The 55779-nt window shown below is 71.5% G+C and carries 55 protein-coding genes and 2 tRNA genes (2 of these 57 only partly in view); 27 read left to right on the forward strand and 30 right to left on the reverse strand.

Annotated features, from left to right (window positions below):
• Nucleotides 1-43, reverse strand: the 5' portion of a protein-coding gene (locus tag ABT299_RS03780) for a VOC family protein (protein WP_190857702.1). It extends 308 nt beyond the left edge of the window; 43 of the gene's 351 nt are visible here — the first part of the coding sequence; its start codon is at nt 41-43; the stop codon falls past the left edge of the window.
• A gap of 235 nt (nt 44-278) precedes the next feature.
• Here ABT299_RS03780 and ABT299_RS03785 point away from each other — a divergent pair, with 235 nt between their 5' ends.
• The 3 genes from ABT299_RS03785 to ABT299_RS03795 are packed head-to-tail and all read left to right on the forward strand — an operon-like array spanning nt 279 to nt 2474.
• A complete protein-coding gene (locus ABT299_RS03785) occupies nt 279-512 on the forward strand; it encodes a hypothetical protein (protein ID WP_500249662.1) in 234 nt (77 codons plus the stop codon).
• Entirely contained in the window at nt 469-1470 is a 1002-nt protein-coding gene (locus ABT299_RS03790) for a helix-turn-helix domain-containing protein (protein ID WP_500249663.1), read from the forward strand. The genes ABT299_RS03785 and ABT299_RS03790 overlap by 44 nt, the downstream gene beginning before the upstream one ends.
• Nucleotides 1471-1520: 50 nt before the next feature.
• On the forward strand, nt 1521-2474 hold the full coding sequence (locus tag ABT299_RS03795) for a DMT family transporter (protein ID WP_500249664.1): 954 nt from the start codon (nt 1521-1523) through the stop codon (nt 2472-2474).
• Here the strand turns inward: ABT299_RS03795 and ABT299_RS03800 are convergent.
• From ABT299_RS03800 to ABT299_RS03810, 3 genes are all read right to left on the reverse strand, one after another.
• A complete protein-coding gene (locus tag ABT299_RS03800) occupies nt 2455-4245 on the reverse strand; it encodes a M64 family metallopeptidase (RefSeq protein ID WP_500249665.1) in 1791 nt (596 codons plus the stop codon). The two genes, ABT299_RS03795 and ABT299_RS03800, sit on opposite strands and share 20 nt — an antisense overlap.
• Nucleotides 4246-4380: 135 nt before the next feature.
• Nucleotides 4381-5172 (reverse strand): SDR family NAD(P)-dependent oxidoreductase, encoded by a 792-nt coding sequence (locus tag ABT299_RS03805; RefSeq protein WP_190857710.1) that lies wholly within the window; start codon nt 5170-5172, stop codon nt 4381-4383.
• 18 nt (nt 5173-5190) lie between these two features.
• A complete protein-coding gene (locus ABT299_RS03810) occupies nt 5191-5400 on the reverse strand; it encodes a hypothetical protein (RefSeq protein ID WP_190857712.1) in 210 nt (69 codons plus the stop codon).
• Nucleotides 5401-5631: 231 nt separating this feature from the next.
• Between ABT299_RS03810 and ABT299_RS03815 the strand changes: the two genes are divergently transcribed.
• The 4 genes from ABT299_RS03815 to ABT299_RS03830 all read left to right on the forward strand — a co-directional run bounded on the left by ABT299_RS03815 (nt 5632) and on the right by ABT299_RS03830 (nt 7684).
• Complete coding sequence (locus tag ABT299_RS03815) at nt 5632-5751, forward strand: DLW-39 family protein (protein WP_211238580.1); 120 nt, start codon at nt 5632-5634, stop codon at nt 5749-5751.
• A 25-nt stretch (nt 5752-5776) separates the two neighbouring features.
• On the forward strand, nt 5777-6481 hold the full coding sequence (locus ABT299_RS03820; RefSeq protein WP_347256746.1) for an HAD-IA family hydrolase: 705 nt from the start codon (nt 5777-5779) through the stop codon (nt 6479-6481).
• 25 nt (nt 6482-6506) lie between these two features.
• Nucleotides 6507-6579: transfer RNA gene (locus tag ABT299_RS03825), tRNA-Ala, on the forward strand.
• A gap of 472 nt (nt 6580-7051) precedes the next feature.
• Nucleotides 7052-7684 carry a 2'-5' RNA ligase family protein gene (locus ABT299_RS03830; protein ID WP_500249666.1) on the forward strand — a complete coding sequence of 211 codons (633 nt, stop codon included), beginning with the start codon at nt 7052-7054 and terminating at the stop codon, nt 7682-7684.
• A gap of 207 nt (nt 7685-7891) precedes the next feature.
• Here the strand turns inward: ABT299_RS03830 and ABT299_RS03835 are convergent, their stop codons facing one another.
• The 3 genes from ABT299_RS03835 to ABT299_RS03845 form a co-directional block, all read right to left on the reverse strand.
• A complete protein-coding gene (locus ABT299_RS03835; protein WP_387025802.1) occupies nt 7892-8329 on the reverse strand; it encodes a hypothetical protein in 438 nt (145 codons plus the stop codon).
• A 1212-nt stretch (nt 8330-9541) separates the two neighbouring features.
• Nucleotides 9542-11887: an ABC transporter permease gene (locus tag ABT299_RS03840; protein ID WP_500249667.1), complete on the reverse strand. Its 2346-nt coding sequence runs from the start codon at nt 11885-11887 to the stop codon at nt 9542-9544.
• Between the two features lie 145 nt (nt 11888-12032).
• Entirely contained in the window at nt 12033-12779 is a 747-nt protein-coding gene (locus ABT299_RS03845; protein ID WP_500249668.1) for an ABC transporter ATP-binding protein, read from the reverse strand.
• Between the two features lie 141 nt (nt 12780-12920).
• Between ABT299_RS03845 and ABT299_RS03850 the strand changes: the two genes are divergently transcribed.
• A complete protein-coding gene (locus ABT299_RS03850; RefSeq protein WP_500249669.1) occupies nt 12921-14075 on the forward strand; it encodes a sensor histidine kinase in 1155 nt (384 codons plus the stop codon).
• On the forward strand, nt 14072-14764 hold the full coding sequence (locus tag ABT299_RS03855; RefSeq protein ID WP_387025810.1) for a response regulator: 693 nt from the start codon (nt 14072-14074) through the stop codon (nt 14762-14764). The genes ABT299_RS03850 and ABT299_RS03855 overlap by 4 nt, the downstream gene beginning before the upstream one ends.
• 302 nt (nt 14765-15066) lie before the next feature.
• Here ABT299_RS03855 and ABT299_RS03860 read toward each other — a convergent pair whose 3' ends face one another.
• A complete protein-coding gene (locus ABT299_RS03860) occupies nt 15067-15582 on the reverse strand; it encodes a hypothetical protein (protein WP_500249670.1) in 516 nt (171 codons plus the stop codon).
• Nucleotides 15583-15843: 261 nt separating this feature from the next.
• On the opposite strand from ABT299_RS03860, the gene ABT299_RS03865 reads away from it, so the two are divergent.
• Nucleotides 15844-16200 (forward strand): nuclear transport factor 2 family protein, encoded by a 357-nt coding sequence (locus ABT299_RS03865; protein ID WP_500249671.1) that lies wholly within the window; start codon nt 15844-15846, stop codon nt 16198-16200.
• A 525-nt stretch (nt 16201-16725) separates the two neighbouring features.
• Here the strand turns inward: ABT299_RS03865 and ABT299_RS03870 are convergent.
• Complete coding sequence (locus ABT299_RS03870; protein ID WP_190857722.1) at nt 16726-17226, reverse strand: anthrone oxygenase family protein; 501 nt, start codon at nt 17224-17226, stop codon at nt 16726-16728.
• A 149-nt stretch (nt 17227-17375) separates the two neighbouring features.
• On the reverse strand, nt 17376-17621 hold the full coding sequence (locus tag ABT299_RS03875; protein ID WP_241755702.1) for a cell division protein SepF: 246 nt from the start codon (nt 17619-17621) through the stop codon (nt 17376-17378).
• 130 nt (nt 17622-17751) lie between these two features.
• Here ABT299_RS03875 and ABT299_RS03880 point away from each other — a divergent pair, with 130 nt between their 5' ends.
• A complete protein-coding gene (locus ABT299_RS03880) occupies nt 17752-18996 on the forward strand; it encodes an MFS transporter (protein ID WP_500249672.1) in 1245 nt (414 codons plus the stop codon).
• Here ABT299_RS03880 and cydC read toward each other — a convergent pair.
• The 4 genes from cydC to ABT299_RS03900 are packed head-to-tail and all read right to left on the reverse strand — an operon-like array spanning nt 18950 to nt 24846.
• Nucleotides 18950-20719 carry a thiol reductant ABC exporter subunit CydC gene (cydC, locus tag ABT299_RS03885; protein ID WP_500249673.1) on the reverse strand — a complete coding sequence of 590 codons (1770 nt, stop codon included), beginning with the start codon at nt 20717-20719 and terminating at the stop codon, nt 18950-18952. The genes ABT299_RS03880 and cydC overlap by 47 nt on opposite strands.
• The gene (gene cydD, locus ABT299_RS03890) at nt 20716-22371 is read right to left on the reverse strand and encodes a thiol reductant ABC exporter subunit CydD (protein WP_500249674.1); all 1656 of its coding nucleotides are present in this window, start codon (nt 22369-22371) and stop codon (nt 20716-20718) included. Before cydD ends, cydC begins: the two co-directional genes overlap by 4 nt.
• Complete coding sequence (cydB, locus tag ABT299_RS03895) at nt 22368-23390, reverse strand: cytochrome d ubiquinol oxidase subunit II (protein WP_500249675.1); 1023 nt, start codon at nt 23388-23390, stop codon at nt 22368-22370. Before cydB ends, cydD begins: the two co-directional genes overlap by 4 nt.
• Nucleotides 23391-23427: 37 nt before the next feature.
• The gene (locus tag ABT299_RS03900; protein ID WP_190857731.1) at nt 23428-24846 is read right to left on the reverse strand and encodes a cytochrome ubiquinol oxidase subunit I; all 1419 of its coding nucleotides are present in this window, start codon (nt 24844-24846) and stop codon (nt 23428-23430) included.
• A 138-nt stretch (nt 24847-24984) separates the two neighbouring features.
• Here ABT299_RS03900 and ABT299_RS03905 point away from each other — a divergent pair, with 138 nt between their 5' ends.
• Complete coding sequence (locus ABT299_RS03905) at nt 24985-25248, forward strand: hypothetical protein (RefSeq protein WP_500249676.1); 264 nt, start codon at nt 24985-24987, stop codon at nt 25246-25248.
• Here ABT299_RS03905 and ABT299_RS03910 read toward each other — a convergent pair.
• Both ABT299_RS03910 and ABT299_RS03915 read right to left on the reverse strand, forming a co-directional pair.
• Nucleotides 25245-26186, reverse strand: a complete 942-nt coding sequence (locus ABT299_RS03910) for a PrsW family intramembrane metalloprotease (protein ID WP_387025828.1) — start codon at nt 26184-26186, stop codon at nt 25245-25247. The two genes, ABT299_RS03905 and ABT299_RS03910, sit on opposite strands and share 4 nt — an antisense overlap.
• 106 nt (nt 26187-26292) lie before the next feature.
• On the reverse strand, nt 26293-27276 hold the full coding sequence (locus ABT299_RS03915; protein WP_500249722.1) for a helix-turn-helix domain-containing protein: 984 nt from the start codon (nt 27274-27276) through the stop codon (nt 26293-26295).
• Nucleotides 27277-27459: 183 nt separating this feature from the next.
• Between ABT299_RS03915 and ABT299_RS03920 the strand changes: the two genes are divergently transcribed.
• Together ABT299_RS03920 and ABT299_RS03925 are read left to right on the forward strand one after the other, a co-directional pair.
• Entirely contained in the window at nt 27460-27921 is a 462-nt protein-coding gene (locus tag ABT299_RS03920; protein WP_500249677.1) for a rhodanese-like domain-containing protein, read from the forward strand.
• 245 nt (nt 27922-28166) lie between these two features.
• On the forward strand, nt 28167-29699 hold the full coding sequence (locus ABT299_RS03925; RefSeq protein WP_500249723.1) for a DEAD/DEAH box helicase: 1533 nt from the start codon (nt 28167-28169) through the stop codon (nt 29697-29699).
• Between the two features lie 60 nt (nt 29700-29759).
• Here ABT299_RS03925 and ABT299_RS03930 read toward each other — a convergent pair whose 3' ends face one another.
• The 3 genes from ABT299_RS03930 to ABT299_RS03940 all read right to left on the reverse strand — a co-directional run bounded on the left by ABT299_RS03930 (nt 29760) and on the right by ABT299_RS03940 (nt 31844).
• Nucleotides 29760-30359: a DUF3558 domain-containing protein gene (locus ABT299_RS03930; RefSeq protein WP_190857740.1), complete on the reverse strand. Its 600-nt coding sequence runs from the start codon at nt 30357-30359 to the stop codon at nt 29760-29762.
• A 117-nt stretch (nt 30360-30476) separates the two neighbouring features.
• A complete protein-coding gene (locus ABT299_RS03935; RefSeq protein ID WP_190857742.1) occupies nt 30477-31253 on the reverse strand; it encodes an acyltransferase in 777 nt (258 codons plus the stop codon).
• A 126-nt stretch (nt 31254-31379) separates the two neighbouring features.
• On the reverse strand, nt 31380-31844 hold the full coding sequence (locus ABT299_RS03940; RefSeq protein ID WP_190857745.1) for a hypothetical protein: 465 nt from the start codon (nt 31842-31844) through the stop codon (nt 31380-31382).
• 169 nt (nt 31845-32013) lie between these two features.
• Between ABT299_RS03940 and ABT299_RS03945 the strand changes: the two genes are divergently transcribed.
• Together ABT299_RS03945 and ABT299_RS03950 are read left to right on the forward strand one after the other, a co-directional pair.
• Nucleotides 32014-32541 (forward strand): peptidylprolyl isomerase, encoded by a 528-nt coding sequence (locus ABT299_RS03945; protein WP_190857747.1) that lies wholly within the window; start codon nt 32014-32016, stop codon nt 32539-32541.
• Nucleotides 32542-32602: 61 nt separating this feature from the next.
• Nucleotides 32603-33487, forward strand: coding sequence for a rhomboid family intramembrane serine protease (locus tag ABT299_RS03950; protein WP_190857749.1), 885 nt, complete (start codon nt 32603-32605; stop codon nt 33485-33487).
• A gap of 205 nt (nt 33488-33692) precedes the next feature.
• On the opposite strand, the gene ABT299_RS03955 is transcribed toward ABT299_RS03950, so the two are convergent.
• Complete coding sequence (locus ABT299_RS03955) at nt 33693-33950, reverse strand: cell division protein CrgA (RefSeq protein ID WP_151541695.1); 258 nt, start codon at nt 33948-33950, stop codon at nt 33693-33695.
• 109 nt (nt 33951-34059) lie between these two features.
• Here ABT299_RS03955 and ABT299_RS03960 point away from each other — a divergent pair, with 109 nt between their 5' ends.
• The 3 genes from ABT299_RS03960 to ABT299_RS03970 are packed head-to-tail and all read left to right on the forward strand — an operon-like array spanning nt 34060 to nt 35693.
• Nucleotides 34060-34815 carry a DUF881 domain-containing protein gene (locus ABT299_RS03960; RefSeq protein WP_433144535.1) on the forward strand — a complete coding sequence of 252 codons (756 nt, stop codon included), beginning with the start codon at nt 34060-34062 and terminating at the stop codon, nt 34813-34815.
• 21 nt (nt 34816-34836) lie between these two features.
• Nucleotides 34837-35487 carry a class E sortase gene (locus tag ABT299_RS03965; RefSeq protein ID WP_387025841.1) on the forward strand — a complete coding sequence of 217 codons (651 nt, stop codon included), beginning with the start codon at nt 34837-34839 and terminating at the stop codon, nt 35485-35487.
• 8 nt (nt 35488-35495) lie between these two features.
• Nucleotides 35496-35693, forward strand: coding sequence for a hypothetical protein (locus ABT299_RS03970; RefSeq protein ID WP_190857752.1), 198 nt, complete (start codon nt 35496-35498; stop codon nt 35691-35693).
• A gap of 463 nt (nt 35694-36156) precedes the next feature.
• Here the strand turns inward: ABT299_RS03970 and pknB are convergent, their stop codons facing one another.
• Genes pknB through ABT299_RS04005 form a run of 7 tightly spaced genes read right to left on the reverse strand, consistent with a single transcriptional unit; the run spans nt 36157 to nt 45358 of the window.
• The gene (pknB, locus tag ABT299_RS03975) at nt 36157-37968 is read right to left on the reverse strand and encodes a Stk1 family PASTA domain-containing Ser/Thr kinase (protein WP_190857754.1); all 1812 of its coding nucleotides are present in this window, start codon (nt 37966-37968) and stop codon (nt 36157-36159) included.
• Between the two features lie 22 nt (nt 37969-37990).
• Nucleotides 37991-39430 carry a serine/threonine-protein kinase gene (locus ABT299_RS03980; RefSeq protein WP_387025844.1) on the reverse strand — a complete coding sequence of 480 codons (1440 nt, stop codon included), beginning with the start codon at nt 39428-39430 and terminating at the stop codon, nt 37991-37993.
• The gene (locus ABT299_RS03985) at nt 39427-40908 is read right to left on the reverse strand and encodes a peptidoglycan D,D-transpeptidase FtsI family protein (RefSeq protein WP_500249678.1); all 1482 of its coding nucleotides are present in this window, start codon (nt 40906-40908) and stop codon (nt 39427-39429) included. The genes ABT299_RS03980 and ABT299_RS03985 overlap by 4 nt, the downstream gene beginning before the upstream one ends.
• 10 nt (nt 40909-40918) lie before the next feature.
• Complete coding sequence (locus ABT299_RS03990; RefSeq protein WP_500249679.1) at nt 40919-42505, reverse strand: FtsW/RodA/SpoVE family cell cycle protein; 1587 nt, start codon at nt 42503-42505, stop codon at nt 40919-40921.
• A complete protein-coding gene (locus ABT299_RS03995; RefSeq protein WP_500249680.1) occupies nt 42502-44088 on the reverse strand; it encodes a Stp1/IreP family PP2C-type Ser/Thr phosphatase in 1587 nt (528 codons plus the stop codon). Before ABT299_RS03995 ends, ABT299_RS03990 begins: the two co-directional genes overlap by 4 nt.
• On the reverse strand, nt 44085-44591 hold the full coding sequence (locus tag ABT299_RS04000) for an FHA domain-containing protein FhaB/FipA (RefSeq protein WP_190857761.1): 507 nt from the start codon (nt 44589-44591) through the stop codon (nt 44085-44087). Before ABT299_RS04000 ends, ABT299_RS03995 begins: the two co-directional genes overlap by 4 nt.
• Nucleotides 44592-44602: 11 nt before the next feature.
• Nucleotides 44603-45358, reverse strand: coding sequence for an FhaA domain-containing protein (locus ABT299_RS04005; protein ID WP_190857763.1), 756 nt, complete (start codon nt 45356-45358; stop codon nt 44603-44605).
• A gap of 127 nt (nt 45359-45485) precedes the next feature.
• Here ABT299_RS04005 and ABT299_RS04010 point away from each other — a divergent pair.
• A tRNA-Leu gene (locus tag ABT299_RS04010) sits at nt 45486-45568 on the forward strand.
• Nucleotides 45569-45774: 206 nt separating this feature from the next.
• Here ABT299_RS04010 and ABT299_RS04015 read toward each other — a convergent pair.
• The gene (locus ABT299_RS04015) at nt 45775-46161 is read right to left on the reverse strand and encodes a helix-turn-helix transcriptional regulator (protein ID WP_190857898.1); all 387 of its coding nucleotides are present in this window, start codon (nt 46159-46161) and stop codon (nt 45775-45777) included.
• A 342-nt stretch (nt 46162-46503) separates the two neighbouring features.
• Here ABT299_RS04015 and ABT299_RS04020 point away from each other — a divergent pair, with 342 nt between their 5' ends.
• Nucleotides 46504-47691: a hypothetical protein gene (locus tag ABT299_RS04020; RefSeq protein ID WP_500249681.1), complete on the forward strand. Its 1188-nt coding sequence runs from the start codon at nt 46504-46506 to the stop codon at nt 47689-47691.
• Between the two features lie 206 nt (nt 47692-47897).
• On the opposite strand, the gene ABT299_RS04025 is transcribed toward ABT299_RS04020, so the two are convergent.
• On the reverse strand, nt 47898-48875 hold the full coding sequence (locus ABT299_RS04025) for a hypothetical protein (protein ID WP_500249682.1): 978 nt from the start codon (nt 48873-48875) through the stop codon (nt 47898-47900).
• Between the two features lie 337 nt (nt 48876-49212).
• Here ABT299_RS04025 and ABT299_RS04030 point away from each other — a divergent pair, with 337 nt between their 5' ends.
• From ABT299_RS04030 to ABT299_RS04055, 6 genes are all read left to right on the forward strand, one after another.
• Nucleotides 49213-49770: a M15 family metallopeptidase gene (locus tag ABT299_RS04030; protein ID WP_500249683.1), complete on the forward strand. Its 558-nt coding sequence runs from the start codon at nt 49213-49215 to the stop codon at nt 49768-49770.
• Nucleotides 49767-50855 carry an alanine racemase gene (alr, locus tag ABT299_RS04035; protein WP_500249684.1) on the forward strand — a complete coding sequence of 363 codons (1089 nt, stop codon included), beginning with the start codon at nt 49767-49769 and terminating at the stop codon, nt 50853-50855. The genes ABT299_RS04030 and alr overlap by 4 nt, the downstream gene beginning before the upstream one ends.
• Nucleotides 50852-51835, forward strand: coding sequence for a D-alanine--D-alanine ligase family protein (locus ABT299_RS04040; protein ID WP_500249685.1), 984 nt, complete (start codon nt 50852-50854; stop codon nt 51833-51835). The genes alr and ABT299_RS04040 overlap by 4 nt, the downstream gene beginning before the upstream one ends.
• Before the next feature lie 99 nt (nt 51836-51934).
• Entirely contained in the window at nt 51935-52618 is a 684-nt protein-coding gene (locus tag ABT299_RS04045; RefSeq protein WP_190857769.1) for a response regulator, read from the forward strand.
• Nucleotides 52619-52667: 49 nt separating this feature from the next.
• A complete protein-coding gene (locus ABT299_RS04050; protein ID WP_500249686.1) occupies nt 52668-53780 on the forward strand; it encodes a sensor histidine kinase in 1113 nt (370 codons plus the stop codon).
• A 57-nt stretch (nt 53781-53837) separates the two neighbouring features.
• Complete coding sequence (locus ABT299_RS04055) at nt 53838-55010, forward strand: HEAT repeat domain-containing protein (protein WP_500249687.1); 1173 nt, start codon at nt 53838-53840, stop codon at nt 55008-55010.
• Between the two features lie 37 nt (nt 55011-55047).
• On the opposite strand, the gene ABT299_RS04060 is transcribed toward ABT299_RS04055, so the two are convergent.
• Nucleotides 55048-55779 carry the 3' end of an amidohydrolase gene (locus ABT299_RS04060; RefSeq protein WP_500249688.1) on the reverse strand. Its footprint extends 885 nt past the window's final position, so only the last 732 of its 1617 coding nucleotides appear in the window; its start codon lies beyond the right edge, outside the window; the stop codon is at nt 55048-55050.

A 55779-nucleotide genomic window follows, 5' to 3' on the forward strand; every position in this document is an offset into this window, starting at 1 on the left:
CGGCGTCGCGGCTGTAGATGATGACGTGCGCACCGTTGATCATGGCTCCCCCTCCAGGAGCGTCCTACCCGCGCGGGTCGCGGTCATTTCGGATGCTCTGGACATGCTCGGCGGGCTGCGCCTTAATGGCGGGATGGAGCGGGGACCGGTCGCCGCGACGCCGCGCGGGCGTCCGCCGCGGCCTGCCCGACGGCGCCCCGGACGGCGCCGAGGGCGGCGCCGCGAAGGGGCCACGACCTGCGAACATTTGTTCGAGCGCGTGCTAGGCTCCCGGACTCATGGGGCACCTTCTGAACGAGCCGGTCCGCGCCGAGCACGACCCCGCGGGACGACTCACCGCGTACGAGTGGCGGGGGTCGCGCTACGCCGTCGAGAAGGTCCTGAAGACCTACGGAACGCCCCAGGACGGCCGCGTCTACCGGGTCCGCGTGGTCGGCGCGGAGGGCGTGGCCGTCGCGGAGCTCGGCCGTGACCAGGACCGCTGGCGGCTCCGGCACGTCTTCTCCGCCTGACGTCCCCGGCGGCGCGGGCACGGGCGGTTCGAGCCGCGCGGCCGGCTCCGGCGGCGCGGGAGACCCCGGCGGCGCGGGCAGGGGCGGTTCGAGCGGCGCGGCCGGCTCGGCGCGGCGTCCCGACCGGGCGGTGTGGACGCGCGTGGACGGCATCCAAGGCGCGTCGCTCGACCTCCTCAACGCGCGCATAGGCCGCCGCCACTACGCGCCGCACGCCCACGATGAGTACGCGATCGGCGTGTGCGTCGACGGCCTGGAGACCATGCGGTACCGCGGCGAGCGGCTGTACTCCGCCGCCGGCAGCCTCGTGGTGATCGAGCCGGGCGAGGCGCACACGGGCGGCCCCGCCGACCAGGACGGCTTCGCCTACCTGTGCCTTTACCCGACCGCCGAGCTGGTGGGGGCGGCGTCGGGCTGGGACGGCGGGCTCCCGCACTTCCGCGAGCCGATCGTCGACGATCCCGGGCTGGCCGGCCGGCTGCGGCTCGCGCACCGGTCGCTGCGGCTGGGCGACGACCCGCTGGAGGGCGAGAGCCGGCTGCTCGAGGTGCTCGGCGCGATCGTCCGGCGGCATGCCGTGCGGGTCCCGCCGGGCGGCGGCGGCCCGCGCGGCGCGTCCGGGATCGCCCGTGCCGTCGCGGCACGCCTGTCGGACGAACTGGTGGGGCCGCCCACCCTCGCGGAGGTGGCGGCCGACCTCGGCCTGTCCCGGTACCAGTTGCTGCGCGCCTTCCGCGACTCGATGGGGATGCCGCCGTACGCATGGCTCGCCCAGCATCGGGTGGCGCGCGCGCGGACGCTGCTCGACGCGGGACATAGGCCGGCCGAGGCGGCGTCGCTCGTCGGGTTCGCCGACCAGGCGCACCTCACCCGCTGGTTCCGCCGCGTCCTCGGCGTGACGCCCGGCGCGTACCGCAACAGCGTTCAAGACCGCGCCCGCCGCCGCCCCGCATCCTGAACCGGTGCCCGGCGGTGGTGGCCGGGCGCCGATCCGGAACGGAGGACGTGGTGAGTCGCCGCGGCTGGTTGCTGTTCGCGCTGATGAGCGTGCTGTGGGGGATCCCCTACCTGATGATCAAGGTGGCGGTCGGGGGCGTGTCGGTGCCCGTGCTGGTGTTCGCGCGGACCGCCCTCGGCGCGCTCGTGCTGGTGCCCCTCGCCGCCCGGTCCGGCGGGCTGGCGCCCGTCCGCCGGCACTGGCGGCCGCTGCTGGCGTTCACCGCCATGGAGATCCTCGGCCCGTGGGCGCTGCTGTCGGACGCCGAGCACCGGCTGACCAGCTCGATGACCGGACTGCTGATCGCCGCGGTGCCGATCATCGGGGTGGTGCTGGCGCGGCTGGCCGGCGACGCGGAGCGGCTGGGGCCGGTCCGGTGGGCGGGGCTGCTGGTCGGCCTCGCGGGCGTCGGCGTGCTGGCCGGGCCGCATCTCGGTGGCGGCAGCGCGTGGGCGATCGGCGAGGTCATGCTGGTCGCGGTCGGGTACTCGGTCGCGCCGATGATCGCGACGCGCCGGCTGCAGGACCTGCCGAGCCTGCACATGGCCGCGGGGTCGCTGACGATCGCCGCCGTCGTGTACGCGATCCCGGCGGCGCTGACCTGGCCGGACGCGGTGCCGCGCGGCCGCGTGCTGGCCGCGCTCGGCGGCCTCGGCCTGGTCTGCACCGCGCTGGCGTTCATGGTGTTCTTCGAGCTCATCCGGGAGGCGGGCACGTCGCGGGCGATGGTGTTCACCTACGTGAACCCGGCGGTGGCGGTCGTCGCGGGCGTGCTGCTGCTCGGCGAGCCGCTCACCGGGACGATCATCGCCTCGTTCGCGCTGATCCTCGGCGGCTCGGTGCTCGCGACCGTCCGCCGCGAACCGTCCACCGGGGAACCGTCCGCCGCGGAGCCGTCCGCCGCGGGGGTGCCCGCCGCGGACGCGGGTGTCGCGGACGTGCCGGTCAGCGAAGAGTCACGATGAACTTCCCTGGCCGGGCGACGTTGCCCGCCGCGTCGATCGCCCGGTACTCGACCGTGTGCCGGCCCTGGGGGAGCCTGCCGTAGGCCAGCGAGTCGATCACGGTGCCGTTCTCGGAGAACCGCCACGGCGCGGACGAGTCGGTCGGCCAGCCGAAGTAGTTGAACCAGCCGTCGCCGTCCACGCGGAACTCGGAGACGACCACGCCCGCCCGGTCGTCCGCGCCGGTCAGCTTCATGGTGAACGGACCGTCGAAGACGTACTCGGGCGTACGACCGGGCAGGGGACGCGCCTGCGCGGCCTCCGACAGCTGGAACTTCACCGTCGGACGCTGCGCGTCGACCGTCCACGTCAGAGACTTGGAGCCGACCTTGGCGACGAGCGTGTGCGTGCCACTGCGAAGGTGCAAGCTCCCTAGCGCGATGTCGCGTTCGCTACCGGGTACGCGCCGTCCGTCGAGTTCCCAGCGGACGACAGGGGCGCTCCTAGCGGGGTGGGTCGTTTCCGCGTACACGACCGATGCGGCACCCACGGCCTTATCGGTGGGTGTGGACGAGGTGAAGTCGACGGGCACGTTATCGGGAGGCGTCGTCAGCGCCGTGTCGACGGTCCAGGTGCGGACCTGAGTGAGCGCCGAGGACGCTCGTACGGCCGGGTCCCGCACGAAGTCGGTCGGATCGGTGACCGTCGCTGTGACGGTGTGCGTGCCCTTCTTCAGGTGAAGGCGCTTGAGGTCGAGGTTCGGCGACTTCCCTACGGCCTTGCCATCGGCCGTCCACGTCACCGACAGCCTGTGCCCTGTCGGATGCATGGTCTCCACCCACAGGACGCGGTCCGCGCCCACAGGAGCGTCCGTGGGGGTCTGCGCCTGGACGATGTCGACCTTGCCGGAGACGCGCTGCGTCATCCGTTCCCGCGCCACCTGGTCGTAGTAGTAGCCGAGCGTCTTCATCATGGAGTGCTGGCTCGGCCTCCACACGCCCTTGCTGAAGTAGAGGCCGCCCTCATAGCGGCCTATGACGCCCCCCGCTTCGCTACGCTCGCCCAGCCACCGCCACCACTTCTGCTTCTCCGCCTTCATCTGGTCGACGGTGAGCAGCGTGTGATGGATGGACGAGGGCTCGGGACCGGCGTACGTACCGCCCGGCACGCCGCGCTGGTAGTAGTCGTACTCGTCGTCCAGTCCGCCTAGCGAATGCCCGAGTTCGTGCGGCGCGATGAGGGCCGACATGGCGTTCCCGCCAGAGGACGTGGCGTACGTACCACCCGCGCCCCCGTAGGTGTCGCTGTTGGCCATGGCGAGGATCTGCCGGTTGTTGGCGTTGGTCCCGGGCACCATGTCCGCGTACTTCTTCGCGGCGGCGGAGTCCATGACGAGCAGGCGCTGCAGACCGTCCTGCCTGCAGCCGCTCCAGAACGCCATGCTGAGCGGCGTCGTACGGCGCGGTGAGGACAGATCCGGGTCGCAGCTCACCCCAGACTCCGCCGACGGGATCTCGACCGCGTACACGTTGATGTAGCTGCGGTACGACTTGAACGGCTCGATCGTCCACAGGTCGTTGAGGTGCTTGTCGAGGTCGGCACGGAACTTCGCCATGTCCGCCGTCGTATAGCCGTCGCCCATCACGACGAGGTTGAAGCGCTTGGCCGGGTCACCGGTCACCTGGACCGGTACTACCGTCGCGTCCGCCGCGTCCGCGCGCGCGGGGACCGTCGTCAGGGCCGTCACAGTGAGCGCCGCCGCGCCGATGATGGTCGTCCTACCCGTCCACATGCATGGACCTCCTCGCGTGGGCGCGCGCGGGCCACAACGGCCCGGGGAGCGGCGCGCCGGCCCCGCCGATCAAGCGGCACTGCCCGGATTATCACTCCAAGATCCGCGTTTGTCGCCCATGCGCGTCCGGCGCCGTCAGCGTTTGCCGCGCTGCCCCTCCGCCAGGCCCTCCGAGATCCGCCGGCCGCCCGCGCGCCGCTGCACCGCCGCCGACAGCACCGGCGCGGCGCCGCCCAGCAGGGCGCCGAGACGCAGCGCGAGCGGCGCCACGTCCACCTCGGCGGTGTTCCGCTCGACCGCCCGCACCGTCGCCCTCGCGACGTCCTGCGGCGTCCGCGTGCCGACGCCCCGCGGCAGCGTGACGCCCGCGTCCGCGAACATCCCGGCATCCCGGATGAACCCCGGGAAGACGGTCGACACGCCGACGCCGTGGGGACGCATGTCCTCCCGCAACGCCAGGGCGAATCCCCGCATACCGAACTTCGTCGCGTTGTAGAGCGACGCGTGGCCGGACGCCGTCTTCCCGGACAGCGACGCGATGAACACCAGGTGCCCGCGGCCACGATCGGCCATCCGCTCGCCCGCGAGCTTCGCCATCACGATCGGCGCGCGCAGGTTCACGTCCAAGACCCGGTCGACCTGCTCCACCGTGTAGTCCGCCAGCAGCCCCGACGCGGGCAGCGCCGCGTTCGCGACCAGCACGTCCACCGGGCCCGCCTCGTCCAGCAACCGCTCCACGCCGGCGCGGTCGGCGAGGTCGGCGACCACCGCCCGGCCGCCGAGCCGCTCGGCCAGCGGCTCCAGCACGTCGCCCCGCCGCCCGCTCAGCACCACCGTCGCGCCGCGCCCGGCGAAGCCCTCCGCCAGCGCCCGTCCGATCCCGCCCGTCGCCCCGGTCACCAGGACGTTCGCTCCGCGCAGCTCCATGGCCGCGATGATGGCCGATCAGAACCCGATTCGCCAGAGCAGCAGGATGATCGACGACAGCGCCAGCCCCACCGCGCCGAGCCGCACGTCGCCCACCACGATCAGCAGGGCGCACCCCACGGCCGTCACCGCCGCCGCCAGCACCAGCCCCCGGCCCCCCGACGCCTCCTTCTCCGGCGGGCCGGGGTCGAGCTCGCGTTCCCAGCGCCGGAAGTCGTCCTCAGCCATCGGCACTCCCGAGGGTCGTCCCCCGGATTATGCGGCCGTCCGCCCGGTTCGGCGAGAGGCGGCGGACGGAAAAGCGGCGGCACCCGGGATTGGACGATCGGTCCGATACCGGCGAGTGGGTGCGGACCGCCCGGGATCGGTTGCTAGGCTGCGGAGAGCCTGGGGGAGCAGACACTGATCCGTATCTTTCCCCGGGTTCGGACTCATAGTCGAGGTGAAGGGGTCCCCACCGTGAAGAAGCTGCTGATTCTCGCCGTCGTCGCCCTCGGTGGCTTCGCTGTCTGGCGCCGCCTCCAGCAGGACCGCGCCGAGCTGGACCTGTGGACCGAGGCCACGTCGTCCGACAGCTGAGACGCCGGCGACACAGGGCCCCGGCGTGAGCGGCGCAGAGCCGATCTCCATCGCCTGCATCGATCTCGCCGGGACCACCGTCGCGGACGGCGGCACCGTCGAGACCGCCTTCGCCGAGGCGATCGCCGCCCTGGGGATCGTCTCCGGCACGGCGGCCCACGACCGCGCCATGGCGCGCGTCCGCGAGTCACGCGGCGGCTCGAAGATCGAGATCTTCCGCTCGCTGTTCGACGAGCCCCGCGCCCAGGCCGCGCACCTGGCCTTCGAGCGGTCCTATGACCAGCTCGTCGACCGGCACGGCCTGCGACCCGTGCCCGGCGCCGAACGCGCTCTCGAGCGCATCCGCGGCGCCGGGGTACGCGTATGCCTGCTCACCGGGTTCGGCCGCCGCACCCAGGCCCGCGTCCTCGACGCGCTCGGCTGGTGGGACCGCGTCGACCTCACCCTGTGCCCCGAGGACGCCGGCCGCGGCCGCCCGTGGCCCGACCTCGTCCTCACCGCCGCCCTCCGGCTCGGCGCCGACGACGTCCGGCACATCGCCGTCTGCGGCGACACCGCGAACGACATGCTGACCGGCCGCCGCTCCGGCGCGTCCATCGTCGCGGGCGTCCTCACCGGCGCCCACGACCGCGACCGCCTCCTCGCCGCCGGCGCCACCCACGTCCTGCCCAGCGTCGCCGCCCTCCCCGCCCTCGTCCTCGATGACGCGGCGGTAGCCGACCACCGGTAAGCTTGACGCGCCCACAGGGCAACGAGGGGCCTTAGCTCAGTTGGTAGAGCACCGGCTTTGCAAGCCGGGTGTCAGGGGTTCGAATCCCCTAGGCTCCACCCACCAAGAAGCCCAGGTCAGAACCGGCCTCGATGAGGACACAGGCTGCGTGGTACGAAGCGAACGCAGCCGCCCTTCTCGGAGACAAAGCGAGGGCGCCTGAGGCAGTGGCGCGCGCCGAGCAATTCGCCGAGACCACCCGCGACAGTGCCTCAGATCTCTCCGTGTGGTCCCTTCCGACCGAGCGTCGAGCCCTGTTCGCTCTGTCGGTAGCGACGCGGACCGGTGACCCCGACAGCGCCTTACGCGCAGCCGAGGTGGCCGACAGCGCTTGGGCTGCAGGAGCACCGGTCGCCCCGGCGATCTGGGCTCAGATCCGGGTCGGCACCGGCATCGCCCACCTACAGAAGGGCGATCTCGAGGGCACGGCCGAGCAAGTGGCCGAGATGCTGGCCTCGATCCGGGAACGCGGCTCTACGACCGTCACGCGAACGCCACCGCCCTGGCCGACGACGCCGACATGGAGAGTTCATGAGTCCTCTGCCCACGCAGATGGTCAACCGGTGGCAGAACCGCCAAGAACCAGGACCAGGGCAGGGAACCGTCTACTGGCACATGCTGGTGGGCGACCAACCTGGAGCGCGGGACATCGCGGACGCGGCACAAGAGCGGCTCGCCGACACCACCGGTCTGCACATGACTCCCGCCAAATGGCTGCACATCACCACTCTCGTGGTCGGCTCGACCGACGAGATCACTGACGACCAGCAACAGGACATGCTCAGGACGGCGTCAACCCTTCTCGCTGAGACTCCTCCCGTTACCGTGACGCTCGGCCGCATCCTCTACCACCCCGAGGCCATCATCCTGGCCATTCGTCCCACCGAGGCCCTTGAACGGGTACGGGCCGCCATCCAGTCGGCCACGTTGAAGGTGACCGGACGCGAAGGCCATACCGAAGGCCCCGCCCAGTGGCTGCCGCACATGACGATCGCCTACAGCGAGACGAAACAGCCGGCCCAGCCGATCATCAACGCACTCGGCCGAGAGCTTCCCAACCGCGAGATCACGGTCAACGCCGTCAGCCTGGTCGTCCAACGAGGACCGGAACGGCTCTGGGATTGGCATCCGGTAGGGCGCGCGCCCCTGCGCGGTCGTGGCTAGATCCCCGCCGAATTCCGCCGTTTGAGATCAAGGGGCGGCAGCGCTCGCGCCGTTGGCGCCGCCCGCGCGCCCGCAGCGTGCGGCGTGGGCGCCGGGACGTTGCAAGTTGGGCCGGGGGAGGAAGGTGGGGAAGAAAAGCGGCTACGCCGTACGCCCAGGCCATCACGGGACCCCACACCACGCGGGTGCGGCACAGAGCCGCGCGCTCTACACGGTCGCTAGAAGATGCCGACTCGGCTCATAGTCGATCTTCCAGTCGGCACAGCACCCCAGCACCCCGTCAGCAACGCACCGGACCCCAACGCTGACCCAGCGAACCGAATCATCAGGTCGCAGGGAGAAGCCCACCGCCACATCGAACACGTCTGCGCCACAGGAACAGACGACCGCCTCAGGGGCGACGTCCGACCAATGCTCTTCGCTGTCGAGCATCAGCACGCCCTGGCCGCAGCCGATGCAACTGCGCTCCACGGCTCCCTCCTCGCAGTCAGCACGGAGCCGGAATGTCTGGCCGCCGCAGCCAGCACACGCCGCTTCGACAACCCGTCCCACCTGATATCCGCCCGCACCGAGCTCTTCCAGATACTCGGCGAGATCAGCGGCGGACTCTCCTTGCCACCACTCCCCGCTCGCGTCTATGGCCATCGCAACAAGTTATCCAGGCCGCCCCCGGAGCCGAGCGGGCTGACAGCAATGACAGCAGCCGTGGCAGCAACACCGGCAGACGGCGCCGCACGTGATAGCCGTCGGCGCGAGGGCAGCATGTGGGAGCACGCCAGAGACCTTGAGCATGATCGAACTGATAAGTATGAGGTCGGCGGGTCATGCGGAGCGCCGAACACGAAACGGGCGGCCGCGTTCGTGCGCGGTGAGGCCGTCTGTTCGCTGGTCAGGTAGGGGTTACTGCTCGTCTTGGTCACGCCGCCCCGCGGATTCGCTCAGGGTAAGTGCGAACGCTGGGCCTGGCTGTTTGGGCTTCCAACCCGTCACCAGCGCCGAGCGGACAGCCTTCGACACGGTACGGGGAAGAACCACGCCGGAAGGCAGGCCTAGCCAGTTGCTTGGATGCGCACAGGGCAGCGAGACGACGAGCAGTGCGCCAGGTGACTCGGTGGCTTCCACAGCAAAGCTCAGTGGGGACCATCCCAGTGCCTGGTCGTAGGTAGGGCGGCCGCGTACCTTCCAGCGAAACTCGGCGCCGTCGATGACGATGCGCCGGGATCCCTTCCTTGCAAGCGTCACAGGACCTCCGTCACTCCGCCGCAGCAGTCTACGCACGTCAAGGGCGCCAGCATGTGCCTTGGATGCCGGGCCATTAGCGGGCCATTAGGGAGAGTGATCAAGGGCCAAGAGCGGTCACTTGGGGATCACGGTTCGCCGAGGTGGGAGGCCCGGCGGGGCGTGGTCTCGCAGATCTGCAAGCCGGGTGTCAGGGGTTCGAATCCCCTAGGCTCCACCACCCAAAAGCCCAGGTCAGAACCGGAATTCCGACCTGGGCTCTCGTCTCTCACGATCGCTTCTTTCGCTTCCGTGCCCCTTGCGTGCCCGATCGCTTCTTGCCCTTGAGTTCGGCCTTGGCCAAGGCGCTCAAGGGGCGGCGGCGCTCGCGCCGTCAGCGCGGCCCGCCGCCCGCGCGGCCGGGTCGTGCGGCGTGGGCGCCGGTCCCCGGCCGCGCGCGCCCGGCCGCGCATCGCGTGGCCTCGCTTGCGGGTCGCCGGCCCGGCCCGCTCGGGGTCGCGCCGCCGTCCTGGACGAGCCGACGCCGCCGCGCCGAAGCCGTTCGGCATTGGCGTTCTTGTCGCGCTGTGCAGTGCCCGGCACCGCTTTTGCTGCGGCGATCGGCGGCTCTGCTCGGTCCTACTCGGTCCGCAGCGCGGTGGCGGTGCGGGTTCGTGCCGCCCAGCCGGCCGGCGGCAGTGCCCCGAGCAGGGCGATCACGATCCCGCCGGCCAGCAGGGGGACGAGCAGCCCGGCGGTGTAGGTGTGGGACACGCTCGGCGGCAGGTGCCGGCCGATCGCGTTGCCCATCGGGGTCAGCATCGCCTTCTCCACCGCGACCCCGATCGGGACCCCGATCAGCCCGGCGATCAGGCCGGTGAGTGACACCGAGGTCAGCACCATCGCCATGGTCTGCCTGGGCGTCATCCCGAGGGCCTTGAAGATCCCCAGATCATGAACCCGGTCCCGGGTGTCCTGCACGACCATGCTCAGCACCCCGAGCGCGGCGACCGCGATCAGCATCAGCGTGAGCGTGGCCACCAGGGCGCCCATGGTGATCACAATGATGTTCTTGCCCCCGTCCGAGTTCGGCTGGACCGAGGCGTTCAGCGGGGTCAGCGCGGCGGTGGCCGAGGTGGACCAGTCCGATCCGTTGACGTTCGAGGCCAGCTCGACGTTGAACTGGTCGATGTGCGGGGCCAGTCCGGCGGCGGTGAAGGTGGCCGCATCCGTCATGACCGTGTAGTCGCCCGCGTTGGTGTTGAAGTTGATGCCGACGACCTTCAGCGACAGTCGCTTGTTCTGCTGCACCACGGTGACGTCGTCACCGACGTGGATCCCCACCGCCGTGGCCAGCTTGTCGCCGACCACGGCCTCGCCGGGCGCCGAGTACCAGCGGCCGGACAGCAGCTCCAGCTTCGTCCAGGACAAGTCACCGGTGACCGTGTACACCTTCGTCGGTTCGCCGCCGGACGGGCCGCCGACCATGGTCGCACCGCTTTCGCCCCAGCCGAACGCTGCCTTCGTGCCCGGGGTCTTGGCGAGCGCGGCGGCCACCTTGGCGGCGTCCAGGTACGGGTGGCGCGGGTCGTTGGGGCCGTAGCGGCCCCAGGGCACGCCTACGTCGGCGGTGGGTATCACGATCTTCGACGCGACGCTGAAACCCGAGGTGCTGGTGTCCAGGTACTTGTTGAACCCGGTCTCCAGCCCCACCGCGAACGTGGCGCTGACCACGCCGAACAGCACCGCCGCACCGACCAGTACGGCCCGGGACGGCCGGGCGAACGGCTGGGCCAGCCCCAACGACACGGCCCGGGGCAGCGGCAGCCGCGAGGCCAGACGCTGCGCCGTCCGACCGCCCCCGGCCTTGGGGGCGCGGCCGACCACCAGAGCCCGCACCACCGGCATCCGGCCGGCCCGCAGTGCCGGGACCGAAGCCGTGACGCCGACGATCAGCAGGGTGCCCAGCGGCACCACGGCGCTGACCCACAACGGGATCGTGGCACTGGCCGCGCCGAACTGCTGGGTGGCCCCGCCCAGGACCGGCACGGCCAGGAGGTTGCCGAAGACCGTGCCGAGCACCACGCCGAGTGTCGCCGGGATCATGGCCTGCGCGGTGTAGGCGCGGGCCACCTGCGAAGGGGTGAACCCCAACGACTTCAGGATCCCGATGCGCCGGATTCCGGAGGCCACGGCCCCGCTGACCACGATCGAGATGATCAGCACCGACAGGAAGAGCCCGAGGATCCCGAAGGCGACCAGGAACGGCACGTAGGCCTTGGCGTTGCCGGTCGCCTGCTGCTCCGCGGTCAGGTACGACTGTCCGCCCTCGACCGCGCCGGCCGGTGCGGCGGCGGCCACCGCCTGCTTGCCGGTGGCGATGTCGGCGGCGGTCCCGGCCTTGGCGAACCGGTAGAGCATCTGCTCGTCGGGCTTGGCGCCGGCGGCGGTGAGCCGCGCGAAACCGCCGGCGGTGGCGAAGGCGGTCGCGCTGTCGGTCACCGAGCCGCCGAAGCCGACGATCTTGAACGACGGCTTGCCCGGCAGGGAGGAGAACACCACCGAACCGCCGAAGCAGACGGTGGCGTAGCGCTGCCCCGGCAGGGCGATCTCGCCCGGGCCGGTCGGCCAGCGCCCCCGGGTCAGCACGAGTTGGTCCATCCCGGAGGTGCCGCCCAGGTCGGGCCGGGTGGTGACGGTGACCGGACCGATGTCGTGACCGGCGAGATCCTTCTTGGGGCAGTCCGGGCCGACGGTCGTGTCCAGGGCGGCGGCGATCGGGTACGGCCCGGCCGCCTCGGTGACGCCGGCGGCGTGAGCGGTTGCGGTGGCCTGCGCCGCCGTGACCTTCGAACCGTCGAACTGGACCGCCAGGTGCGCCCCGTTCCGAGCACTGAAAGCGTCCTCGAACGGGGCCTGCACGACGGCCAGCAGACCGAGGGAGAGTACCGAGGACGTCACCGCGGCGAACGTCGTCAGGGCCATGACGAAGGACTGGACCCGACGCCGGCCCACGCCGGAGCGTACGACCTTACCCAAGGCGCTCACCGGCTCACGGCCGGCAGCAGGCGGGACATGGCAGGGAATCCGACCTCGAAGAGGCGCCGGGGCATCGGCGGCTTGCGCAATGTCATCCGACCGTTCCCGCCGGACGGGTCAGCGGCGTGCGGGCGGCCGGGCCGGCACCGCCGTCGTCGTTGATGACGTCCCGCTCGACCGCGCCGTCCACCAGCTCGATCGTGCGGTGCGCGGTGCTCGCGGCCAGCCGCGCATCGTGGGTCACCAGCACGATGGTCTGGCCCTCGCCGTTCAGGTCCAGCAGCAGCCGGCGCACGCCCTCGGCCGAGTTCGAGTCCAGCGCGCCGGTGGGCTCGTCGGCCAGCAGCAGCGCCGGCTTGTTCATCAGGGCCCTGGCCACCGCCACCCGCTGCCGTTGCCCGCCGGACAGCCGCTGCGGGTAGGCGCCGGCATGCCGGTCGATGCCCAGCGAGCCGAGCAGTTCGATGGCCCGCCGCCTCGCTTCGCCCTTGCCCATCCCGGCCAGCTGCGCCGGAACCATGACGTTGTCCAGCACGGTCAGGTCGTCGAGCAGATTGAAGAACTGGAAGATCATGCCGATCGAGGCCCGGCGGTACTTCGCCGAACCGGCCTCACCGAGCTGGTCGACACGGGTGCCGTCGACGGTGACACTGCCGCTGGAGGGCCTGTCCAGGCCGGCGATCAGGTTCAGCAGCGTGGACTTCCCGCTGCCGGAATGGCCGAGGATCGCCACGCACTCACCGGACGCGACGGACAAGGTCACACCGGCCAGCGCGGGCGGGCCGTCGTCGTATTTCTTCGTCGTGTCGCGAAGATCGATCAGCGGTGGATTCGTCATGTCCCCGAACCTAGGAACGGACGCCATCCGTCGCGTCGGCCTGCGGATGTCACCGTATCCCCAGGCCATCGGTCCGGCGGTGTACCGGCGTACATCCCCGGGGCGACGCGCGGAGCCGACGCCGCTGCATACGATCTGCGCATGGAAGAGCTTCTCCAGCGACTCTCGACATCGAGGTGCGTGACCTGGCTGACGGCTCAGGCCGTGGTGCTGGCCACCGCCTGCTTCTATGCGCTGATGCTCGCCTGGACGATGCCGGCCTCCCGGACCGGGCTCTTCTTCGTGCTCGCCCTTCCTGTCCTGCTCGTGCGCCGTCTGCCGGCGGTGGTCTTCGCGGCGGTCCTGGGCGAAGCAGTCCTCGGCGACATCTTCGGCGCGCGGCCTTCGATCGTGTTCGTCCTGCTCGTCGCCCTGGGCGGGTACCTCGCCGTCCGGCGGCCGAAGGCTGCCGCCGTCGGCTCCGTTCTGGCCGTCGCGGCCGCGTTCGTCAACGTCACCCACATCCCCGGGGAGACCGTCAGCGACGCGACCCAGTTCGCCGGGGGGCTCGCGTTGTGTTTCGCGGTCGCGTGGGTCTTCGGAGGGGTGTATCGCAAACGCCGTGAATACCTCGAAGCCCTCGACGAGCAGGGGGCGGCCCGCGCCGTCCTGACCGAGCGGCTGCGGATCGCCCGCGAACTGCACGACAGCGTCGCGCACAGCATCGGGATCATCACGGTGCTGTCGGGGGCGGCGGCACGGGTCGTCGAGACCAAGCCCGAGCAGACGCGGCAGGCGCTGACCGGCATCGAGACCACCGGCCGGGAGACGCTGCTCGAGCTGCAGCGCATGCTCGGGGCGCTACGCCGCGCCGAGCCGGACGACGCCATGCCGCAGGCCGCTCCGCTGGAGCCGGCCGGCAGCCTGGCCGACGTCCCGCGGCTCGCCGAACGCACGGCCGACGCCGGGGTGCGGGTCCACGTGACCTGGCGGGGCGAGCGGCGTCCGCTGCCGCCGGAGATCGAACTGTCGGCGTTCCGGATCATCCAGGAGTCGGTGACGAACGTGGTGCGGCATTCCGGGGCGCGGACGTGCCGGGTCGCGGTCGGTTACGAGCCGAAAGGAGTGACGATCGAGGTGGTGGACGACGGGGACGACGGTCTCGGCGGTGCGGGCCGCCGGAGGCTCTCCGCGGCCGGCGGGAGCGGCTTCGGCCTGCTCGGCATGCGCGAGCGGGTGACGTTGCTGTCCGGCCAGTTCAGCGCCGCCCGGCGTCCGGAGGGCGGGTTCCGGGTGACGGCGAGGCTCCCGGCATGAGCGTGCGGGTGCTGCTGGTCGATGACCAGCCGCTGCTGCTGGTCGGGCTCGCGATCCTGATCGGCGACACCGACGACCTGGAGGTGGTCGGCGAGGCCGGCGACGGCCGCGAGGCGGTGCGCCTGGTGCGTGAGCTGCGTCCGGACGTCGTGGTGATGGACATCCGGATGCCGGGCATGGACGGGATCGAGGCGACCCGGCAGGTGACCGCCGAGCCGGACCCGCCCAAGGTGCTGGTGCTGACGACCTTCGACGACGACGAGTACGTCTACGGCGCGCTGCGCGCCGGGGCCAGCGGATTCCTGCTCAAGAGCATGGCCCTGGACGCGATCCTGGACGCGATCCGCGTGGTGGCGGCCGGCGACGCGCTGATCGCACCGAGCGTGACCCGACGGCTGATCGCGGACTTCGCCGGAACGTCCGGCCCCCCGGCCCCCGAACCGGACGCCGAGCCCGCCGAGCCCGCCGCGGACTCACGTCTCATCGCGGAGATCACCGACCGGGAGCGCGAGGTGCTGGCACTGGTCGGACAGGGACTGTCGAACACGGAGATAGCCGAGCGGCTGGTGATCAGCGCGGCGACGGCGAAGACCCATGTCGCGCGCCTGTTCGCCAAGCTCGAGGCCCGGGACCGCGTCCACCTGGCGATCATCGCCTTCGAGGCCGGACTCGCACCACGGAGACGGTAGGCCAGGACGAGAAGAACGACCGCCGACCACGAGTCCGCCACGTTCGGAGCTGCGCCGGCTCACCCACCTGGCCGCAGCGGGATCCGAGTCGAGGTCGCTCAGGGGGTCACGGACCGGTGCGGGTGTCGGTGAAGCACTGCAGGCCGTCACCGAGGCGACGAAGGAGACCCGGCCCCGCGCCTGGCCGCCCGGAGCGTGCGGCGTGGGCGCCGGTCACCGGGCAACTGCGCCGGGCCGCGCATCGCGCCACCTCCGCTGGCCCCCCCAACCAGCCCATCGGGGGCGCGCCGCCGCCAAGCGCGCTACTGAGACGGGGTGGCTTGGATGACAGCGCGGGAGAGTCGGCGCATCGCCAGGCTGAACTGCTCGCGGTTCCGGTGCTGGGGCGGTGTTTCTTCCCAGGCGTCCAATGTGCCGAGGAGCGGTCTCATCTCGTCCGGTTCTTGGCATGGGTGCCAGAGCCCCAGCAGGAAATGACCGCCGTCCTCTGCCTTGAGCGTTCCGGCCTCGATCTGGAGGGCGATGTCTAGGGCGGTGATCCAGCCTGCTCGGTGGATGTTCATGGGGTCGAGTGCGAGGTCGCTCAAGAGTCGCCGGACGAGGGGTCGGCCTTCGCGGAGGGTGAGCCGGGTCGGTGATTCGCAGGCGAGGGCGATCACGCTCGGGGTCTCGATTCCGGCGACGAGGAGGTCGCAGGCGATCCGGACGGGCTCGCCGGGAAACAGTCTGGCCAGGAAGAGATCGGAGATGTCCTGGTCGAGGACGGCAGCGGCGTGAAGACGATTGAGGCGTTCCCACAAGCCGGCGGGTAGATCCATGTGGACAGCCTCGATTCTGGGCTGGGCAGTGGCCGGACCTCGATCGGCCGACCGGCTCGTATTCGTCGTACAGGGACATGCAGCAAGTCTCTGAGACGAAGCCACTGCAAGCATCCGTATTTGACGCCAGCGAGGTGTGTCACTGCTGGTCAGCGGCTTGCTAGGCCGGGTGGGTGCCGGGACGGGTGCGCCCGGCTGTTTGCGGGGAGAGCGGTCGATATTCCGTCGCGCGTGGGCTGTGCTCTTCGGATACTGATCAGCATGGATGTGAGAGCGCATGCGGATCAGTGGTTGGCGGGTTGGGAAGCTCGTGATCTGGACCGGGTCATGGCGTGCTATTCGGATGACGTCGACTTCGCGGCGTCAACGGTCGTGACTCGCTGGAATCGACCGGACGGCCGGTTGCAGGGCAAGGCGGAGCTGCGTCGCCACTTCGAGCGAGGCTTGGAGCTTGCGCCGGATCTGCGGTTCACCGAAGAGGCGTTTCTGACCAACCCCGACGGCTACGCCCTGTTGTACCGGCGCGAGAACGGCAACCGTGCGCTGGACGTGGTCGAACTGGACCAGCACGGGCGGGCTGCACGAGTCCGAGCGTTCTACGAGCAGGACCAGCGGTAAGCGCTGCTGCGACGAGCTTTCCCGCCGCTGGCATGCGGCCCGGAGAGGAGCGTCACGGGGGCGCATGCCTCCTGCCCTGGGGCAAGCCGTTATCCGGGGTTGCTCGTCTGGTGACGCTGTTCGCGCCGACGCGTGAACGTCCATCTGAGGAGGCCGAAGAGTCCGGCGCCAACCCAGAGCACGCCCGGACCCGCCGTCGCCTCCTCCCACCAGAGCGTCCCGCCGAGGGTCAAAACCAGCCCTGCCACCAGGGTGAAGGCCGATATCACGGCAGCACCCGGTGGAGTGATGGGCCTTTGGCGGGCAGGAGTGGCGGTACGCGGCGTTGGTACCTCACTTACGCGAGGATGCCCTCGCCGAAAGGGTCAGGGAGTTCGCGGATGATGGGGTCAGGGCCATCGGTAGGAGAGCATTCGACCTCCTTTTATGCACGCCGTTGTCAGACGGCTGCCGGGAGGTGAGTAGAGGCTTGGGAGAAATGGGAGTGGCCCGTGCTGGGGGCACGGGCCGGAGGGGGATCCGGGGTCAGTTCTTGCCCCAGAGGTAGGTGGCGGCGGCCATGGCCAGGAGGCTGATCCAGCTGGACACGGCGCGGACGGTGTTCCAGGCGGTCCAGCGGCCGGAGTAGTCCTGCCAGATCTTGGCCGCATCGGCGGCGTGCTTGGGGATGTGCACGCCGTCCAGGTCGTTGTTCATGGGGATATTGACGGCGAAGCTGGGGAAGAGGGCGCCGAGGACGTAGACGGCGGCCGCGGCCAGGAACAGGAGGCCGGCGGCCTTCTGGTTCATCGTCATCAGCAGGACGCCGGCGATGGCCGCGAACACGGGCAGCAGCATGAACATGCCGACGAACAGCGGGTTCTGGATGCGCTGGTTGATGGTCTGCATGGCGTCGATCGCCGAGGCGGGCTTCGCGCCGTTCAGGCCCGGCATGACGCCGGTGGAGAAGCCGAAGAAGGTGCCGGCCATTCCGGCGGCCATGATGATCGAAAGGGTGGCCGAGGCGGCCGCGAAAGAGAACTTCATCAGGTCGTCCGATCGTGGGGTTCCGTGGTGCTCTCGAGTCAACCGGTCGGCGTTCCGGTTCGACATCGCTGAGAAGCTCGACCCCATATGCGAGCGTCCACGCATCGGGCGGACTCTAAGGACGCCCTGGATGGTGAGCGGCGGCGTGCTCAGGGGGCGGGGACGACCGTGGGGCGGGGCTGGCCGGCGGGGACGAGGAGGAAGACCTTCGGGGCGAGGCGGTCCATGTCGCCGCCGCGGCCGAAGACAAGGCCGGCGGCGAAGTCGATGAACTGCTTCGCCACGTCGTCGGTCAGGGCCGTCAGGTCCATGACGACGGGGACGCGCTTGTTGCGGAAGAAGTGCCCGACGTGGAGCGCCTCGTTGTAGTCGCGGGGGCGCAATGTCTTCACCATCACCCTGCCAGTCTCCCGGAGCTCCGTGCGGCGTCAAGCGGACAACCGGGGGTTGTGGGACGGGTCGGGCGGTTGTTTGTGGGCGCGGTGGCGGCGGGTGTTGGATCGGCGGCGGACAAGGGGGGGCGCCGTGCTCGGACGGGATTTCGCGTGGCTGTGGCGTGCGTACGCGGTCAGCACGCTGGGGACGTTCCTGGCGCTGGACGCGTTCCCGCTGATCGCGGTGCTGGCGTTGCACGTGGGGCCCGCGCAGGTGTCGATGATCGCCGCGGCGAGCGGGACGGCGGCGGCGCTGCTCGCGGTGCCGCTGGGGCCGTGGATCGAGTTCCAGCACAAGCGGCGGTTGATGGTCCGGGCGGACCTGGTGCGGTTCGCGGTGCTGGTGACGGTGCCGGCCGCGTACGCCTTCGGGGCGTTGACGTACGCGCATCTGCTGGTGGTGGCGGTGGTCGTCGCGCTGGCGGACATCGTGTTCCGGGGGGCGAGCGGGGCGCATCTGAAGGAGCTGGTGCCGCAGCGTCATCTGATGGAGGCGAACGGCCGGTTCGAGACGGTGCAGTGGATGGCGACGGCGGTGGGGCCGCCGGCGGGCGGGGCGCTGATCGGGGTGCTGGGGCCGGTGGTGACGGTGCTGCTGGATGCGGTCAGCTACGTGCTGTCGGCGCTGGGGATCACGAGGATCGCGGCGCCGGAGGCGGAGCCGCCGGAGCGGGCCGGGGGCGCGTCGCGGTGGGCGGAGATCGGTGAGGGGTGGCGGGCGATCGCGGCGGAGCGGGAGCTGCGGCTGCTGTTCGCCAACAGCGTGCTGACCGGGGCGCTCATCATGGCGACGGCTCCGCTGCTGACCTATCTGATGCTGCACGACCTGGGGCTCTCGCCGCTGGAGTACGGGCTGGCGTTCGGGGTGCCGTGCCTCGGCGGGATCCTCGGGGCGCGGGTGTCGCGGCCGCTCGTCAACCGGTACGGGCGGCGCCCGATCATGCTGGTGTTCGGGGTCGGCCGGGCGTTGTGGCTGGTCGGGCTCGCCTTCGTCGGGACGGGGATCGGGGCGCTGCTGCTGGTGATGGCGATGGAGCTGGGGATCATCACCTGCATGGGGGTGTTCAACCCGATCTACGCCACGCGGAGGCTGGAGCTGGTCGAGGCCGGGAAGGTCGCCCGGATGGTCACGGCGTGGACGGTCGGTTCGCGCACCGCCATCGCCGTCCTCACGGCGCTGTGGGGTGTTCTGGGCGGGTTCGTGGGCGTGCGGGCGGCGATCGCGGTCGCGGGGGTGCTGCTCATCGGGGCGTGCGCGTTCCTGCCGTGGCGCCGGGAGCCGTCCGGGGTCACGGGAGACGCGTCGCCCGAGGCCGGGGTCCGCGTCCCGGGGTGACGGGAGGCTCGGTCTCGCGCTGCCAGAGGGTGCGGTAGAGGCCAGGACGGGAGATCAGTTCGGCGTGGGTGCCGCGATCGGCGACGTGGCCCTCGTCGAGGACGATGATCTCGTCGACGGCGTCCAGGCCGGTGAGGCGGTGGGTGACGAGCAGGGTCGTGCGGCCTTCGGTGGCGGTGAGGAGGTCGGCGGTGAGCTCGTCGGCGGTCGCGGTGTCGAGGTGTTCGGCGGGCTCGTCGAGGAGCAGGACGGGGAACCCGGCGAGGAGGGCGCGGGCCAGGGCGATGCGCTGGCGCTGGCCGCCGGACACCTGGGCGCCGTGCTCGCCGACGCGGGTGTCGAGGCCGCGGGGCAGCGACTCGATCCAGCCGAGGAGGCGGGCGCGGCGCAGGGCGTCGCGGATCTCGGCGTCGGTGGCGGCGGGGCGGGCGAGCCGGACGTTCTCGCCGATCGTCGAGTCGAACAGGTGGGCGTCCTGCGCGCACAGGCCGATGACCGTCCGGACGTCGTCGCCGGTCAGCGCGCGCAGGTCGGTGCCGTTGAGGGTCACCGAGCCGGACGCGGGTTCCAGGAACCGGAGCAGGACGGAGGCCAGGGTCGTCTTGCCGGAGCCGGACGGCCCGACGATGGCGCAGCGGCGTCCCGGCGCGAGGCTCAGGGAGATCCCGTCGAGGGCGTAGGGGGCGGTGGGCGTCCATCGGGCGCGGAGGTCCTCGACCTGGAGGGTGTACGGCGCGGCGGGCAGCGGCGACGGGTCGGACGGCTCCTCGACGGGTGGCGGGGCGTCGAGCACCGCGAAGATGCGAGCGGCCGAGCGGCGGACCCGTTCCAGGTGCTGGGCGGCGAGGGGCAGGCCCGCGACGACCTCGAACGCGGCCAGCGGGAGCAGGACGATCACGGCGAGCAGCACCCCGTCGAGCGCGCCGGACCGGACGGCGGGCACGCCCACAGCCATCGATCCCCACACGGCCAGCCCGCCCGCGAGGGCGGAGACGGCCGCGCCGAGGCCGGTGGACGCGGCGGAACGGGCGGTGGCGCGGGTGAAGTCGCGGTCCAGGCGGGCGGCCTCGGCGAGCCGCGCGGGCGCGGCGCCGTAGGCGATGAGCTCGGGGGCGCCCTGGAGGGTGTCGACGACGTGGGACGTGAGGTCGCCGCGCAGGTCGGTGGTGCGGCGTTCGGCGCGGCGCGCCGTCGCGGACGACAGCCAGGGCGCGGCGACACCGGCCAGGAGCAGCGCGAGCAGCAGGATGGCGCCCGCCGACGGGAGCAGGGCCCACGCGAGCCCGACGGACGCGCCGCCGACGACGGCGGCGACCGTGCACGGCAGCAGGACGCGGAGGAAGAGGTCCTGGACGGCGTCGACGTCGGCGACGAGGCGGTTCAGCAGGTCGCCGCCGCGGAAGGCGGGGAGCCCGCCGGGGGCGAGCCGCTCCAGCCGCTCGTACACGCGCGCGCGCAGGTCGGCCAGGATGCGGAAGGTCGCGTCATGGCCGACGAGGCGTTCGGCGTAGCGGAACACGCCGCGGCCGAGCCCGAACGCGCGGACGGCGACGATCGCGACCATCAGCATCAGCACGGGCGGATGCTGGGCGGCGCGGGAGATGAGCCATGCGGAGGTCGCCATGAGGCCGACGCCGCTGCCGAGGGCGAGCACGCCGAACAGGACGGCGAGCAGCAGCCGTCCCCGCGCGGGGCGGGCGAGCCGGATGAGCCGGAGGATCATGCCGCCACCGCCGCGGGCTCGACGGTGACCACCCGGTCGGCGAGGGTGGCGAGGGCCGGGCGGTGCGCGACGAGCAGCACGGTCCGGCCGGTCCTGAGGCGCTCGACGGCGTCGATCACCGCGGCCTCGCTTTCGGCGTCGAGGTTGGAGGTGGGCTCGTCCAGCAGGAGGAGCGGCGCGTCGCGCAGGAACGCGCGGGCGAGGGCGATGCGCTGGCGCTGGCCCGCGGACAGGCCGGCGCCCCGGTCGCCGAGCGCCGTCTCGAAGCCGCCGGGCAGGGCCTCGACGAACTCCAGCGCGTTCGCGGCCTCGGCGGCGGCGCGCACGTCGGCGTCGGGGGCGTCGGGGCGGCCGAGCCGGATGTTGTCGGCGACCGTCCCGGCGAACAGGTAGGGGCGCTGCGGGACCCAGGCGATCCGGTCGCGCCAGGCGTCCGGGGCGAAGCCGGCGACGTCGTCCCAGTCGGCGAGGACGCGCCCCGCGTCCGGCCGGACGAACCCGAGCAGCACCGACAGCACGGTCGACTTCCCCGCGCCGGACGGCCCGACGAGCGCGACGGTCTCGCCGGGGTGGACGGTCAGCGAGAAACCGTCGAGCGCGGGGACGTCGCGTCCGGGGTAGGCGACCGTGACCCCGTCCAGCCGGAGCGTCGCGCGGGACAGGTCCGGGACGTCCGAGCGGGTGCCGGCGGCGGGCGGCGGGGTCTCCAGGACCTCGAAGATCCGGGACGCGGCGGTGAGGCCCTCGACGCTCGCGTGGTACTGCGCGCCGACCTGCCGCAGCGGCAGGTACGCCTCGGGCGCGAGGACCAGGACGAGCAGCGCCGTCTCCAGCCCGAGGCCGCCGTTCACGAGCCGCAGCCCGATCGACACGGCGACGAGCGCGACCGACAGCGTCGACAGCAGCTCGAGCACGAGGGCGGACAGGAACGCGACCCGCAGCGTCGCCATGGTGGCGCGCCGGTGCCGGTCGGTGACCTCGCGGATCCGGTCGGCCTGCGCGCGCGCCCGGCCGAAGATCTTCAGCGTGGGCAGGCCGGCGACGACGTCGAGGAAGTGGGCGGCGAGCACGGACAGCGTCCGCCACTGCCGGTCCATCTTCCGCTGCGTGGTGAGCCCGACGAGGATCGCGAAGACCGGGATGAGCGGCAGCGTCGCGGCGATCGTGACGGCGGACGGCCAGTCGCCGAGCAGGATCCGCAGCCCGACGGCCGCCGGGACGATCACCGCGAGGACGAGCTGCGGCAGGTAGCGGGAGAAGTAGTCGTCGAGGGCGTCGATGCCGCGGGTGGCGAGGGCGGCGAGCTCGCCGCTGCGCTCGCCGGACAGCCAGCGCGGTCCGAGCGCCATCGCGTGGGCGAGAAGCCGGCCGCGCAGCTGCGACTTCACGGCGGCGGACGAGCGGTGCGCGGCGGTCTCCTGCAGCCACGCCACCAGGGCGCGCGCGGCGACGACGGCGAGCAGGAGCAGCATCGGGGTGCGCAGCCCGGTGAGGGTCGCGCCGCCGAGGAACGCCCGGGTGAGCATGTCCGCGAGCAGGGTCGCCTGCGCGATGATCAGCGCGGCGGTGGCGGTGCCGAGCGCCACGGACGACAGCAGGAAGATCCGGGTGGTCCGGGCGTAGCGCAGCAGCCGCGGGTCGAGGGGCTTCACCGCACCGGCTCCGGCTTCTTCTTCGGCGCGGCCGGGATGTGCGCGGTGCCGATCCGCTTGCGGAACACCCAGTACGTCCACCCCTGGTAGATCATCACGATCGGGGTGAACGCGGCGGCGACCCACGTCATGATCTTCAGGGTGTAGTCGCTGGACGCGGCGTTGTCCGTCGTCAGGGTGCCCGACGCGAGGGTGGACGGCATCACGTCCGGGAACAGCGCGGTGAACAGGGTGGCGACGGCGAGCACGATGGCGGCGCCGGTGCCGATGAACGCCCAGCCCTCGCGCCCGCGCCGGTTCGCGGCGGCGGCGAGCAGCAGCCCGGCGGCGGCGCCCCCGGCGGTCAGCCAGGTCACCGGCTTGCCGTGCTGGAGCTGGGTGATCAGCAGGAAGCTCCCGCCGACGGCGATCGCGGCGACGACCGCGATCTCCGCGACGCGGCGCGCCCGGAACCGGATCTCGCCGGACGTCTTCAGCGCGAGGAACACCGCCCCGTGCAGGACGAACAGGACCGTCGTGGTGAGGCCGCCGAGCAGCGCGAACGGGTTCAGCAGGTCGAGCAGCGTCCCGCTGAACTCGTGCGAGGCGTCCAGCGGCACACCCCGGACGATGTTCGAGAACGCGACGCCCCACAGGAACGCGGGCAGCAGGCTGCCCCAGAAGATCGCCCGGTCCCAGCGGGCCCGCCAGCGCGCGTCGTCCCGCTTGCCGCGGTACTCGAACGCGACACCGCGGACGATCAGCGAGAGCAGGATCGCGAGCAGCGGCAGGTAGAAGCCGCTGAACAGGGTGGCGTACCACTCGGGGAACGCGGCGAAGGTGGCGGCGCCGGCGACGATGAACCACACCTCGTTGCCGTCCCAGACGGGCCCGATGGTGTTGATGACGACGCGGCGCTCGACGTCGTCGCGGCCGAGGACGGGCAGCAGCATCCCGACGCCGAAGTCGAAGCCTTCGAGGAAGAAGTAGCTCGTCCACAGGAAGGCGATGATGACGAACCAGACGGTGGTGAGTTCCATGGCCGGATCCCTTGGTAGGCGGGCTCGGTAGGCGGGCTCAGTAGGCGAACGCGAGCGAGCGCTCGGCGTCGGCGTCGTCGGAGTCGTCGCCGGACGGCGGGGGCAGCACCTCGTCCTCCGTGGGCGGCCCGGCCTTGGCGTACTTGAGCATCAGCCCGACCTCGATGACCAGGAGGACGCCGTACAGCGCGGTCAGCGAGACGACGGAGATGAGCATCGACGTCGGCGACACCCCGGGCGAGACGCTCGCGGAGGTCTTGAGCACGCCGAACACCGACCAGGGCTGCCGTCCGGTCTCGGTGAAGATCCATCCGGCGGAGTTGCCGATGAACGGGAGCGTCAGCGACAGCACGCCGGCGCGGTACACCCAGCGGTTGGACGGCAGCCGCCCGCGCCGCAGCAGCCACAGCCCGGCGAGCGAGACGAGCGCGGTGAGGATCCCGACGCCGGCCATGACGCGGAAGTTCCAGTAGGCGACGGGGACGGCGGGCCGGTAGTTGCCGGGCCCGAAGCGGGCCTCCTCGGCGGCCTGGACGTCGTTGATGCCCTTGACCTCGCCGTCGAAGCTGCCGGTGGCGAGGAACGACAGGACGCGCGGCACCTTGATCCCGAAGACCTCCCGGTGGCCGTCGGGCGTGCCGATGGTGAGGACGGAGAACGAGGCGGGCCGCTCGGTCTCGTAGAGGGCCTCGGCGGCGGCCATCTTCATCGGCTGCTGCTCGGTCATGACCTTGCCCTGGAGGTCCCCGGTGATCGCGACGCCGATGGAGGCGACGGCGGTGACGGCGAGCGCGACCTTCAGCGACGGGCGGAAGACCTCGATGTTCTTGCGGCGGGCGAGGTGCCAGGCGCTGACGCCCGCCATGAACAGGCCGCCGGTGACGAACGCCGCGGTGATCGTGTGCGGGAACGAGACGAGCTGGGTGGAGTTGGTGAGGACGGCCCAGAAGTCGGTGAGGCGGGCGCGTCCGGTCGCGTGGTCGATCCGGTAGCCGACGGGGTGCTGCATCCACGAGTTGGCGGCCAGGATGAAGTACGCCGACAGCAGGGTGCCGATGTGGACGAGCCAGATGCAGGCGTTGTGCAGCCGGCGGTCGAGCCGGTCCCAGCCGAAGATCCACAGGCCGAGGAAGGTCGACTCGACGAAGAACGCGAGGAGGCCCTCGATGGCGAGCGGGGCGCCGAAGATGTCGCCGACGAAGCGGGAGTAGTCACTCCAGTTCATCCCGAACTGGAACTCCTGCACGATGCCGGTGACGATCCCCATCGCGAAGTTGATCAGGAAGAGCTTCCCCCAGAACTTCGTGGCGCGCAGGTACTGCGTCCTGCCGGTCCGCAGCCACGCCGTCTCCAGGCCCGCGACCAGGGCGGACAGTCCGATGGTGAGCGGGACGAACAGGAAGTGGTAGACGGTGGTGATCCCGAACTGCCACCGTGCGATGTCGACCGAGTCCATGGGCGGGCGCCTCTCCGGCTCATCTACTACGAGCTGTAGTACTACGTCCTGTAAGAAATACTACGGCCTGTAGTACTACGAGTCGTCGTAACGTCGCTCACACGGCGCCCGCCCGCGCACGCGCCTAGACTCGCGCGCATGGAGCCGAGGGATGCCACCCGCATGATCCTTACCGAGTCCGCCGCGCACCCGGAGCTGCTCCGGGTCAGCCGGCAGGCGCACGACGCGCTGGCCGCGGGACGGCCGGTGCCGTACACGGAGCTGAGCTGGATGCTCAGGGAGGCGGCCCGCAAGAACGTCTACCCGGCCGTCCGCGCCCGGTACGGCGCCGACGCGTTCGACGGGATGGTCGTCGCGCTCGGCCGCGAGATCGACCGGCAGGCGCCGGTCGTCCGCCGCTAGCGGCGCGGCTTCGGGTGGCCCGACTCCAGGTAGTCCTCGGGACGGGCCGTGGGCGGCCGCGGCCGCTCGCGCGACCGGTCCGCCAGCGCGTTCAGCCACAGCAGCGCGACGGCCGAGACGACGGCGAGCCCGGTCCAGTTCAGGATCGTGATGAGGTGGTCCTGCGCGCCGGTGGCGCGCGGCAGGTAGCCGCGGTCCAGCAGGTGGAACTGCCACGGCGTCCCGGTCAGGTAGAGCGTCACGGCGATCGCGAGGCCGTGCATCGAGTCCCACAGCCCGTGCAGGACGGACACGCCCGCGTAGGCCAGCACGACCGGCCCCGTGACATGCCAGCGCGTGCGGGACGCCGCGAACAGCACGCCCCCGATGATCGCCGTCCACAGGCCGTGGCCCAGCGGCGACAGCAGCCCGCGCAGGATCTCCGTCTCGACCATCGAGCGGACGCTGATGCCCTGCACGGTGAACAGCGCGTTGAACGCGTACCCCGCCGACTCGAACGCGGCGAACCCGAACCCTACAGTCGCGCCGAGGACGAGGCCGTCCCGCAGTGTGCGCGCGCGGAGGTGCCGTGCGACGTAGAGCAGCGCCGCCACCTTGACGGCCTCCTCGATGAATCCCACGCCGAAGTACCGCCACAGCGACGGATGCAGCAGGTAGCGCTCCAGCAGCGACGCGCCGAGCACGCCGAGGACGCCGCCGACGACGAACGCGCGGAACAGCAGCGGGACGGTGACCTCTCCGGACGTCCCGTGCTCGTAGGCCCACACCACGAACGTCACCGGGACGAGGAAGCTGCCCAGCAGGACGATCGTCGGCAGCAGGTTCGCGTTCGCGGTGACCACGGTGACGAGGACGGACGCGGCCCACAGCGCGAGACCCGCCCAGAACACCCGCAGCCAGGGCTTCGGCGGACCCGCCGTGCTCGTCGTCGGTCGCACATCGTCTCCTTCCGCGACGAGTCGCTACCCGGCGTCGTCGGCGGCGAACCGGAAGGTGGCGATCCTCATACGCCCTGTGCGCGCGCCTCTCCGCGCCGTGCCCGGCTCAGGAGGCGGCGGTGGCGCGGAAGGTGCGGCGGTAGGCGGACGGCGAGGTCCGCATGGCGCGCCCGAAATGGTGCCGGAAGGTCACCGGGCTCTCGAAGCCGACCGCCGCGCCGATCTCCTCGATCGGCACCGTGCCGTCCTCCAGCAGCGGCAGCGCGGCCATGATCCGCTGCGTGACGACCCAGCGCAGCGGGCTGGTCCCGGTCTGCCGGTTGAAGTGCCGGATGAAGGTGCGGGGCGCGAGGTGCGCCTCCCGCGCCATCCGCGCGACGGTGATCGGCTCGGCGAGGTGGTCGAGCGCCCACCGCATGCTCCGCGCGACCGGGTCGTCCTCGGCGGGCGGGGTGACGGCGGCCTCGACGAACTGCGCCTGCCCGCCCTCCCGGTGCGGCGGGACCACCAGGCGGCGCGCGACCGCGTTGGCGACCCGGGCGCCGTGGTCCTTGCGGACCAGGTGCAGGCACATGTCGAGCCCGGCGGCGCTGCCCGCGCCGGTGAGGACGTCGTCGCCGTCCACGTACAGCACATCGGGGGTCACGCGGACGTCCGGGTAGCGACGCTGCAGCAGGTCCGCGTACCGCCAGTGCGTCGTGGCCTGGCGTCCGTCCAGGAGGCCGGCGGCGGCCAGTGCGAACGCGCCGGAGCAGATGGACACGACGCGTGCGCCGCGCGCGTGCGCCTTCCGCAGCGCCGCGACGACCTCGGGCGCGGGTTCGCCGCGGACGTCCGGGACGGCGACGACCATCACCGTGTCGGCGGACGCGAACGCGTCCAGGTCGTGCTCGGCGGTCATCGTGAACCCGCCGACGGCGCGCATCGGGCCGCGCTCCAGCGAGCAGACCCGCAGGTCGTACCAGGGGACGTCGAGTTCGGGACGGGGCAGGCCGAACACCTCGACGACGGAGCCGAGCTCGAACGGCGCCATGCCGTCGAACGCCAGCACCGAGACGGTGTGCCGGCGGGCGGGAGCGGCGAGGCGCATGGCGGCCGGAGCAGCGGGGTGCATGGCGGCGGGAGCGGCGGGGTGCATGGCGGCGGGGGCGGCGAGGCGCATGGCGCGATATTAGCGATACCCGGCATTCATGCCACTCCCGGACACCAGGTCCTCGGCCCGAGGATCGAGGCATCCGAGCAGAACGCCCGGAAGGAGCAGAAGGAGCCGCCGATGAGCGCCGTCAACGCCGTGCCCGCCGCCCGCCCCGACGAGGCGCGCCGGCACTTCGCCGCCCGCCTCGCCTTCGAGACCGACGCCTCCGACGTGGCCGCCGACCTCGCCGCCGGGACGCCCGGGATCGTCGTCGTCGACACCCGCAGCGCCGAGAGCTGGGCCCAAGGGCACGTGGACGGCGCCGTTCACCTGCCGACCGCGGAAATCGCGGCGCGCGCCGCCGCGTTGGTCCCTGAGGGCGCGACCGTGGTCGTCTACTGCTGGGGACCGGGCTGCAACGGCGCGCAGAAGGCCGCCCTGGAGTTCGCGAAGCTCGGCCGTCCGGTCAAGGAGATGATCGGCGGGTTCGAGTACTGGGCGCGCGAGGGATACCCCGTCGCGACCGCCTCCGGCGCCGTCACCCGCCGGTCCCCGGACCCCCTCACGGCGCCCGTCACGGGCATCTCCTGCGCATGCTGAGGCGGCCGGGGCGAATGTTCCGCCCGGGACGGGGCATAAGGAGGCACCCGGCCGACGTTAGACTCTAGGAATCATTCTTCGGCGCCCAGATGGCGCCAGGCTCGTCCTTGTAGCCCACCGATCGCGTTTCCGGCGATCACAGCGTGGTGCCTCCCGAGACGTGCCCCCCTCTCGGAAGGTAATGCGTGACCACAGCTGCTGCTGCACAGAACCCGTCCGCCGACCTGCCGGCCGCGCCCGAGGGCGTGACCGCGGACGACGAGCGTGTTCCCACCTTCGCCGAGCTCGGCCTCCCGGCCGCGCTGGTGTCCGCCCTGGCCCGCCAGGGCATCGAGGCCCCGTTCCCGATCCAGGCCGCCGCGATCCCCGACGTCATGGCGGGACGCGACGTCCTCGGCCGCGGTAAGACGGGCTCCGGCAAGACCCTCGCCTTCGGCCTGCCGCTGCTCGCCCGCCTGGCGGGCCGCCGCGCCGCGCCGAAGCGCCCGCTCGCGCTCATCCTCGTCCCGACCCGCGAGCTGGCCCAGCAGGTGCAGACCAACCTGGAGCCGCTCGGCCGCGGCCTCGGGCTGAAGTTCAAGACCGTCATCGGCCAGACGTCGATGTTCAAGCAGATCGACGCGCTGCGCCGCGGCGTCGAGGTCCTCGTCGCCACCCCCGGCCGGCTCAAGGACCTGATGCGGCAGGGCGCCTGCGACCTGTCCGACATCGAGATCGCGGTGCTGGACGAGGCCGACCACATGGCCGACATGGGCTTCCTGCCCGACGTCACCGACATCCTCGACGCCGCCAAGCCCGGCGGGCAGCGGCTGCTGTTCTCCGCGACCCTCGACAAGGACGTGGACGTCCTCGTCAAGCGGTACCTGAACGACCCGGTGACGCACGCGATCGGCCCGGTGGACGAGTCCGTCGACACGATGGAGCACCACCTGCTGCTGGTGGCGCCCAAGGAGAAGGGCGCGATCACCGCCGAGATCGCCAACCGCGAGGGCCGGACGATCCTGTTCGCCCGCACCAAGCACGGCGTCGACCGGCTCGCCAAGCAGCTCACGCAGGTCGGCGTCCGCGCGGCGGGCCTGCACGGCGGCAAGAGCCAGGGCCTGCGCACCCGCACGCTCGCCGAGTTCCGCGAGGGCTCGATCAGCGTGCTGGTCGCCACGGACGTCGCCGCCCGCGGCATCCACGTCGACGACGTGTCGCTCGTCATGCACGTCGACCCGCCGGCCGACCACAAGGACTACATGCACCGCGCGGGCCGCACCGCCCGCGCCGGCGAGCGCGGCACCGTCGTCACGCTCGTCCTGCCGCACCAGGTCCGGTCCACGTCCGCGATGACCCGCCGCGCCGGCATCAACGCGCCGCGCGTCCGGGTGACCAGCGGCGACTCCGAGCTGGTGAAGCTGACCGGGGCGCGCGTCCCGTCCGGCATCCCGATCGAGGAGCCGCTCATCCCGGAGCGGCCGCGCCGCGAGGGCGGCCGGGGCGGCCGTCCGGGCGGGCGCCGCGGCGGGCGCGGCTTCGGCGGCGGCCGCGGCGGGCGCTCGTTCGACCGGCAGGACGGCGGGCAGCGCTCCGAGGGCCGCAGTGGCGAGGGCTCGTACGAGCCGCGCCGCGAGGGCGGCGGGTTCGGCGAGCACCGCGGCTCGTACGCGGGCGGTGAGCGCCGCGGCGGCGGTCCCCGGTCCGCGGGCGGCTCGCACGGCGGCCGCCGCTCTTACGGGGGCGGTGGCGGCAAGCGCCGCGACGGCGGAGACCGCCGCGCCGCCCGCTACAACTGATCCGAAACGCGCGGAAGCCCCGTCCGGAGGACCGGACGGGGCTTCGGCCTGCATGACGGCTCAGATCCGGCTGATGACCAGGCGGGCGACTTCGGCGAACTTGCGGCCGGGCACGACCTTGGGGGCGCTGAAGATCACGGTTCGGGTCTGCCCGTAGGACTTCTTGCCGGCCGCGATCAGGCCGACGCCGCCGTCGGTGATGTAGAACACCGCGGCGGACCCGATGCCGGGCACCCTCCGCGTCTTGACGTGGGCGGCGTTGGCTATGGCGTTGATGGACTTCTGCGGGGTGAACGCGCGGGTGCTGCTGGTGGTGACGACCAGCGCGAAGGGCTTGGCCGTCTTGGTGCCGTAGATGCACTCGTGGTCACCGTCGGAGATCTTCGGGGTGGCCGTGATCGCCGTCCGGCTGGAGGAGCCGCCGAGCAGCGTCTTCAGTTCGGCGGCGGTCAGCAGCGCGCACGCGGAAGTGATCTTCGCGACCGGGCGGAGCGAGCGGATCGCGCCGGGACGGCGGGACGCGCCCGCACCGGCGCTCGCGGTCGGTGAGGCGGAGGCCGGGCTCTTCGCCGCGTCCGGCGTGTCAGGGGTTCCCTGCCCGCAGGCGGTCAGCGAGGCGGCGGCCACGAGCAGCGGCGCGAATAGCACCTTAAGAGACATAGCGGACAGGGTAATGAATTTCGGTCGGGCATCCGGCGCTGAAAGGGACTCATTTCCCGGGCCCTATTCGCCGCGCCAGGACGGACCACGCATGCGCGCCGGAGCCGTCGGCTCCGGTCAGCCGGCTTCCTCGCGGAGCTTGTCCTGGAGGAGCTGGAGGCCCTCCAGGCCGTCGACGGAGAGGGCGGCGAGCTCGTCCAGCGACATCAGCGGGCTGTTGCGCAGCGGCGGCTGCCAGCCGTTCTCCGCGTCGTAGCTGCGCAGCACCTTGGCGGGCACGCCGCCGATGACCGCATGGTCGGGGAACTCGCCGCGGACGACCGCGCCGCCCGCCACGGCGACGTTCCGGCCGAGCCGCGTCCCGGGCAGGATGATCGCGCCGGTGCCGATCCAGCAGCCGTCGCCGATCACCACCGGGTTGTTCTCCGGCCACTGCCGGCCAATGGGCATCGCGACGTCGCCGTAGGTGTGGTTCTGGTCGGTGATGTAGACGTTCGGGCCCGTGAAGACGTCGTTGCCGATCTCGATGGACTGGTGCCCGACGATGTGCGTGCCGCGGCCGAGCGAGCAGCTCGACCCGATCTTCACGATGACGTCCGGGCCGAGGTCGAGCCCGGGGACGAAGCCCGCCGAGATCGTCACGTGCGTGCCGACGAGCGTGTGGTCGCCGATCGAGATCCACGGCTCGCCGTAGATCGCGCCGACCGGGAAGCCGATGCAGGCGCCCTCGCCGAGGTAGGCGAAGCGGCGCCGGCCCGGCGTGTGCGGGGTGATCTCGCCCTGCCGCTGGATCCACTGCCAGCCGGCGTGCACCGCCGTGTGCAGCCCGCGGCGGGCCCGGTCCCTGGCCCGGCCGGCCAGACGCTGCGCCATGGAGCGCGGATTCGGCGACATGGCGTTCACCGTACCGGTTGGTAGGAAACGGTGGAACGCGAGGACCGCATGACGTGCGGACCGCATGAGGCGGGGCCCGGCCGGCGGTCCGGCACGGGCCCCGCGCTCGCGCGGACGGGCGGACGGTCAGTGCGAGTGGACCTGGCCGTCGACGTCGGACCCGGAGACCGTCATCGAGTCGGCCGACACGGCCTCCCCGTTCTCCCCGGAACCCCCGGCCATGTCGCGCATGGCGTCGCGCTTGGTCAGCACGATGCCGGCCATCCCGGCGGCCGCCACCACGCCCATCATCGCCATCATGGCGCCGCGCCGCGGCTTGGCCTTCGGCGGCTCCACCCGCTGGGCGACGTCGCCGAGGAACGCGCTCACCCGCGGGGCGAGCCCGGTCTCCACGTACTGGGCCGCCATCCGCAGCCGCGGCGCGCTCCAGCCGCGCACGACCATCAGCTGGTCCTGGGCGGCCGGCATCATCCGCTCCGCCATGGCGGAGGCGCCCTCCTGGGCGCGTCCGGCGCCCTGGCGGGCCGCTTCCTGGACGCGGCTCAGCCGCCTGAGCATCTCGTCCTGCGGCTTCTGGCGGATACTAATCATTAGGGACACGCTAACCTCCCTGTTTGCGAGGTCCTGTCAGGCAGCCTTCCCGAGAGCCGGAAGGTAAACCCGTCGCGCGCGATCGGCCGATCACGGACGGTGACGGATCCGGTCCTGGCCGGGACCCGAGGAACGCACGGAAAATCCACTTCACGAGGAGGCGGCCAGCGTGGCCAACGAGACCTTCGCGACGCTCACCACGTCGCTCGGCAAGATCGTGATCCAGCTGTACCCGGAGCAGGCGCCGGAGACGGTGGCGAACTTCACCGAGCTGGCGGAGGGCAAGCGCGTCTGGACGGACCCGAGCACCGGGGCCAAGTCCGAGGCGCCGCTGTACAACGGCACGATCTTCCACCGCGTCATCCCGGGCTTCATGATCCAGGGCGGTGACCCGCTGGGCACCGGCACCGGCGGCCCGGGCTACAAGTTCAAGGACGAGTTCCACCCGGACCTGAAGTTCAACAAGCCGTACCTGCTGGCGATGGCGAACGCCGGGCCCGGCACCAACGGCTCGCAGTTCTTCATCACCACCGACAACATCGGGCAGGTGCAGCACCTGACCGGCCGCCACACCATCTTCGGCAAGGTCGTCGAGGGCACCGACGTGGTCGACCGGATCAGCACCGTCCCGACCGGCAGGATGGACCGCCCCCAGGAGGACGTCGTCATCGAATCGGTGACGATCGAGCGGCGTTAGTCGTTTCCCTGGGTGAGACCCAGCGCCGGGTGACATCCCGCCACGGCCCGACGGAGACCGGATGAGCACAGAACAAAGTCCCGCGCCCGAGACCTCGGTGCCGACCTGCTACCGGCATCCGGGGCGGGAGAGCCATGTCCGCTGCACGCGGTGCGACCGCTACATCTGCCCCGACTGCATGCGGGACGCGGCGGTGGGGCACCAGTGCGTCGAGTGCGTCGCCGGCGGGAACCGCGGCGGGCGCAGCACCGCCCCGCGAACGGTGCTGGGCGCGCGCGGCCCGGTGTCGACGGTCCCCGTCGTCACGTACACGCTGATCGGCCTGTGCATCGCGGTGTACCTCGCCGAGCTGGCGTCGATGCGCGTCGTCACGGACTTCATGATGCTGGGCCGGTGGGTGCAGCCGGACGGGGAGGTCATCGGGGTCGCCGGGGGGCAGTGGTACCGGCTGGTCACGACGATGTTCCTGCACGAGCGCGGGGGGTCGTTCGGCTTCACCCACATCCTGTTCAACATGTGGGCGCTGTACGCGGTGGGGCCGGCGCTGGAGCAGGTCCTCGGCCGGTGGCGCTACCTGGCGCTGTACCTGCTGTCGGGGCTGGGCGGCTCGGTGCTGCTGTACCTGGTCGACCCGAGCGGCGCGGCGGTGGGGGCGTCCGGGGCCATCTTCGGCCTGTTCGGGGCGTACTTCGTGATCGGCCGCCGGCTGGGCGCGCCCGCCGGCCCGATCCTGTTCCTGCTGGTGATCAACCTGGCGATCACCTTCTCGGTGAAGGGGATCTCCTGGGAGGGGCACGTCGGCGGGCTCGTCGTCGGCGCGCTGATCGCGCTGGCGTACGCGTACGCGCCGGCGGCGCAGCGGCGGCTGCTCCACATCGGGATGCCTGCGGTCACGTTCGTGGCGCTGGCGGTCCTGGTGACGGTCAAGACGCTGGCGCTGACCTGACGGCCGCAGGACGGCCACCGGGCGCGCGGAAGCCGCCCGTGCCCCTCGGGGGTGCGGGCGGCTCTTCCGTGGACGGCCCCGGGGCTCCGAAGACCGTTCGGTACCCGGCCTGTGGAAAACCTGGGGAAAGACCCGGCCAGGGATCCCCAGCCTGTGGATAACTTTCGTGGATTCGTGCGCCGCGAAAGCGGGTATCCAGTCCGGATCAGCGCCAGCGCGTCGACAGCACCACGCCCAGGATGATCGCCACGAAGCCGATCCCCAGGTTCCAGTTGTGCAGGTCGGACATGAACGGCACGTTCGTGCCGGTGCTGGCCGTCACGTAGAAGACCGCGATCCAGGCCAGGCCGATCAGCCACAGCGCGACCATCGTCGGGACCAGCCAGCGCGGGCTGACCTCCGGCGCCTTCGACTTCTGCGGGGGCGTGTAAACGGCCTTCTTGCGCACTTTGGACTTGGCCACGGTGGGATCGATCTCCTCGAGCGCCCGGCGGCCGGAGCGCCGGACCGCGCATGGGTGGTTTGTCGGTTAGCGTAGTCGCTGGTGAGCACTGTCTGATGAGCAGTTCTGGATGATGAGGGTACGGCGTTCGGCGTGGGGAAGCATCATCCCAGCTCTGACGCTCCTCGCGGGGACCCTGTTCGCGGCGAGCGCGAGCACGGCCCGCGGCACCAGCCTGCGCGACGAGGGCCGCACCCGCGTCACCGACCTCATCGGCGACGAGCAGCGCGACAACCGCCGTGAACGCGCCGACTACCGGCGGCTGCGCCGCGACGTCGACGCCCTCTCCCGCGCCGCCGGCCGCACCGACGCCCGCGTGAAGCAGGCCCAGGGCGACGCCGACCGGCTCGCCCCCGCCGCCGGCTTCACCGCCTACACCGGCCCCGCCGTCCGGGTGTCCCTGGACGACGCGCCGCAGCCGTCCGGCGGCCTCCCGTCCGGCGTCCGCCCCGACGACCTCGTCGTCCACCAGAGCGACGTCCAGGCCGTCGTCAACGCGCTCTGGGCCGGCGGCGCCCGCGCCATGCAGATCATGGACCAGCGGGTGATCGCCACCAGCGCCGTCCGGTGCGTCGGCAACACCCTCATCCTCCAGGGCGTCGTCTACTCGCCGCCCTTCCGGATCACCGCCGCCGGCGACCCCGCCCGCCTGCACGCCGCCCTCGCCGCGTCCCGCGACATCGCGATCTACCGCAAGTACGTCCGCGCCTACGGGCTCGGCTACTCCGTGCGCACGCTCGCGCGCGCCGTCCTTCCCGCCTACACCGGCAACGTGACCATGAAGCACGCTACGGTGCCGACGGAGGCGCCGCGAGGCGCCCACTGAGCCTCGGGAGGGGGACGCGCGGTGCGGTTGGTGATCCGTGGCCTCGGCGAGCTGTGCATCACCGCCGGCGTCATCGTGATGCTGTTCGTCACTTACGAGCTGTGGGGCACCGGCCAGTACACCAGCGCCCAGCAGGACCGGCTCGGCAAGCAGCTGCTGAAGTCCTGGCAGGCGCCCAAGGTCACCACCGAGAAGGTCCGGCTCGGCAACGGCCTCGCCATGATCCGCATCCCGAAGTTCGGCAAGAAGTACCACTACGTGATCATCGAGGGCGTCGGCGTCTCCGACCTGCGCAAGGGCCCCGGCCACTACCCCGGCACCGCGCTGCCCGGCCAGGTCGGCAACTTCGTCGTCTCCGGCCACCGGACGACCTACTCTGCGCCCTTCAACAAGCTCGGCGAGCTCGACCGCGGCGACGAGATCCTCATCGACACCCGCGACGGCCAGTACGTCTACAAGGTCACCGACCGCAGGATCGTCAAGCCCACCGAGGTCGACGTCACCGCCCCGGTCCCGTTCCACCCCGGCCGCCGGCCCACCGACCGGATGATCACCCTCACCACCTGCCACCCGAAGTACTCCGCCGCCAAGCGGATGATCATCTTCGGTGAGCTGACGTCCGCCGTGACCCGCGTCAAGCCCGGCGCCCCGTCCACCGCCGCCGGAAGGTAGGAGACACCGTGTACGCCTGGATCTGGCGCCACCTCCCCGGCACCTGGCCCGCCAAGACCGGCATCGCCCTGGCCCTGGTCGCCGTCGTCGCCGCCGTCCTCTGGTGGGGCGTCTTCCCCTGGCTCGAACCCAAGGTCCAACTCGACCACGGCGTCGTGGACGGCACCCCCACCCCCACCAGCACCACCCCCGCGAAACCCGGCTGAGTTCACTCCAGGGCCCGTGACGTCAGGCCGCTGACCTGCGAAGACGGGCGCGTGCCGGATTCATGAGAAAAATTCGGTTGAAACCCGTAACGTCTGAGACGCCCCACACGAAGACCTATCGAGGGCTTCCGCCATTGCCCCCGAGTGGCGGAAGCCCTCCTTTTTGTCTGCAGGGCCCTTGGCGTCAGGCCGCTAGACGGCCTTCCTTCGGCGGGCCCTGCGGCGATCGCTGCATCGCTCCGACTCGCCCGGGGGGCTCGCTGCGCGATCAGATTCTCGCTTCGCTCGAATCTGGCTTCGCACGCGATCGCAACGTTCCGGTCGTCGTCGGCTCGGCTTACGGACGATCATCTACTGCCCTGCGATGGTCCGAGCTCCCCTGCTGATCCCGTTGCATCACCGGGGACGTTGAAGGGCCCGCCCCGGTGGGGGCGGGCCCTTCAACGTGTGCGGGTGGGGGCGGTCAGTTGCCGAAGCCCGGGAACTGCGGGACCCCGGTGGTCGGGGAACCCGTCGGGTTCGGGGGCTGCGTCGGCTGCTGCGCCACGAAGATCGTCACCGTGTCGCCGGGCGCCACCGTCGCGTCCTGGCCGGGCGACTGGTCGTAGACGAAGCCGGTCGCGACCTGCTTGTCCGGCGGCGGCGCGCCCTCCTGCACCTTGCACTTCAGGCCGAGGCTCTCCAGCTTGGCGCAGGCGGCCCGCTTGCTGCTGTTGAACAGCGCCGGGACCTTCAGGTTGCTCGGGCCGTTCGAGATGACGACGGTCACCGTCGAGTGCGGCTTCACCTGCGAGCCGGCCGTCGGGTCGGTGCTGATCACGCTGAGCCGCGGGACGCTGTCGCTCGTCTGCACCGATTTCTCGACCTTGAAGCCCTTCTCCTCCAGCATGTTCTTCGCCACGGAGTACGGCTTGCCGGTCACGTCCGGCACCTCGACCTTCGGCACCGGCTTCGGTCCCTTGGAGACCAGGAGGACGACCGACGCGCCCTTGTCCAGGCTGGAGCCCGGCTTCGGCGTCGAGGTGATGACGGAGCCCCTGTCGACGTCGTCGCTGTAGTCGGTCTGCGGCGTGCCGACCTTGAAGCCGAGCTTGGTGAGCTGCGCCGACGCGGTCTTCGCGTCCTGGTTCACGATCGACGTCGGGATGGCGACCTTGTCGTTCCCGCCGTCACCGCCGCCGCCGCTCATCATCCAGCCGATCAGCGCGGCGCCGCCGATGAAGACCACGGCGAGCGCGATCCACAGCGCCGCCTTCTTGCCGCCGCCGCGGTGCTCGGGATCCTCGTCGTAGTGGACGGGCGGCAGGTTGTAGCCGTCGTCCACCGGCCGCTGCACCTGCGTGTGCGCACCGCCGCCGGGGTAGCCGCCCATGACCTGCGTGCCCTGCGGCTGCCCGCTCATGAGCATGGTGGACGCCGCCGTCGACGCCACCGGCTGGCCCTGCAGGACGCGCTGGATCTCCTGACGGAACTCCGTCGCGTTCTGGTAGCGGTGGTCGGGGTCCTTCGCCATCGCCTTCAGGACGATCGCGTCCGCCCACTGCGGGATGTTCGGATCGACCTGCGACGGCGGGACCGGCTCCTCCCGGACATGCTGGTAGGCGATCGCCACCGGGGAGTCGCCCGTGAACGGGGGGCGGCCGGTGAGCAGCTCGTACAGCACGCAGCCGGTCGAGTAGATGTCGCTGCGGGCGTCGACGCGCTTGGCCTGCGCCTGCTCCGGCGACAGGTACTGCGCGGTGCCGATCACCTGCGCGGTCTGCGTCATCGTGGACGCCGAGTCGGCCATCGCCCGGGCGATGCCGAAGTCCATGACCTTGACCTCGTGCTGCCGGGTGAGCATCACGTTGGCCGGCTTGATGTCGCGGTGGACGATCCCGCCGCGGTGGCTGTAGTCCAGCGCGCGCAGGATGCCGTCGGTGATCTCCAGCGCCTTCTCCGGCAGCAGCGCGCGGTTCTCCCGCAGCAGGTCGCGCAGCGTGCTGCCGTCGACGTACTCCATCACGATGTAGGGGATCGGGGTGTCACCGATCATGTCCTCGCCGGTGTCGTACACCGCGATGACGGAGGGGTGGTTCAGCGACGCGGCGGACTGCGCCTCGCGCCGGAACCGGGCCTGGAACGTGGGGTCGCGCGCCAGGTCGGAGCGCAGGGTCTTGATCGCGACCACGCGATCCAATCGCAGGTCACGAGCACGGTAGACCTCGGCCATGCCGCCGCGCCCGATCACCGTGTCGAGCTCGTAGCGGCCGCCGAGCAGCCGAGGTTGACTCATATGTGCACTTTCCCTCGTACGTCTACACCTTGTTGTCCGAACTTAGCTCCCCGCTCTGCGTGGGCGAGGGATCCGGGCTCGGAGTTGACGGAGTCGTGGTGCTCGCCGTCGGTGTCGGTGTTGGCTCAGGGGCGGTGGGAGTCGCCCGGGACGGTTTCGTGGTCGGCTTGTGCGGAGGAGACGCGGTGCGGCTCCGTGGCGCTGACGGACGGATCCTATGCGTCCGGTGCGGCCGGGTGACAGCCGGTGTGGGGGTCGGTGTCCGGTCCGCGGACGGTCTGCCGGGAGCGGTGGCCGGATCGTCGACGCTGTCACCGCCGACCGGGCTCATGACCGGGGCCCGCGGCGCGTCCCGCCGGTCGCGGGCCGCACCCGACGCGCCCTTCCACAGCGAGCCGACGACGATGGCTCCCACCACCAGCAGCACGGCTGCGACCGAGGTGAACGCCAGTACCGTGCGCCGTTGCCCGGTCACTGTCCCGGTGGTGAGGTTATCCTCCGCACCGTCTGCGTCAAATCCCGACAAAGCGGATGCGTGGGAGTCCGTCCGCTCGGGGCCGGCCGCCGTGCGCAGCGGCGCCGCCAGCGGATCGACGACCGTCGGGCGCTCCGCGCCGGCCCGGCCGTCCCGCGCCCGGCGGCCCGTGCTCAGCGAGCGGCGGATCGCCAGGGCCCGGTCCGCGACCGCGGCCGCCCCGTCCGGACGGTCCGCCGGGTCCTTCGCCAGCATCTCCATGATCAGCGCGCGCACCGGCTCCGGCACCCGCGCCGGCAGCGCCGGGGGCGCGTCCCGGACGTGCTTGAGCGCCACCTCCACCGGCGTCTGCCCGTCGAACGGCGGCACCCCGGCCAGGCACTCGTAGGCCACCACGCCCAGCGAGTACAGGTCCGCGGCGGTGGTGATCCCGCTCGCCGACGCCTGCTCCGGCGAGATGTAGTGCGCCGTCCCCATGACCATCCCGGTCGCGGTCTGCGACGCCGCCGCCAGCCGCCGGGCGATCCCGAAGTCGGTGATCTTCAGGGTGCCGTCCGGCGACACCATCAGGTTCGCCGGCTTGACGTCCCGGTGCACGATCCCCGCCTCGTGCGCCACGGCGAGGGCGCGGCCCGCCTGGACGAGCAGGTCCAGCACGGCCTCCACCGGCAGCCCGCCGTCGCGGACGAGGATCTCGTCCAGGGGCTCGCCCGGGACCAGCTCCATCACCAGGAACGTCCGGCCGTTCTGCTCGCCGTAGTCGAACGCCTGCGCGATCCCCGTGTGCTGCAAGCCCGCCGCGAACTGCGCCTCCGACTCGAACCGGGCCCGCGCCGACACGTCCCCGCCGAGCTCCAGCCGCAGCAGCTTCACCGCCACCGGGCGGCCCAGCGACTCGTCCCGGGCCCGCCAGACCTCGCCCATCCCGCCGGTGGCCAGCCGCTCCAGCAGCCGGTACCGGTGGTTCAGGACGAGGCCCGCGCTCACTTCTTCAACACCTGGCGCATGATCGCCGCGGCGATCGGGCCCGCGCCGGTCGCACCGAAGCCGCTGCCCTCGGTCATCACCGCGAACCCGTACCGCGGGTTGTCCGCCGGGGCGAACCCGACGAACCAGCGCGCGTTCGGGATGCCGGGGCCCTGCTCCGCCGTACCGGTCTTACCGGCGACGTTCGAGCCCTGCAGGTTCTTCGCGGTGCCCGCCTGGACCACGGCGCGCATCATGTCCTCGAACTGGGACGCCTGGTCGCTCGACAGCGGCTGGCTGTACTCCTTCGGCGAGGCGGCGTAGAGCTCGCTCTGGTCCTTCGCGCGGACGGTGTTGACGACGTAGGGGTTCATCAGCTTGCCGTGGTTCACGATCGCCGCCGCGACCATCGCCATCTGCAGCGGGGTGGCCCGCACGTTCTCCTGCCCGATACCGGACCGCGCCGTCGCGTCCTGGCCGGTGTGCTGCTGCTTGCCGTCGGCGTCGGTGTAGTTCACCGGCACGTCGCTCTCCGCGGCGGGCATCATCGGCTCGAGCTTCACCGACTTGCCGAACCCGTACTCGGCGGCGCCCCGGTTCAGCCGCTCGATGCCGAGCTGGAGGGCCAGCCGCCCGAACGAGGTGTTGCAGGACTCGGCGTACGCGCCCTTCAGCGGCGCCCGGCCGCCGCAGGAGCCGCTGTCGCTGTCGTTCGGCAGGTTCGTGCCGGACTCCGGCAGGGTCAGCGGCGAGGTGTCGACCACGGTCTGGTCGTTCATCCCGAGCTGGTTCATCGCGGCCGTCGCCGTCACCGTCTTGAACGTCGACCCCGGCGGGAAGGTCTGGCTCAGCGCGTTGTCGTTCAGCGGCCGGATCACGCCGCTGCCCTTGTCCAGCTGCTCCAGCCGCTTGACGCCCTTGTCGCCGGTCTGCGGCGCCACCTCGTTCGGGTCGAAGGACGGCCACGACGCCGCCACCTGGACGGCGCCGGTCTTGGCGTCGATGACCACGGCGCCGCCGCGGCGGCCGGGCGCCGTCTGCGCCTTCAGCTGCGCGTACGCGGTCCGCTGCGCCTGCGGGTTGATCGTCAGCTCGACGTTCCCGCCCTCCGGCTTCTTGCCGATGAACGTGTCGAACCAGTGCTGGCTGGCGATCCGCTTGTCCTTGCCGGCGAGCAGCGAGTTGTAGGCCTTCTCGACCTGCGTGGCGTTCCCGTTGAAGTACCCGGTGATCGGCGCGAAGACCGGCCCGTCCTTGTAGGTCCGGCCGTACTTCGGGTTGTCCTTGCCCGTCGGCGTGGACGTCACCAGCACCTCGCCGCCCGCCGAGATCTGCCCGCGCGGCGAGTTGAACACGTCCTGGTACTGCCGTGCGTTGTGCGGGTCGGTGCGCAGGCTCTCCGCCTCGCTGCCCTGGACGTAGTTCACCTGCGCCATCAGCCCGAAGAACAGCAACAGCGCGAAGACGGCCACCCACCGGATCGGCTTGTCCATGTTCATGGAGCGGAGATCACCTCGTGCTCACGATCTGGGTCATGCCCTCGTCCTGGATGGCCTGCGGGGCGGGCTTGCGGGCGTCGTGGCTCATCCGGACCAGCATGGCGATCAGGATCCAGTTCGCCATCAGCGACGAACCGCCCTGGGACAGGAACGGCGTGGTCAGACCGGTCAGCGGGATCAGCTTGGTCACCCCGCCGACGATCACGAAGACCTGCAGGCCCAGCACGAACGAGACGCCGCCCGCGAACAGCTTGAGGTACGGGTCCCGCGCGGCGACCGCCGTCTTCATGCCGCGCTGCACGATTAAGGCGTAGACGAGCAGCAGGGCCATGAGCCCGGTGAGCCCGAGCTCCTCGCCCATGGAGTCGAAGATGAAGTCGCTGAACGACAGCGGCGTCTGCCACGGCTGGCCCTGCCCGAGCCCGGTGCCGAGCACCCCGCCCTCGCCGAGCGCGAACAGCCCCATCATCAGCTGCCGGCTGTCGGAGTACTCGCCGCCGAGTTTCGCGCAGGCCGTGAAGCCCGGGTAGCCGCTGCCCGCCGCCTTCTCCGTCTTGTAGATCGTCGTGTCCGGGTTGACCGGGACGACCTTGCCGCTGTGCAGCAGGCAGCCGCCGTCGAAGTACGGCTTCGGGTTCTGCCAGATGTCGATCCGCTGGTTGACGTGCGCCATGAACGGCAGCTGCGTCGCGACCAGCACGCCCACCGCCAGCAGCCCGACGCCGATCGCCACCCACGACACCCGCTGCGTCGCGATGTACAGCATCGACACGAACAGGCCGAAGAACAGCAGCGCCGTGCCGAGGTCCTTCTGCATGAACAGCACGCCCAGGCAGAAGAACCAGATCACGACGATCGGGCCCAGGTCGCGGGCGCGCGGCAGGCTGAACGGGCCGATCTTCTTGCCGATCAGCGACATCGCCTGCCGCTTGTTCACCAGGTACCCGGCGAAGAACACGACGAGCAGCAGCTTGGCGAACTCGCCCGGCTGCACCGACAGCGGCCCGACGTGGATCCACACCCGCGCGCCGTTGATCTCCGCGCCGATGCCCGGCACGATCGGCAGCAGCAGGAGGATGATCGCGATCAGGCCGGTCAGGTACGTGTAGCGCTGCGCGGTCTTCGGCGTGAACGACAGCGGCGCGTCGGTCTTGGTGGTGTCCCGCATGATCAGGACCGCGGCGACGAACAGCCCGATCCCGACGAACGTCCACAGCAGCTGCCCGGGCGCGTCCGCCGCGTCCTTGATCAGCTTCTTGCCGGCCAGCTGCGCGGCCTTCTTGGTGTCGCTGGTGTCCAGGTCGAGCCGGTAGATCATCGCCAGCCCGAGCCCGTTCAGCGCCACCGCCAGCGGCAGCAGCAGCGGGTCGGCGTACGGCAGGAACTTCGTCTGCACGAAGTAGGCGGCGAGCGCGAGCACCACCAGGCCGCCGCCGAAGGTGAACAGCCCCGCGGGGATGTGCCCGTCACGGGCCAGCCCGACCTCCGCGAACGCCGACAGCGTCAGCACCATCGCGAACGCCAGCAGCGCGAACGACGCCGCGTTGCGCCGCTGGTAGGGCAGGACCGCCCTGATCTGCTCCCCGAGCGAGCTCATCTATGGCTACCCCCGTCGGAAGGGCAGTCCTTGATGGACGGGTTGCTCCCCTTGCACTCGTTGCGGCGGTCGCCGAGCTCCTTCAGCTTCGCCTCGGCCGCCTGCTGCCCGATGAACGCGAGACCGCCCTTCGTCACGGCGGTGGCGTCCGAGGTCGGCAGCTCGCTGAGCGGGATGTCGCTGTTGGTGATCTTCTTCTCCTGGCAGTTGCGCTGGCCCTGCCCCTTGACCACGACGACCTTCCCGGCCTCCTCGGTCAGGACGTACTTGCACACGCGGTTCTTCAGGTCGTTGAGCGCGGACGGGCCGTTGACACTGTAGGTGCCCTTGACCTGCGCCTGCAGGTCAAGCGGCAGGTCCGCGACGAGGATCGGCGGGTTCGGCTGCTTGTCGGCCTTCCGGGACAGGCTGATCCCCGGCACCTTCTGCGTCGTCCCCCGGTACAGGACGACCTTGCCGTCCTCCGAGCCGATGTAGTAGCCGTTCCGGACGTTCTGCACCAGCACGAAACCGCCCGCCACCACGGCCACCACCACGACGCCCGCCACCACGATCAGCCACGTCCAGCGGCGCGCGCCCCCGCCGCGCCGCCGCGGCGCCGCCATCGGCTTCTGCATGCCCTGCGGCATCGAACCGGGAGGCCCCGCCATCGGCTCGTTCATCGGCATCGGCGCCGGCGGCGGCATCTCGTCCACCGCGACCGGCGGCTGCGGCATCGTGTCCCGCAGCTGCGCCGCGCGCCCCGCCGGGGTGTCCGCCACCGTGACGTTCGCGCCCGTGCCGCCGCCCGGCGGGTCCGGCGGCGCGGCGTTCGCCGCCGCGCCCACCGCGTGCCCCGGACCGCCCGTCGGCGGATGCCGCTCCAGGTCCACCACGTCCGCGACCACGCAGGTGATGTTGTCCGGGCCGCCGCCCCGGTTCGCCAGGTCGATGAGCTGCCGGACGGCCTGCTCGGGCTCGTCCACGTCGGTCAGCACCTGGAAGATCGTCTCCGCCGTCACCACGCCGGACAGCCCGTCCGAGCACAGCAGGTAGCGGTCCCCGACCTTCGCCTCCCGCAGCGACAGGTCCGGGTCGACCTCGCCGCGGCCGTCCAGCGCGCGCAGCAGCAGCGACCGCTGCGGGTGCGTCGCCGCCTCGTCCGGGCTGATCCGGCCCTCGTCCACCAGCGACTGCACCAGCGTGTGGTCGTGCGTGATCTGGAAGAGGCTGCCGTCGCGCAGCAGGTAGGCGCGCGAGTCCCCGATGTGCACCAGCGCGACCTGGTTGCCCGCCCACAGCATCGCCGTCAGCGTCGTGCCCATGCCCTGCAGGGCCGGGTCGGACTCCACGATGCGGTGCAGGTTGTCGTTGGCCGTCTTCACCGTGTGCTCGAGCGCGGCCAGCAGCTCGTTCGCGGGCAGGTCCTTGTCCAGCCCGCGCAGCGCGTCGATCGCGGCGGCACTGGCGATCTCGCCGCCGACGTGCCCGCCCATCCCGTCGGCCACCGCGAGCAGGTGCGCCCCCGCGTACGCCGAGTCCTCGTTGCCCTCGCGCAGCATGCCGACGTCGGAGCGCGCGGCGTAGCGGATTCCCAGTGTCATTTGCGCAGCTCGATCACGGTCTTGCCGATACGGACCGGTACGCCGGGCGGCACCGGCATCGGCCGGGTCACCTTCGTGCGTCCGAGATATGTGCCATTGGTCGAGCCGAGATCTTCCACGATCCACTGACCGTCCTGCGCATAAAGTCGGGCATGCCGGCTCGAAGCGTAGTCGTCGGTCACCACGAGCGTGGCGTCATTGGCGCGACCGATGGTGATGGGCACCCCCGTGAGATCGATGACGGTGCCGGCCCGCTCGCCCTGGACGACCACGAGCTTGCTGGGGGCGCCGCCTTGGGCGCCGCGGCGGGGCGGCGGGGGCGCCGCCATCTGCGGCCGGCCCGCCTTCGGGGGCCGGGGGGGCTGGGCCGCGCGCGTGGCCGCCTTCGTCGCCGCCTTCGAGCCGAACAGGTCGGCCCTGATCACACCGACGGCCGCGATGACGAAGAGCCAGAGCACCGCGAGGAACGCTAGCTTGATCAGCGTGAGGGTGAAATCGGACATCGGAGTCGGGGTTACTCCCTATCGCGGCGGAACACAAGGGTAGTGCGGCCCATCGTGACCCGGGAGCCGTCCACCAGCGTCACCCGCCGGATCGGCTGCCCGTTCACGAACGAGCCGTTGGTCGACCCTAGATCCACGAGCACGATTTCGGGACCTTCTACGCGGATCTCGGCATGGTGCCGGGACACGCCCGGATCCACGAGACGCAGGTCGCAGTCGGTGCCGCGGCCCAGCAGGGTGACCGGAGTGTTGATCTCATAAGTGCGCTGCGTGGTGTCGGAGCCCTCCACCGCCGTCGTCACCAGGAGCCGCGGATTGCCGCCGAAGGCGCCGCCCCGGCCGCCCTGCGGCACGTCGCTCACGGGCTGGCGGATCTCCCCGCCCTCCACGGTCGACCCCCGGATCACGCCGGACCGGATGCGGAACATGCCCGTGGCGAGGTCCCCCGCGTTCTCGAACCGGACGCGCACCGGACCGACGAAGGAGTACCCCTGCTCCTTCGCGTACTCGCGCGCCAGATTCGCCAGCTCCTGGCTCAGGCTGTCGGCGTACACCTGCAGCCGCTGCCCGTCCTGCTGAGAGATCTCGACGACGAAGTCGTTCGGGACCAGCGTGCGGCCCTGTGCCACGATCGCGGCCCGATCGTCCATCTCGCGCTGCACAGCACTGGCCACCTCGACCGGCTGGAGCTCCGACTTGAAGGCACGGGCGAAGGCCCCTTCGACCATGCCCTCGAGCCGTCGCTCGAAGCGCTGAATGACGCCCACGGGCACCTCCTCTCCCCACTGGTAGACGATCGTATCGGTGCGAAGGTTCGCGAGAAGTATCCGAGTACCTAACCACTGCTGCGACCGTGCTAGCCTTTTCAAGCGCCCGGAAACGGGCCGACACCCTGGGCGGGTGGCGGAACGGCAGACGCGCACGGTTCAGGTCCGTGTGTCCGAAAGGATGTGAGGGTTCAAATCCCTCCTCGCCCACTTGGGGACGCAGACGGAAGTCGTAGCCCCACAGTGACGGAACAGACCCCGGAGCAGCAAGCTCCGGGGTCTTCGTCATATACGGAGGCCAGTCTTCTGTGACTCCTGGGACCCAGGGGACGGGCGCGCAGGAGACCACCTCGCCCCTTGGACCTGGTTTGCGGTGGTCTGCCGGCGTCGTGAGCGCCGGAGGTTGGCGTAGCCGTTCATGCCCTCGACGGTGTTGCGGAGCCGGCCGTAGACGTCTTGCCCTTCCGGGCTGCCGTAGGCGGGCTCGGCGTCCCGTCGGACACCGCGGCGTACCCGGCCGCGAGCAGCAGCAGGTCCGGGGCGCGCAGCGGTATGGAGAACACCGGCGCGTACCCGGCTGCGAGCAGCATCAGGTTCCGGTCGCGCAGCGGCACGTCCAGGTACTCGGCGAGCCGCAGCACCAGGTCGCGGCTCGGCGCCGACCGGCCCGTCTCCACGAAGCTCAGATGCCGCGTCGATATGCCCACCTCACACGCCAGCTCCAGCTGGCTCCGCTCCCGCAGCCGCCGCCATGCGCGCAGCTGCTCCCCGATGGGGCGCACGTCGCTCAATGCCGTGGTCATTGGTGTCACGTGAGTGACGCTATCCAGGCCCGAGGCGCTGAGAGCTCCGCCATATGCCGGACTGCGCAGTTCCTGCGCGCCGCGGCATCGTTTCTGCGCGGCCGCGACATCGTCCCCCGGATCGCCCGGCGCGGCGCCGAGCGTTCCGACCGACTCGGCCGACACCGCGGGGTGGTCGAGCACGCGATCTCAGGGCTGAACGACTTCCGCCGCCGACGTGGCCGTTGCCCCGTCCATCAGGCGGGATAGCATGCGCCGGTGAGTCGACGGCGGCCGAAGAGAAAGCGCCGCGCCCCCATCCCGGTCGACGGTGCGCACTCACGAACCGACGGTCCCAGCGAGTTGCGCCCGAGCAATCCGACTCACGACCTGCTGGACCGCGAGCCCGTACGGCTGTGCGTGGAAGGCGATCTCCTCGTCGGCCACGGTTTTGGACGCCAGCGGGTGGCGATCCCCCTGTCGTCGGTGAAGGCTCTGGGCGTCTATTCCATCTCCCGCCCCCGGGGCGGCCCCCGCCGGGGGCTGGTGGTGCTTGACGGCGACGACCGGATTCTTCTGCGCGCCCCGGGTGCCTGGGGCGAGGACGGCACCTTGTGGGCCTTCGGCCGCAAGGCCGGGCTGCAGGCGCCCCAGCACCGGTTCGGCCGCCCGTTGTGGAGGCGGGCACGCGGCTGCCGGCGGCTGCGGACCCGGCCCCGTGGATCGGCTCTGGCGGCCGGGATCGTGCTCGTCGCGGTGCTGGCCGCCGGCGGGTACGGCGGGGCGGCCGGCGTGTTCCTGGCCGGGATGCTGCCGGAATCGTTCGGTGCGGTGCGTTTCCTCATCGACGCCGTCGCCCTCGTCACCGGACTCATCGCGGGCCTGGGCGTGGCCCTCAAGGCAGTGCAGTGGACGACCGTGGCCCTGAAACGGGTCGCGCGCCTGCTGGTCCGTTCTCTCGGACGCCCCGTACCACCCGAGCGGCCCGCACGCCCGGCGCCTGCCGGCCAGGACCGGCGGGACTGGAGCGCGTTCTCCGGCCTCGCCGTGCTGGGCCTCGCCGTCTTCGGGCCGGTCGTGCTCGCGACCGCGATCACCGGTGGTGTCCGCGACGCGCACCTCCTCGACCGGCTGCGGCACCACGGCGTCACGGTGACAGGCGAGGTCTACGACCACCCGACCGTCTCGACGGGGGCCCACGGCGACATCTCGGTGTCCCACCACCCGCAGCTGACCTTCATGACCCGTGGGGGCACCAGTGTCACGACCCGCGACCCGGTGATCGACGGCCACCGGTACGACAAGGACGGCATCACCGAGACCACGATCGTCTACGATCCGGCGCGCCCCACGACGGCGGCGGTGCGGGAGCAGCTGAAGGTCTCCCCGTGGGCCGGAGGCAGGACGGGCAACCTGGTGTCCGGCTCGGCGCTGACCGTGGTCCTGATCGCCTACCTGCCCTTCTGGCTACGCCGGAGAAGGCTTCGGGGCCCCGCGGCGGCGGAGGCCGAACGGCCGCGACGGCGTTCGGGCGCAGGCCACGGCGCTTGATCGGGGCCCTGACGGCGGCGGGAAGTCCGGCGGGAAGGCGAACGGGTACCTCAAGCCGTAGCCGTACGCGCTGGCCGCCCCCGCCGGACGATCCCACATCCCGTTCCTTAGGGTTGGCCGTCTTCTCCTGGGAGCGTGTCGAGCGCGCAAGGTGACGGCAGTGGCGATGAGGCTTCCGCCGGCCGGCAAGGGCCGGCGTCGCCGCGTCAGTCCATGCCGATCAGGGAGAACGTGAGGGTGATCGCTGCGTCGCGCAGTAAAGGCGGCGCGGACGGTACGGCCCGCAGCACCCACCGGCGTCCCAGCCGAGCGATCGTCGCGACCTCGCGGCCGTGGACGTCCATGACCTTCATGGTCGTGGCGCCGCTGCCCACGGGCTCTGCCGAACCGACTTGCTGTCCGTCGGGGCTCAGCAGCGTGTAGCGCAAGGTGGGATGGACGGTCGTGCGGCGCACCATCATCTTGGCGGTGCCGGTCGCATCGAGCATCACGGACTCCGGCTGGTAATCCTTGCTCGTGCGCTCCTCAATCAGCATCAGGGGCTCACCGCCGGAGCCGTACAGGGCAGAGAACGTCGTGGCGTCGCGAGAGATGCCGGCCAGCACCTCCAAAGTGGAGCGCTCGTAGTTCCTGCGGTGCCGGCCCGGCAGTTCGAGGCGGCTATACCCGGGTGGCGGCTTGGCGGTGCGCCGGGTGGCGTACGCCCGGCCGTCCGGGTGGCACACGTCTTTCCGGCCGATGAGCACGACGAGCCCGTCTCCTGGTTCGGCAAGCAGACGCCGGGCAATGGTCCGGCCGGGGCCGGCCAGACCGGCGACGAACACCGGCAGCACCATCGCCGCAAGAACAAGCGGGATCAGTCCGATGAACAAGATGCCGTTCCTTGCGAACCCGCCCGCGTACGGGCCCATGGGCCCGATCCGCACCGGCACCCCGGTGCGTCCCGCGTCATCGCGATCGAGGCCGTAGATCTCGCCCGAGCCGGTGTGTCCGTCGTGGGTGCGCCACGTCCCCGTACAGACGAGCTTCGTCGTCTTCCCGGTCCGCACGCTGTGGCATTCGGCGACATCCGCCGCGGCCTTCTCGCCGGCGGTGAGCGTGTAACCCATGACCACCGGCCAGAACAGCAGGCCGGCCAGGATCGCCCCAACGAAGCCCGCCACCACCAACCGCCGCCGCACCATGGCGCGAAGCCTAAGACGGCTTCCCGGCACTCCGCAGTAAGGATCATGGAAGCGCTTGAGGCGTTGAACTGTCCGGAAGATGGCTCTGTCGCATATTCGGCTCCGTCTCACGACCCGCGGTGTTGGTGTATCGCGGGTGTATTGAAAAGCGGATACGGCACCGCAACGGGCGTCCGTCTTCAGTGAAGGCATGGACTGCATCGCATCGCTGTCGGCCCGTCGTACGTGCAGGGTCGCGCTCGCCGGTTCGGGTCGGAGAGCGGACGGTCGTCCTTTCCGCCGGGCGGCTCTCGCTGATCGATGGTCGGCGTACGGGCTGACCATTCGGCGGTGAGCCGTGGAGATCAAAGCGCGCGTTCTCGCGGTCGTCACTCGGGTCGTCGCGGTGCTGCTGGTGCCGGTCGCGTTCTTCCGTGCACCGGACCGCGCACGGTTTCTGGCCTGCCAGTGGGCCTTGGCCCTGCGCTTTCCCGCCGAGGATCTTCGGGGGCTGGCGCCGGAGACGCTGGCGGCGTTCACGCATGCGCGGGCCGAGGCGTTCTGGCGCCACGGGCAGATGATCGGCCTCACCTCGGGCTACCGCGACGCGAGGGAGCAGTACCGGATCTTCGCCGAGGAGGTGTGGCGCACCGGCTCGGTGCAGGCGGCGCGGCGCCGGGTGCTGCCGCCGGAGGAGTCGAGCCACGTGCGGGGGTTCGGGCTCGACGTCCGGCCGACCGAAGGCGCGCGGTGGCTCGAACGGCACGGTTGGCGGTACGGGCTCTACCGCGTCTACGACAACGAGTGGTGGCACTTCGAGTACCGCACGGCCGCGCCGATCCGGCTGCCGCACCCGGATGCCGCGCCCCGGCGGATGCACACGGATCCGGCCGACGACCCGTGGAGGCGGCCGTGAACGGGCCGACCCTGCAGACGCTGCCCGAGGCGGTGGCCGCCAACGTGGCCGGGATCCGCGCGCGGACGCGGAGCACGATCATGGCCGTGGTCAAGGCCGACGGTTACGGCCACGGCGCGGTCGCGGTCGCCAAGGCCGCTGTTGCCGCCGGTGCCGGGTGGCTCGGGACGACGAGCGTCGCGGAGGCGTGCGCGTTGCGGGCCGCGGGGGTGGCGGTGCCGATCCTCACCTGGCTGCATCCTTCCGGGATCGACGCCGAGGCGGCGGCCGCGGCCGGGGTCGATGTCGCGGTCGGGTCGGTGGACGAGCTCGGCGGGCTCATCGCGCAGGCCGCGCCGGCGGTGCGGGTTCATCTGCATGTGGACACCGGGATGTCCCGGGGCGGCTGCCCCCGCCGACAGTGGGACGAGCTGATCGGTATGGCTCAGCGCGGTCAAAGGGCTCGGCGGGTCCGCGTCGTGGGCGTCATGGGGCATCTTCCGCTGGCCGACCGGGCCGAGCCCGCGGCGAACGCGCCGGCGGTCGCGGACATGCACGAGGCGCTGAAGGCGGTCCGGGCGGCGGGGCTCGGTTCCCCGCTCGCCCACCTCGCGGCCACGTCCGGGACGGTCACCGATCCGGCGACGCATCTCGGCATGGTCCGGGTCGGGGCGGGACTGGTCGGCATCGATCCGTCCGGGACCGTGGAGATGCACGGCGCGTCCCGCCTGACCGCGCCGATCGTGCACACGACGGCGGTTCCGGCGGGCACGCCGGTCGGTTACGACGGCACGTACATCACCTACCGCGCCACCCACCTGAGCATCCTCCCCATCGGGTACGCCGACGGGATCCCCCGGGAGTTGTCGCCCCGAGCCGGCGTCGAGATCCGCGGGTGCCGTTTCCCGGTGGTCGGACGGGTCTCGATGGACCAGATCGTGATCGATACCGGCGCCCGGTACTTCCCGGCCGGCACGTCCGCGACCGTGTTCGGCCCGGACGGGGGCGCCACCCCGACCGTCCAGGACTGGGCGCGCTGGGCCGGGACCATCCCGCACACCATCGTCACCGGCATAGGGCCGCGTGTGAGAAGGAGCATCGCATGACACGGCGAATCGTGGTGATCGGCGGCGGAGAGAACGCCGAGCACGACGTCTCCCTGGCCACGGCCGCGGCGATCGCGAAGGCGCTGCGGTCCGGCGGTTTCGACGTCGACGAGCTGACCATCGACCGCGACGGGACGTGGAGGCGGGGAGCGGACGCGCTCGGGAAGCAGGCGATCGGTTCGCTGGCGGCGGCGCTCGGCGTCATCGAACGCGCCGACGTCGTCTTCCCCGCGGTCCACGGCCCGTCCGGTGAGGACGGGACGCTCGCGGCGCTGTGCGCCCTCACGCACACGCCGATGGTCGGCTCGGGCCTGCGCGCCGGGGCGCTCGGCATGGACAAGTGGGCGACCAAGCTCGTGGCGGAGGCGGTCGGGATCCGGACCGCTCCGGGGCGGCTGGTGGCGGCGGCGGAGATCGCCGGTATTGGGTTCGAGAAGGACGTGGTCGTCAAGCCCGCCTCGGCCGGGTCGAGTTTCGGTGTCGCCCTCGCACGCGACGCCTCCCAGTTGCGCGACGCCCTGCGGTGCGCCGCGCGGTTCGACGACCGGATCCTGATCGAGGACGTCGTCGGGGGCCGGGAGATCGATGTGGCCGTGCTGCGGGAGGCCGGTGGCCGGCGGTGGGCGTCCCCGCCGCTGGAGATCCACACCGACGGCCTGTTCGACACCCGGTCGAAGTACGACGGTTCGGCCCGGTTCGGCGTGCCCGCCGGAGTCGACGGCGCGGAGCGGGCGGCCCTGACGGAGGCGGCGCTGCGGATGTTCGACGCGCTCGGCTGTGCCGGGGTCGCCCGCGTCGACTTCTTCCTCACCGGCGACGGGCCCGTCCTCAACGAGGTCAACACCATGCCGGGGATGACCGCCGAGTCGCAGGTGCCGAGAATGTTCGCCGCGACCGGGCTGCCCTACGAGCGGCTGGTCGCACGCCTGGTCGACGCCGCCGCGGTCCCGGACTCCCGAGGACGGGAAGCGATCATGTGACCCCGCGCGGGTGAGGGTGATCCGCACCGCCCTCACCACTCCTGCAGGCGTGTCGGTTTGCATACGTCGGCGATATGCCGCGCTGCTTAGCCTTGAGGCGTGCGCGTGCTGATCGTGGAAGACGAGCCCTACCTGGCCGAGGCCGTCCGGGACGGTCTCCGGCTGGAGGCCATCGCCGCCGACATCGCCGGGGACGGCGACTCCGCCCTGGAGATGCTCAGTGTCAACTCCTACGACCTGGCGGTGCTGGACCGCGACATCCCCGGTCCGTCGGGCGACGAGATCGCCCGGCGCATCGTCGCGTCCGGCAGCGGCATGCCGATCCTCATGCTCACCGCCGCCGACCGGATCGACGACAAGGCCACGGGGTTCGAGCTCGGCGCCGACGACTACCTCACCAAGCCGTTCGAGCTCAGGGAGCTGGTGATGCGGCTGCGGGCGCTGGACCGCAGGCGCGGGCACGCGCGCCCCCCGGTCACTGAGATCGCGGGCCTGCGGGTGGACCCGTTCCGCCGGGAGGTCTTCCGCGACGGACGCTACGTCGCGCTCACCCGCAAGCAGTTCGCCGTGCTCGACGTCCTCGTCGCCGCCGAGGGCGGGGTCGTCAGCGCCGAAGAGCTGCTGGAGCGGGCCTGGGACGTCAACGCCGACCCCTTCACCAACGCCGTCCGCATCACCGTCTCCGCCCTGCGCAAACGGCTCGGCGAACCATGGCTGATCGCCACGGTGCCGGGCGTCGGCTACCGGATCGACACCACGCAGTCCGGCGGCCCCCGTGCGTAGGCGCCCGGGACTCAGCGCGCGGCTGAAACTCACCATCAGCTACGCAGGTGTGATCGTCCTCTCCGGTGCCCTCCTGCTGGCCGTGGTCTGGGTGTTCCTGCTGCGCTACGTTCCCGACGGGGTGATCAAACCCGGGCCGGGGTTCTTCCGGGACAGGGGCCCGGCGCCGCCGTTCATCCCCAACCGCACCGACCTCTGGCGAGCCTTCGCGCCCCGCGCGGCCCAGGCACTGGCCTTCCTCCTGCTGTTCGGGCTTCTCGGCGGATGGCTCCTCGCCGGCCGGATGCTCGCACCCCTCACCCGGGTCGCGGACGCGGCGCGGCTGGCCGCGAACGGGTCGCTGTCCCACCGGATCCGCCTCGAAGGCCCCAGAGACGAGTTCCGCGAACTCGCCGACGTGTTCGACACCATGCTCGAACGGCTCGAATCCCACATCACCGAACAGCAGCGGTTCGCCGCGAACGCCTCCCACGAACTGCGCACCCCGCTGGCGATCTCCCAGACGCTCCTCGACGTCGCCCGCAACGACCCCGCCCAGAACCGGGACGAGCTCATCGAGCGGCTCCAGACCGTCAACACCCGCGCGATCGACCTCATCGAGGCCCTCCTGCTGCTCAGCCGCAGCGACCGCAGGACCTTCACCCGCGAGCCCGTCGACCTGTCCCTGGTCGCCGAAGAGGCCGCCGAGACCCTGCTGCCCCTCGCCGAGAAGCGGCAGATCACGCTGGAGGTCACCGGCGAGAGGACCCGGACCGTCGGCTCCGAGGAGCTCATCCTGCGGATGGTGACGAACCTCGTCCAGAACGCCATCGTCCACAACCTGCCCGCCGGCGGCACCGTGACGGTCCACACCACGGCGGAGGACGACGCGAGCGTCCTGCGGGTCGAGAACACGGGTCGACCGCTCCCCTGGGACCTGGTTCCGACCCTCATCGAGCCGTTCCAGCGCGGAACGCGGCGCGTCCGCACCGATGAGCACGCCGGCGTCGGCCTGGGGCTGGCCATCGTCCACAGCATTGTCCGAGCACACGACGGGACCCTCGACCTCACGCCGCGCCCCGCCGGCGGCCTCCTCGTCACGATCCGCCTCCCCGGCACGCGTCAGGACCCGTCCCCGACCGCGGCCCACCAGCCCGTCAGAGCACCGTCACCGGCGGTGTAGCGGCGAACAGCACCTTGCTCGAGTACACGAAGTGGCCATTTCGGCATTATGGACGACATGAGAAAGAGCGATCCGCTGGCAGGGCTCGATGCTGTCGAGTGGACCCGGCTCCGCCACGCCTACGGGACGGCCGGAAACGTTCCCGGACTTCTGCGCGCTTTGATGTCCCCCGACGAGAACAAGCGAGAAAACGCTCGTTCCGCGCTGCACGACAATGTCTGTCATCAGGGTCGCAGGTACGAGGCGGCCGCACCGACAGTGCCGTTCTTGCTGGCGATCGCCGCAGACCGTTCGATGCCTGACCGTGCCGAGCTTCTTCAGCTGGTGTCGGAACTAGCGGTCGGATGGGCCGACGAGCACCTGCCGCTAGGCGTCGATATCAAGGGTTGGCGGCGAGAACTGGCCAAAATGCACGCGGCGGACCCGCGGAAGGAGCAGCGCGGCGCCCGCGACGAAGGTCTCGCCTTCGACGACTTCCAGGAATCCCTGCACGAGACCACCGTCGCATTGGCCGCCTACGATGCGGTCCGGGCCGGATTGCCGACCGTGCACTGCCTGCTGACCGACCCGGACTCCAGCGTGCGGGCCACCGCCGCATACCTGCTGGGCTGGTTTCCCGAGGAGGCCGCCGCGTCGACTCCGCCGCTGCGCGCGTTGTGGAACGTCGAGACCGTCCCGGCCGTCACCGTCAACGCGATCATCTCGCTGGGGCTGCTGTCCGACGGCGGCCTCATCGACCGGATGCGGGATCAACTCACCGGCGACGAACCGCTCGCATGCTACGGCGCCGCCATCGCGCTGATCCGCATGGGCGTCACCGACACCGCCGTCATCGCCGAACTCGCCACGGCCTGCACCCGCCCACCCGAGGCGGACGGTCCCGGGTTCCTGGGGTGGGACCTGCGGGCCTATGCCTCCGAGAGCCTGGGCATGCTGGACGGTGCGGCACCCGCCGAGGCGGTCGACAGCGTGTTGGACGGCCTATCCCGCAGCAGCGACTTCGGGGCATGCCCGGTGGCCGCGGCCGCACTGCGGCTGACCTTCGGCGCACCGCCGCGCCCCTCGCTGCCGCCGCTTGACCAGCTCACACCCCTGCAGCGCCGTACCGTCCGCACCCTGGCCTCACTGCCCGAGACCACTTGGCACATTCTCGACTTCCGCGAGCTACTTGAGGCCTGGGGCGTCTCCGGCGACCGGGACACCTGCCGCCGCTACGCCGGTCTCGCCTGAACGACCCCAACGCTCGGCCGAACGGGCTCCCTGCGTATCAGACGAGTGGGTCCGGGTGGACCTGCTCGCCTTCGACGAACGTGGCCTTGACGGTCACCTCGGCGAGCCGTTCCGCCGGCACGGTGTACGGGTCCGCGTCGAGCACCACCAGGTCGGCGTACTTGCCGACCTCGATGGTCCCGGTCTCGGTGTCGAGGTGGTTCACGCGGGCGCTGCCGAGCGTGTAGGCGGTGAGCGCCGTTGCCAGGTCGAGCCGCTGCTCCGGCAGGAACTCCTCCGTGTCCTCGCCGGGCGCCACCCGGTTGACCGCCACGTGCAGGCCCCACAGCGGGTCGGGGCTGCTCACCGGCCAGTCGCTTCCGGCGGCCAGGGCCGCCCCGGTGCGGTCGAGGGAGCCGAAGGGGTACTGCCAGGACGCGCGCTGCGGCCCCAGGAAAGGGATGGTGAGCTCGTCCATCTGCGGTTCGTGCGCCGCCCACAGCGGCTGGATGTTCGCGGTCACGCCGAGGGCTGCGAAGCGGGGCACGTCGTCGGGGTGCACGACCTGCAGGTGGGCGATGTGGTGCCGGTTGCCGCCCGGCCCGTTGATCGTCCGCGCGCGGGCGAAGGCGTCCAGGGCCTCCCGGACGGCGCGGTCGCCCACCGCGTGGACGTGCACCTGGAAGCCCGCGGCGTCCAGCAGTGTCACGTATTCCTGGAGCTCGCCGGGGTCGATGAAGCTCATCCCGTGGTTGCCGGTGCTGCAACCGCAGCCGTCGAGATAGGCGGA

The organism is Spirillospora sp. NPDC000708 (assembly GCF_040299565.1).
GTDB lineage: Bacteria > Actinomycetota > Actinomycetes > Streptosporangiales > Streptosporangiaceae > Spirillospora.

Coding starts and splice junctions, on each gene's coding strand:
- ABT299_RS03985 (WP_500249678.1), bottom strand. CDS start 40,908: ATGAACATGGACAAGCCGATCCGGTGGGTGGCCGTCTTCGCGCTGTTG.
- ABT299_RS03940 (WP_190857745.1), bottom strand. CDS start 31,844: ATGATTAGTATCCGCCAGAAGCCGCAGGACGAGATGCTCAGGCGGCTG.
- ABT299_RS03850 (WP_500249669.1), top strand. CDS start 12,921: ATGGAAGAGCTTCTCCAGCGACTCTCGACATCGAGGTGCGTGACCTGG.
- ABT299_RS03920 (WP_500249677.1), top strand. CDS start 27,460: ATGAGCGCCGTCAACGCCGTGCCCGCCGCCCGCCCCGACGAGGCGCGC.
- cydC (WP_500249673.1), bottom strand. CDS start 20,719: ATGATCCTCCGGCTCATCCGGCTCGCCCGCCCCGCGCGGGGACGGCTG.
- ABT299_RS03840 (WP_500249667.1), bottom strand. CDS start 11,887: ATGGCCCTGACGACGTTCGCCGCGGTGACGTCCTCGGTACTCTCCCTC.
- ABT299_RS03950 (WP_190857749.1), top strand. CDS start 32,603: ATGAGCACAGAACAAAGTCCCGCGCCCGAGACCTCGGTGCCGACCTGC.
- ABT299_RS03995 (WP_500249680.1), bottom strand. CDS start 44,088: ATGACACTGGGAATCCGCTACGCCGCGCGCTCCGACGTCGGCATGCTG.
- ABT299_RS03830 (WP_500249666.1), top strand. CDS start 7,052: ATGAGTCCTCTGCCCACGCAGATGGTCAACCGGTGGCAGAACCGCCAA.
- ABT299_RS03860 (WP_500249670.1), bottom strand. CDS start 15,582: ATGGATCTACCCGCCGGCTTGTGGGAACGCCTCAATCGTCTTCACGCC.
- ABT299_RS03905 (WP_500249676.1), top strand. CDS start 24,985: ATGGAGCCGAGGGATGCCACCCGCATGATCCTTACCGAGTCCGCCGCG.
- ABT299_RS04040 (WP_500249685.1), top strand. CDS start 50,852: ATGACACGGCGAATCGTGGTGATCGGCGGCGGAGAGAACGCCGAGCAC.
- cydB (WP_500249675.1), bottom strand. CDS start 23,390: ATGGAACTCACCACCGTCTGGTTCGTCATCATCGCCTTCCTGTGGACG.
- ABT299_RS03800 (WP_500249665.1), bottom strand. CDS start 4,245: ATGTGGACGGGTAGGACGACCATCATCGGCGCGGCGGCGCTCACTGTG.
- ABT299_RS03870 (WP_190857722.1), bottom strand. CDS start 17,226: ATGAAGTTCTCTTTCGCGGCCGCCTCGGCCACCCTTTCGATCATCATG.
- ABT299_RS03855 (WP_387025810.1), top strand. CDS start 14,072: ATGAGCGTGCGGGTGCTGCTGGTCGATGACCAGCCGCTGCTGCTGGTC.
- ABT299_RS03930 (WP_190857740.1), bottom strand. CDS start 30,359: ATGTCTCTTAAGGTGCTATTCGCGCCGCTGCTCGTGGCCGCCGCCTCG.
- ABT299_RS03960 (WP_433144535.1), top strand. CDS start 34,060: ATGATGAGGGTACGGCGTTCGGCGTGGGGAAGCATCATCCCAGCTCTG.
- ABT299_RS03805 (WP_190857710.1), bottom strand. CDS start 5,172: ATGGAGCTGCGCGGAGCGAACGTCCTGGTGACCGGGGCGACGGGCGGG.
- ABT299_RS03900 (WP_190857731.1), bottom strand. CDS start 24,846: ATGGACTCGGTCGACATCGCACGGTGGCAGTTCGGGATCACCACCGTC.
- ABT299_RS04000 (WP_190857761.1), bottom strand. CDS start 44,591: ATGTCCGATTTCACCCTCACGCTGATCAAGCTAGCGTTCCTCGCGGTG.
- ABT299_RS03810 (WP_190857712.1), bottom strand. CDS start 5,400: ATGGCTGAGGACGACTTCCGGCGCTGGGAACGCGAGCTCGACCCCGGC.
- ABT299_RS04025 (WP_500249682.1), bottom strand. CDS start 48,875: ATGGTGCGGCGGCGGTTGGTGGTGGCGGGCTTCGTTGGGGCGATCCTG.
- ABT299_RS03835 (WP_387025802.1), bottom strand. CDS start 8,329: ATGGCCATAGACGCGAGCGGGGAGTGGTGGCAAGGAGAGTCCGCCGCT.
- ABT299_RS03875 (WP_241755702.1), bottom strand. CDS start 17,621: ATGGTGAAGACATTGCGCCCCCGCGACTACAACGAGGCGCTCCACGTC.
- ABT299_RS04055 (WP_500249687.1), top strand. CDS start 53,838: ATGAGAAAGAGCGATCCGCTGGCAGGGCTCGATGCTGTCGAGTGGACC.
- ABT299_RS03785 (WP_500249662.1), top strand. CDS start 279: ATGGGGCACCTTCTGAACGAGCCGGTCCGCGCCGAGCACGACCCCGCG.
- pknB (WP_190857754.1), bottom strand. CDS start 37,968: ATGAGTCAACCTCGGCTGCTCGGCGGCCGCTACGAGCTCGACACGGTG.
- ABT299_RS03990 (WP_500249679.1), bottom strand. CDS start 42,505: ATGAGCTCGCTCGGGGAGCAGATCAGGGCGGTCCTGCCCTACCAGCGG.
- ABT299_RS03845 (WP_500249668.1), bottom strand. CDS start 12,779: ATGACGAATCCACCGCTGATCGATCTTCGCGACACGACGAAGAAATAC.
- ABT299_RS03915 (WP_500249722.1), bottom strand. CDS start 27,276: ATGCGCCTCGCCGCTCCCGCCCGCCGGCACACCGTCTCGGTGCTGGCG.
- ABT299_RS03935 (WP_190857742.1), bottom strand. CDS start 31,253: ATGTCGCCGAATCCGCGCTCCATGGCGCAGCGTCTGGCCGGCCGGGCC.
- ABT299_RS03865 (WP_500249671.1), top strand. CDS start 15,844: ATGGATGTGAGAGCGCATGCGGATCAGTGGTTGGCGGGTTGGGAAGCT.
- ABT299_RS04015 (WP_190857898.1), bottom strand. CDS start 46,161: ATGACCACGGCATTGAGCGACGTGCGCCCCATCGGGGAGCAGCTGCGC.